Genomic DNA, 53235 nt, shown 5'->3' on the forward strand with positions numbered 1-53235 from the left:
CAATTATTGAATTTTGAATTTTGAATTTTGAATTTAAAATGTGGACTGAAATCGATGCCCATATTAGCCGAGTCACTGGCGAAAAATTTCAGCATCAACATAAGCGTTCAGTTGGTGGTGGCTGCATTAACCAAGGGTATGCTGTCTCTGATGGCAAACTAACGTATTTTGTCAAACTCAACCAAGCATCTCAAGTTGCCATGTTTGAAGCAGAGATGCTGGGATTACAGCAGATGTACGATACTAATACGATTCGCGTACCAAAACCAATATGTTGGGGTACAGCCGGGAATTCTGGTTATATCATCCTAGAATGGTTGGAAATGGGAAGCGGTAACAGTAACTCTTGGGTAGAAATGGGACGTAGGTTAGCAGCGATGCACAAAACCACTAGCCCTAAAGGTTACGGTTGGGAGATGAATAACACCATCGGTTCTACACCCCAAATCAATACTTGGACAGCAGACTGGGTAGAATTTTATGTTAAACACCGCTTGGGCTATCAATTTCAACTTGCCAGGCGACGAGGTGGTAACTTCCCCAAACAAGACGAATTACTAGATGCTATTTCCCAACTGCTAGCCAATCACGAAGTAAAACCTTCCTTAGTACATGGTGATTTATGGGGTGGGAATGCTGGCTGTACTGTCACAGGTGAACCAGTGATATTTGATCCAGCTACTTATTTTGGGGATAGAGAAGTTGATATCGCCATGACAGAACTTTTCGGTGGGTTTCCCGCCGCTTTTTATCAGGGTTATAACGAAGTCTTCCCCTTAGATGCAGGTTATGAAACCCGAAAAACACTCTATAACCTGTACCACATTTTAAATCACTTCAATTTATTTGGTGGTGGTTATGCTTCCCAAGCTAATCGCATGATAGACCAAATTTTGCGATCGCTCCATTAGAGGGAGTAGGGGTTTAGCATTGCTAAACCCCTACAATACTTGCAATACTTACTTATTGGCGTTCTTATTTGCGCCTACCGCAAGCGGTTCCGCCTTAGCGGTATGCGCGAAACAAAAATCAAGAGACGCGAAACTTCGCGCCTCTCAAAACTACTGCTCATCACTAATAGTAGAAGGCTGAAATTGCTGTATCGGCTCAGGATTAAGCAACTGCTGCCATAATTTAATTTGGTCTTGTGCTGCATTGTAAGTAGAGCTACCCCGTGGTACTAAGCGAGCAGTTTCAATCGCTCTGGGAATATCAGAACTACCTTGAGAACGGGCAATATCTAAGATTTGCTGACTCCATTGGTCAATAGCTATATTGGCATCCATCCGCAACAAACTGCGGTTGGAAATCTGATCAGCCAATCTAATCGCTTGCAGCAAAGCTCCCGGTGTACCAGCCTGTGCAATTTCTTTGGCTTGTTGCCAATTTTCCCTAGCACGAATTTGGCCTTGCCATTCATCGATGGCGGCTTGCGCTTCCCCAGCCAGCGATCGCCCAGAAGATGCCAGTGGTCTAGCTGTATTAATTGCTGCCGTCAACTCTCCAATTTGGGCTAAGTCGCGCGCCTGAGCTAATATTGGTTGGTCTTGGATCCGCTCTATCCTACCTACCCAATTCCGAATTCTGCGGCGTGCTTCTGGATACAATGACCGACCCGGACGAATTTGGCTAGCTTCGGCGATCGCCGCTTGCAAAGAATTAATATCCCCTAAATAAGCTATTTGTTCCGCCCTTTCCAGATAAGGTTGGTCTTCAATAGTTTCTATCTGTGCTTGCCAACGGTTAATACTTTGTCTAGCTTCCGAACTGCGGGGGTTGCTTCCCGGCACCATTTGTGCTTCGGCGATCGCTGCTGTTAAATCATCAATTGTGCCTCGGCTAGCTAGTGTTCTCGCTTTTTCCAACCGGGCAACATCTTCAATTTCCAACTGCCATTGGGTAATTAGCTGTTGCGCTTTGTCATACACTGGCCGTGATGGATCAATGTCTTGTGCCAGGGTAATTGCTGATTCCAAACCTGCTATATTACCTATCCACGCACTTCTTTGGGCATCAGCCAAGGCAATAAAGTCTTCCACTTCTGCCTGTATTCCGGTAATTTGTGGAATTTGTCTGGCAATGTCTATAGCTGTATCAGCATCACGCTGTTTCATTTTCGCTTGTGCTAAATCCAGCATTTTCCGCCCGTAGGCAGGAATCAGTTCTTGCGCTTTTTGATATAAGTAGCTATTTTGTCCAATCGATTGAGCTAATTTGATCGCTTCTAGTAAATTATCTACTACTCTACTCTTAGCTAATCTTTCGGCTGTACCTAACTTATCAACGTCTTCTTTTGCTAAGGTAATAATGCCGTTCAATTGGTCGTATTTAGTCGTTGCCCAATACTTATTATCTACACGCACCAATTTAGCTGCAACCATAAACGCTGATTGCCAGCGTCGTTCCCGTAGTTCTGCTTCTGCTTCCTGGTATATACCTTCTGCCTTCGTCCAAATTGCTTCCCACTTAGCAATTTGCTCATCTACCAATTTATAAGCTGACACATCTTGGGGTATCTTGCGCGCCGTGGCGATCGCCTCTTCTAAATTCCCCGCTTGAAAACTTTGATCAGCCAGCTTTAAAATATCCCGTGACCATTGTTCTACAAATCGATCAATTTCTCCCCGCAGTGGATGGTCTGGGGGTAATTGTCGCACTAAGGCGATCGCTTGTAGCAAGTCTTCAACTGTCTGTTTAGTAGCCGCCAGTTGAGCGCAATGTAGCCGCACCGACGCACTCGCTAGCGGCCAAAAAATTGACGGACAATTAGGCGCAGATGGTAACTTCAGCAGCATTGCTGTGGCCATAAATGCCACACCACCCGGAATCAGCGTTAACAATAACGCCCATCCCATCCAGCCTTTCATCCAGCCCGGCAATTTGCTTTGGCCGCTAACGCCTACATTTTTTTCTGATTCGCTGTTAATCGGGTATGCTGCGGTTTTGTTATCTGTGAGTTGCTGCACTGAATTAGACGAACCAGTAGCAGGTACACCAGAAACATCAGGTTCACCAAATTTTTGCGTTCGGGAGAATCCTCCTATCTCATCTGGTTTTCTTCCTCTGCTTGGATGCCAACTTTCTGGGATATCCCGCTCTGTCATCTCTCACACCACAAATAAGGGAATAGCGATCTGTTTTAGAATGATAATTCTATTTTTGCCATAGTAACTTTCTCATATTTCAAAAGCTACTTGTTACATTATCCTACCCACAGATAACATTAATAATTAAAAGATTCAGCCTTCTTTTATACTTAACTGGAAACCGATGACTCCCCTTGCAAATCCACAATTAATTGAGCTAAATGATCACTGCTGGCTTGATACACACTGCCGCAAAAGTCGCAAGTAGCTTCTGCCCCATCATCTTTGACAATCATATCTTGTAATTCTGCCTCACCCAACATCTTTAATGCTCCTAGCACCCGGTCAAAAGAGCAACCGCAATGAAACCGCAAAATCTGGTGTTCAGGAAAGATGCTTAACCCCATATCACCCAATAAATCATTAAAGATATCCGGTAAATTCTTCCCTGCTTGCAATAACGGCGTGAACCCTGATAACGCTGCTACCCGCGCTTCCAATTTTGCTACTAAAGCCTCATCTCTGGCAGCTTTCGGCAATACCTGTACTAACAAGCCTCCCGCCGCCGTCACTCCACCTGAACCGACAAACACCCCTAAAACCACTGCCGAAGGTGTTTGCTCAGAATTCACTAAGTAATGCGCGACATCATCACCAATCTCACCGGACACCAATTCAACTGTACTAGAGTAGGGGTAGCCGTAACCGATATCTCTGACAACATAAAGGTAGCCATTACCCACTGCACCCCCAACATCTAATTTTCCCTTAGCATTGGGTGGCAATTCTACAGATGGGTTGCCTACATAACCCCGTACTGTCCCATCTAAGCCAGCATCTACTAATATACCGCCTAAAGGGCCATCGCCTTTAATCCTCACATTCACCCTAGATCCTGGTCGCTTCATACTAGAAGCCATCAACAAACCTGATGCCATCGTCCGACCTAGAGCCGCAGTTGCTACATAGGAAAGCTTGTGGCGTTGTCGTGCCTCTTCTGTTAAGCGTGTGGTAATCACGCCTACTGCACGAATCCCACCATCGGCTGCTGTGGCACGAATTAACTGATCCGCCATGAAAACCTTACCAATAATAATTTCTTACCCACTCCCCTGACACATCAGCATAGGGGTGAATCTCATATTTAGTATAACAAAACTTAACTTATACATAAGTAGCCTCAGTATCAGAGAAAATTGATATTCCGGCGAGTCTAGCCCACAGTTCAGAAACAATTTCTCAACTTAACCAAAATTCAGACAGAGCATGCCTCTATCCCCAGCAATTTTTATTTATCTATCTTCTGGTATATTTAACTAACAGCCAATAATCCTGCTCAATCAGCATTTTGAAAGCAATATAAGTTACATTAAAATTATTATTCTCATCTCAAGTTATAGCAATGGTATTATTGCTCATTAGGTGTGATGTTAACAACTAAAAATATTGCATCATCTTGATAGTTATCCTCACCATAAAAAACAACAACTCATTATCATCAAAGTGTAATTTTTAGCAATGCTAGGAAATTTTCAAAAAAGCCAACTCAGAATAGAAATTGCTGCCTCAGCCAGTGCAATTCATGATAGTTTACTGCGAACTGAACAACTCAAAAAATGGCTCCTCGGACAGCGTTTTGCCCCAGGAATACCAGACGAACTGAGTCAAGGTATCAAATTTACTACCTGGACTGGCCCCATCAGTATTCATCATCAAGTGGATGTAGCAAAATCTAACTGTCTACGCTTGCTACTCAGTGGCGGGATAGATGGTTTTCACGAATGGTATTGGGGAGACGGTTGGGTACAATCTCATTTAGAAGGCGTATCATTGATGCCGTTAAATTTAGGGCAAACTTTGAGTTTACTAAGCTTGCGTCAATTTTTGGTGGAGAAAAACAGACGCTAAAATCCCATTTTCACCTGTTTAATTGCATCAATATTATTTTAATGCGGCTTGACCACCAACACAGAACAACCAGCCTCTTCCACTACTTGATTACTCACAGAACCTAAAACAATTCGCTTCATGCCAGTTAAACCACGACTACCAATAATAATTAAATCAGCTTGGTGAATATTGGCGAGGCGAATAATTTCGTCGGCTGGTTCTCCGGCAACCAATTCTATGTGAGTTTTGACTGATAACTGTTCTTGGAAAGATTGCAATTGCTGTTCAATATGAAAAGATGAAAATCGAGCAGATTCAGGCTGAGGTCGATCAGCTGGTAATTCTGTGTCTGACTCGCCTGTGGGAAATACATGACAGAGTATGACTTTTGTCTCTGGTGACAAAACCAAATTTTCTAAAGTCTGGATGACTCGTGTTGCAATTTCCGAACCATCTATAGCTACCAAAATAGTTTTGAGCATGGCTGTTACCTCTTCCAATTCAGATTCCTGATATCAGCATGAATCAACTGATTGGCAGCCATACCAACAATTTCTCACACAAAGACTGAGTTTACATGGTAGAGACTTTGCTGTACAAAGCTTTCCCAGGTGAAGATGACAGCTGCCTAAACTTTTAGTTTGAAGCCATTAAGTATTTTTTACCAAAACTATAGGAAAAACTTAAGCATTCTCCATCAGTCTTCTTGCTGAATTCGGCGACGCACTGAATCAGCATGAGAAGGTAAGCCTTCGGCTGTGGCTAGTGCGTCAATGGCTCCTGCAACTTTTTGCAATGCTGTGGGTGAATATTGAATAATATTGGAATGCTTCAGAAAAGTTTCCACTCCCAAAGCGGAAGCGTAGCGAGCAGCACCAGAAGTAGGTAAGGTGTGGTTAGGCCCTGCTATGTAATCCCCAACAGCTTCCGGTGTAGAATAGCCGAGGAATATCGCCCCAGCATGGCGAATGTTCGGCAATAATGCCCAAGGGTCTTTAACTTCTAATTCTAGGTGTTCCGGTGCGAATTCATTGGAGAGTTCCGCAGCTGCTTCTAAAGATTCCACCAGGATGATTAAACCGTAGTGAGCGATCGCTTTTTCGGTATCTATCCGCCGGGGGTGATCAACTAATTGTCTTTCTACAGCTACTTGCACATTTTTGGCTAACGCCGGTTCTGTGGTTAACAAAATCGCCGCCGCCATCGGATCATGTTCGGCTTGCGCTAATAAATCAGTCGCCACTTGCACAGGATTAGCTGTTTCATCGGCAATGATTAGCACTTCCGAAGGCCCGGCTAAACAATCAATCCCCACAGTGCCGTAGACTAACTTTTTAGCTAAGGTGACATAAATATTCCCCGGCCCGGTAATTACATCTACCTTGGGGATGGTTTCTGTACCATAAGCTAAAGCGGCGATCGCCTGCGCGCCTCCTACCCGATAAATTTCTTTAACTCCCGCTTCTTGTGCCGCGACTAACACCGCCGGGTTAATAGTTTTATTTGCACCTGGGGGAGTCACCATGACTACACGCGGTACACCAGCCACTTTCGCCGGAATGGCGTTCATTAGTACCGTACTCGGATACGCCGCACGGCCTCCAGGGATATACAAACCCGCACGGTCTACCGCAGTGTAGCGTTTACCTAACACCACATCATCATCGCCAAACTGTACCCAGGTTTTCGGGACTCGCTGACGATGAAAGGCTTCAATTTGCTCACAAGCTAGCTGAATTGCCTGTAGTAGTTCTTTCGATACCTTTTGGTAAGCCGCATCCAGTTCCGAACCTTTGACAAGCAGTTCTTCAGGCTTGAGGTCTTGATTGTCAAATTCGGCGGTATAATGTAGCACAGCTTTATCGCCTTGGCGTTTAACTGCTTGCAACACTTCCCGCACGGTGGCTTCTTGATGAAGCACTGGTTCATCATTGGTGCGATCGCAGATCCGTTTTAGTTCTGCTCTAACGTCTGCCTGCTGAGTAATGATTCGCAGCATGGAGTAAGGACAATGCCAAAATTTTAGAATATACCCGCCTGAGAATTAGTTCTGCCATTTACCCACTGGGTACATTGCCGACGCTAATCCTCTTCTCTAGCTTAACCTGGATTTTTTTGATACTCTCAATACCTCCAGCAGTTGATTTGCTGAAGACGGCAACTAAATGACTGATGACACCACCTCGCCATCTTTCTGGGAGCTTTGCTGATGCTGATACACATCTACGCTTACCCAATCCAGAAATCAAATGAGTGGTCGAGTCAAATTTGTGCTGATTTTTACTTAAATATCCACTAAAGTTCTTCAACCCTAGCTATTTGCAGCCTTTTCTTGTAACTGTACATCCTGGTTAGGGGATGTACCCCAGGGCTGGTCTTTAGGTCAGGTTTGGCAGCCATGAAAAAAGTTGATGATTATGACCTTTTATCATAGCGTTTTTTCTCAGGTTTGGTGCATACCTGAGAAATTAGCTAGCAACTTTCTGAGCCACCCAAAAGTAATTTTTTGTCAGAATGCCTAACATTGGCAATCTTGATGCTATATTAGTAAGTCTAGTAGTGTGTGTACATAATTAATAGTCTTTTTGGAATTGACTGTGGCGAATACAAAGTCTGCTCTCAAGCGCGCCAAAATCGCAGAACGCAATCGGCTGCGTAATAAAAACTACAAATCAGCAGTTAGAACGCTGATGAAAAAATACTTGCAAGCGGTAGAAGTTTATGCAGGTAATCCTACTCCAGAAGCACAACAGGAAGTACAAACAAGACTTTCTGAGGCTTACAGCAAAATCGATAAAGCTGTAAAGCGGGGTGTTCTGCATCCCAACAATGGGGCAAGGAAAAAGTCCAGAATGGCTCAAAAGCTCAAGCCACTCACCCAAACAGCATAAGCAGTGATTGGTTATTAGTCATTAACTAATGACTAATGACTAATGACTACTGACTAATGACCATGCAACTGATTGATACTCACGTACATCTCAATTTCGCAGCCTTCCAGGCAGATTTAACAGCAGTGCGATCGCGGTGGCAAGAAGCAGGAGTTGTACGTTTAGTACATTCCTGTGTCGAGCCATCAGAGTTTGCCAGTATTCAAGCCTTAGCCCACAAGTTTCCGGAAATCAGCTTTGCCGTAGGCTTGCATCCTTTAGACGCAGAAAAATGGCAGAGTCATACAGGTGAGGAAATATTATCCTTAGCGCGTTCTGATTCTCAGGTAGTGGCGATTGGTGAAATGGGGCTGGACTTTTATAAAGCCGATAACCATGAACAACAGCATCAGGTATTTGAGGCGCAATTAGCGATCGCCTCTGAACTCAACTTACCCGTAATTATTCACTGTCGGGATGCCGCAGTTGCAGTCAGAGACATCTTACAAAAATGGCAAGAGAGGACAAATCATCAACTTCGGGGGGTGATGCACTGTTGGGGAGGGACACCAGAAGAAACTCAATGGTTTATGGATTTAGGCTTTTATATTAGTTTTAGCGGTACTGTTACATTTAAGAACGCTAAAACAATACAAGCCTCAGCCCAGATAGTGAGCAGCGATCGCTTACTAATTGAAACCGATTGTCCGTTTTTGGCACCAGTTCCCAAACGGGGAGAAAAGCGGAATGAGCCAGCTTATGTGCGCCATGTAGCGGAGCAAATAGCCAAGCTAAGAGGAGAGACATTAGAGGCAATTTCCACTCAAACTACCCAAAATGCCTGCAAACTATTTGGTCTAGCACTATAAAGTTTGTCCGGTTATATTATAGGTTGCAGTTAAAAATAAACAGCTAGGAGGAAAAAATATGCTAAAATTAATGCCTCCAAAACATTTTGTGTGCGTCATAATGATAAAGGAAGGAACTGAAAACTCCTAAGCTTGATTTTGTACAGTTATCAACTTGACCCTCCTCACATCTCCACAAGCGGATGCTTTCAATGTTATGACAAAACCTGACAACCAACATTGAGAGCAATTCTGACTAAAACCACCGGCTTTGTAATTAACCTATAGAAAATTGTTAAAAGAAATTGTCTTGTGATCACAATCTTGCAAAATCAAGCCATTTTGACGAATAAACTCCAAAGAAAGCTTTTGCTCCTCAATCACAGGCTATCACCGTGAGTAGCAATGGTGTGTTTTAGACAAAATAACATCTGCGACAAGTACAAGTAGTTGAAGCACTGTTGGGAGGGGAAGTGAGTTAGTTAGACAAATTGGGGTAAGGGCAGATTTCCGATTACTGCTGTTAAGGAATCAATGACATAGCTGGATGATAGTAGCCGTGGCTGGCTATCAGGGGTGATCACCCCTTGTGAAAATCTCCCGCGCCAGATGCAATTGCTGCGTTTATCCACACTTGTAAATCATCAGGTGAGATTGAAGGAGAAGTTCCCAAACAGCTAAGGACACGGAAGCAAGACAACAAAAGTCATCCAACTGTGTCCTCTAAAAATTTAACCAGGTTGACAAAGGTAGAGGCATGACTAGCGAAAATTATATTGAACCCGCCTTTCTATTGCCCGACTTGATTGAAATCCAGCGTTCAAGCTTTCGCTGGTTTTTAGAAGAAGGGCTGATCGAAGAACTCAACTCCTTTAGTCCTATTACAGACTATACCGGCAAACTAGAACTGCATTTTTTAGGACAAAACTACAAACTTAAAGAACCAAAGTACAGCGTTGAAGAAGCCAAACGCCGGGATAGTACCTATGCTGTACAGATGTATGTTCCCACCCGCCTGTTAAATAAAGAAACAGGGGATATTAAAGAGCAAGAAGTATTTATTGGGGATCTGCCCTTGATGACAGATCGCGGCACCTTTATTATTAACGGAGCCGAGCGGGTAATTGTCAATCAAATCGTGCGATCGCCTGGAGTTTACTACAAATCCGAAATCGACAAAAACGGACGGCGTACCTATTCTGCCAGCTTAATTCCCAACCGAGGAGCATGGCTGAAATTTGAAACCGACCGTAACGATTTAGTGTGGGTGCGGATAGATAAAACCCGTAAACTCTCAGCCCAAGTATTACTTAAAGCCCTAGGGTTATCAGATAACGAAATTTTTGATGCTCTTCGCCATCCAGAATACTTCCAAAAAACCATCGAGAAAGAAGGGCAGTTTTCCGAAGAAGAAGCCCTAATGGAGTTATACCGCAAACTCCGCCCCGGTGAACCACCAACCGTCCTGGGTGGACAACAACTGTTAGACTCCCGGTTCTTCGACCCCAAACGCTATGACTTAGGTCGTGTTGGTAGATACAAACTTAACAAGAAATTACGCCTGTCTGTACCTGAGACAGTACGGATACTGACCCCTAGCGATATTTTGGCAGCAGTTGATTACCTGATCAACCTGGAATACGACATCGGTAGCGTAGATGACATCGACCACTTAGGCAACCGTCGCGTCAGAAGCGTAGGTGAGTTGTTGCAAAACCAAGTCCGGGTAGGGTTAAACCGCCTAGAAAGAATCATTCGGGAACGGATGACCGTATCCGACGCAGAAGTATTAACTCCTGCATCCTTGGTCAACCCCAAACCCTTGGTAGCAGCCATTAAAGAATTCTTTGGTTCCAGCCAATTAAGTCAGTTCATGGATCAAACAAATCCCTTAGCAGAACTGACCCACAAACGTCGTTTGTCAGCCCTTGGCCCTGGCGGTTTAACCCGTGAACGGGCAGGTTTTGCGGTGCGGGATATTCACCCCTCCCACTACGGACGTATCTGCCCCATCGAAACACCAGAAGGCCCCAACGCGGGTTTGATTGGTTCTTTAGCTACCCACGCACGGGTAAACCAGTATGGCTTCTTAGAAACACCCTTTAGACCAGTAGAAAACGGTCGGGTAATCTTTGACAAGCCAGCAGTATACATGACCGCCGATGAAGAAGACGACCTACGGGTAGCACCAGGGGATATTCCCCTTGATGAAAATGGCTACATTCTAGGGCCACAAGTACCAGTCCGTTATCGGCAAGAATTCTCCACCACCACACCAGAACAAGTAGACTACGTAGCCGTATCTCCGGTACAAATTGTCTCCGTAGCTACCAGCATGATTCCCTTCTTGGAACATGACGACGCAAACCGCGCCCTCATGGGTTCTAATATGCAACGGCAAGCAGTACCCCTGCTGAAACCAGAGCGACCCTTAGTCGGTACTGGTTTAGAAGCCCAAGGTGCGAGAGACTCCGGGATGGTGATTATTTCCCGTACTGATGGCGAGGTGACTTATGCAGATGCCACAGAAATTCGGGTACGTCCCAAACCAAATTCATCAGAAATTAAGTATACCCTTTCCAAATACCAGCGTTCTAACCAAGATACCTGCTTAAACCAAAAGCCACTTGTACGCATTGGTGAACACGTAGTAGCGGGTCAGGTATTAGCTGATGGTTCTTCTACCGAAGGCGGAGAATTGGCACTTGGTCAGAATATTGTCGTAGCTTATATGCCGTGGGAAGGCTACAACTACGAAGACGCAATTTTAATTTCTGAACGCCTGGTACAAGATGATATTTACACCTCAATTCACATTGAAAAATATGAAATTGAGGCACGGCAGACCAAACTAGGGCCAGAAGAAATCACCAGAGAAATTCCCAACGTCGGGGAAGATGCCTTGCGTCAGTTAGATGAACAGGGGATCATTCGCATTGGGGCGTGGGTAGAATCTGGAGACATCTTAGTAGGTAAAGTCACACCCAAAGGCGAATCTGACCAACCCCCAGAAGAAAAACTGTTGCGGGCAATTTTCGGGGAAAAAGCACGGGATGTGAGAGATAATTCCTTGCGTGTACCCAACGGTGAAAAAGGGCGTGTAGTTGACGTGCGCTTGTTTACCCGTGAACAAGGTGATGAACTGCCACCGGGTGCAAATATGGTAGTCCGGGTGTATGTGGCGCAGAAGCGGAAAATTCAGGTAGGCGACAAAATGGCAGGTCGTCACGGGAATAAGGGGATTATTTCGCGGATACTGCCCATAGAAGATATGCCTTATCTGCCTGATGGTTCCCCTGTAGATATTGTCCTCAACCCTCTGGGTGTACCCAGCCGGATGAACGTCGGACAGGTATTTGAGTGTCTGTTAGGTTGGGCTGGCTATAACTTGGGAGTGCGGTTTAAAATTACCCCCTTCGATGAAATGTATGGGGAAGAATCATCTCGCCGCATTGTGCATGGCAAATTGCAAGAAGCACGGGATGAAACAGGTCGCAACTGGGTGTATAACCCCGATGACTCTGGCAAAATCATGGTATTTGATGGTCGGACTGGCGAACCATTCGACCGACCGGTGACCGTGGGTGTAGCTTATATGCTGAAACTGGTACACCTAGTAGACGATAAGATTCACGCTCGTTCTACTGGCCCGTACTCCTTAGTGACACAGCAACCCTTGGGTGGTAAAGCACAACAAGGTGGTCAGCGATTTGGGGAAATGGAAGTGTGGGCTTTGGAAGCCTTTGGTGCTGCTTACACCTTGCAAGAATTGTTGACAGTAAAATCCGACGATATGCAGGGACGAAATGAAGCCTTAAATGCGATCGTTAAAGGTAAGGCTATTCCCAGACCTGGCACACCAGAATCCTTTAAGGTGTTGATGCGCGAATTACAATCCTTGGGCTTAGATATTGCTGTGCATAAAGTAGAAACCCAAGCCGATGGTAGTTCCTTAGATGTGGAAGTTGATTTAATGGCAGACCAAGCCAACAGAAGAACACCACCTCGACCCACCTACGAATCTCTCTCCCGCGAATCCTTGGAAGACGAAGAATAGGTATTAGAGACTGGGGACTCTTGACTGGGGACTGGGAAATAATCCCCAGTACCCAATACCCAATCCCTAATACCCAACACCCAAAGTTCCAAAACTAAATACACTCAACACTCAGCACTGAAAGTATGAGACCTGCCCAAACTAATCAGTTTGACTACGTAAAAATCGGCTTGGCATCACCTGAACGTATTCGCCAGTGGGGTGAAAGAACATTACCCAATGGTCAGGTAGTCGGTGAAGTTACCAAACCAGAGACAATTAACTACCGTACCCTCAAGCCAGAGATGGATGGCTTATTTTGTGAGCGCATCTTTGGCCCCGCGAAAGATTGGGAATGTCACTGTGGTAAGTATAAAAGAGTCCGCCATAGAGGGATTGTTTGTGAGCGTTGTGGCGTAGAAGTTACCGAGTCACGGGTGCGTCGCCATCGCATGGGATACATCAAACTAGCTGCGCCAGTAGCCCACGTTTGGTATCTCAAAGGGATTCCTAGTTATATTTCCATCCTGCTAGATATGCCTTTGCGGGATGTGGAACAAATTGTATATTTCAACTCTTATGTTGTCCTTAGTCCCGGCAATGCGGAAACTTTAACCTATAAACAACTGCTGAGTGAAGACCAGTGGTTGGAAATTGAAGACCAAATTTATAGCGAAGATTCTCAGTTGCAAGGTGTAGAGGTAGGTATCGGTGCGGAAGCATTACTGCGCTTGCTGGCTGACATTAACTTAGAGCAAGAAGCCGAAAACCTCCGCGAAGAAATTGGTACTGCCAAAGGACAAAAGCGAGCAAAACTGATTAAACGCCTGCGGGTAATTGACAACTTCATTGCTACCGGTTCTAAGCCGGAGTGGATGGTGATGACAGTTATTCCCGTCATTCCTCCAGATTTGCGCCCAATGGTGCAGTTGGATGGTGGACGGTTTGCGACTAGCGATTTAAATGATTTATATCGTCGGGTAATTAACCGGAATAATCGTTTAGCACGACTGCAAGAAATTCTCGCACCGGAAATTATTGTGCGGAACGAAAAGCGGATGCTGCAAGAAGCGGTAGACGCTTTGATTGATAACGGTCGTCGGGGACGTACCGTGGTAGGGGCAAACAATCGACCCCTGAAGTCTTTGTCCGACATTATTGAAGGTAAACAAGGACGTTTCCGGCAAAACTTGTTGGGTAAACGGGTTGACTACTCTGGACGTTCCGTAATTGTCGTAGGGCCAAAGCTGAAGATTCACCAATGCGGTTTGCCCAGAGAAATGGCGATTGAGCTATTTCAACCATTTGTGATTAATCGCCTGATTCGCAGTGGCATGGTGAATAACATCAAAGCTGCGAAAAAATTAATTTCTCGTTCCGACCCCAGTGTTTGGGATGTTTTGGAAGAGGTGATTGAAGGACACCCCGTGATGCTCAACCGTGCGCCAACGCTGCACCGCTTGGGTATTCAGGCTTTTGAGCCGATTTTGGTAGAAGGGCGAGCAATTCAACTACATCCTTTGGTTTGTCCGGCGTTTAACGCTGACTTTGACGGTGACCAAATGGCGGTACACGTACCTTTGTCATTAGAAAGTCAGGCTGAGGCGCGGCTGTTGATGCTGGCTTCTAATAACATTTTGTCACCAGCCACAGGTAGACCGATTATTACACCTAGCCAAGATATGGTCTTGGGGGCATACTACCTAACTGCGGAGAATCCTGGTGCTACAAAGGGTGCAGGTAGGTATTTTGCATCGATGGAAGACGTAATTATGGCCTTCGAGCAAGAGCAAATCGACTTACACGCCTACGTTTACGTCCGCTTTGACGGGGAAGTAGAAACTTCTCAACCTGATACAGAACCCGTAGAGGTGAAAAATAACGAAGACGGTAGCCGGACTGTCATCTACAAATTCCGCCAAGTCAGAGAAGACGCTCAGGGCAACTTAATTTCTCAGTATATACGCACTACGCCGGGTCGCGTTATTTACAATAAAGCGATTCAGGAAGCACTTGCAAGTTAGGGAGTATAGGCAGGGGAGATGAGGGAGATGAGGGAGACAAGGAAGACAAGGAAGACAAGGAAGACAAGGAAGAATCTTCTGCCTTCTGCCCCAGTCCCCAGTCCCCAGTCCCCAATACCCAATACCCAATCCCCAATGACTAAGGACTAAAGACTAATGACTAACGAAAAGATGATTTTTCGCAATCGCGTCGTTGACAAAGGTCAACTGAGAAATTTGATCGCTTGGGCGTTCACTCATTACGGGACAGCGCGAACTGCTGTAATGGCGGATAAGTTGAAGGATTTAGGCTTTCGCTATGCTACCAGAGCTGGGGTTTCTATCAGTGTTGATGACTTGATGGTGCCACCAACTAAGCGGAGTCTTTTGGACGCAGCAGAAGAGGAAATTCGCGCTACAGAAGCCCGTTACCAACGGGGTGAAATTACTGAAGTAGAACGTTTCCAAAAGGTAATTGATACTTGGAACGGTACGAGTGAAGCGTTAAAAGATGAGGTAGTTACCCACTTTAAACAGACAAACCCCCTCAATTCTGTATACATGATGGCGTTTTCTGGGGCGCGGGGTAATATCTCTCAGGTGCGTCAGTTGGTGGGGATGCGGGGACTGATGGCAGATCCGCAAGGGGAAATTATTGACTTACCTATCAAAACTAACTTCCGGGAAGGTCTGACGGTAACGGAATATATTATTTCTTCTTACGGTGCGCGGAAAGGGTTGGTAGATACGGCGTTACGTACCGCCGACTCTGGTTATCTTACCCGTCGTTTGGTGGACGTTTCCCAGGATGTGATCATTCGGGAAATTGATTGTGGTACTACTAGAGGCATTCCTCTGCGGGCGATGACCGAAGGTAGTAAAACCCTGATCAAGTTGTCTACACGCTTGCTAGGACGGGTAGTGGGTGAAGATGTCATACATCCAACTACCAAGGAAGTGATTGCACCACGTAATACCCCAATTTCTGATGACTTAGCTAAGGAGATAGAGAAAGCTGGGGTAAAAGAAGTTGTAGTGCGATCGCCTCTCACCTGTGAAGCCGCCCGTTCCGTTTGCCAACACTGCTACGGCTGGAGTTTGGCACACGCCAAAATGGTAGACTTAGGCGAAGCCGTCGGTATCATCGCCGCCCAAAGTATTGGCGAACCAGGCACCCAGCTAACCATGCGGACATTCCACACCGGTGGTGTGTTCACCGGGGAAGTAGCTCAACAAGTGCGTTCTAAAATTGATGGGACGGTGAAAATCCCCCGCAAATTGCGGACAAGACCCTATCGTACCCGTCACGGGGAAGATGCCTTGTATGTGGAAACCAATGGGACTCTGATTTTAGAACCACAGAAAGATGGTGCAGAAACACCAGTTAACCAAGAAATCCAAGTTACCCAAGGTTCCACACTCTATATATTTGATGGGCAGCAGGTAAAAATTGGTCAGTTATTGGCAGAGGTCGCCCTGGGTGGTCGTACTACCCGCGCCAACACAGAAAAAGCCGTCAAAGATGTGGCTTCTGACTTAGCTGGCGAAGTCAAGTTTGCGGAAGTAGTCCCCGAACAAAAAACCGACCGTCAAGGTAACACCACCACTACCGCCGCACGGGGTGGTTTGATTTGGATTTTGTCTGGGGAAGTTTACAACTTGCCACCAGGAGCAGAATTAGTAGTCAATAACGGCGACTCAGTAGCAACTAACGGCGTATTGGCAGAAACCAAATTAACCACCTTACACGGTGGTGTAGTGCGTTTACCAGAAGCTACCCCAGGTAAGAGTACCAGGGAAATTGAAATTATTACGGCTTCTGTAATTTTAGACCAAGCCACCGTCACCGTTCAAAGTTCCCAAGGGCGCAACAACTACCTAGTCACCACAGGTAATAACCAAGTATTTAACTTGCGGGCTACACCAGGCACAAAAGTGCAGAATGGTCAAGTAGTAGCGGAGTTGATTGATGACCGCTATCGCACTACCACAGGTGGATTACTGAAGTTTGCTGGCGTAGAAGTCCAGAAGAAAGGTAAAGCCAAACTGGGTTATGAAGTGGTACAGGGAGGTACACTGTTGTGGATTCCCGAAGAAACCCACGAAGTTAACAAAGACATCTCCTTGCTGTTGGTAGAAGATGGTCAGTATGTCGAAGCTGGTACTGAAGTCGTTAAAGACATATTCTGTCAAAACAATGGTGTAGTTGAAGTCACCCAGAAAAACGATATTCTGCGAGAAGTCGTAATTAAGCCTGGTGAACTGCTAATGGTAGACGATCCAGAAGCAGTGATGGGACGAGATGACACATTTCTCCCCGCAGGTGAGGAATTGTTAGGGCGAGTCTTTAATGAACTGCGCTACATCCAGTATGTGGAGTCCCCAGAAGGCCCAGCATTGTTAAGCCGTCCCGTGGTAGAGTTTGCCGTCCCTGAGCATCCAGATGTGCCATCGACTACATCTGTGAGCCAACAGACCGGACGTTCTATTCAGATGCGGGCAGTACAGCGATTGCCTTATAAAGACTCTGAACGTGTCAAGTCTGTGGAAGGTGTGGAACTGCTACGCACCCAATTAGTCTTGGAAATTGAGCAGGAAGGCGAACAAGAACATAATGCTTCTCCGTTAGCCGCAGATATTGAATTAGTAGCGGATGCGGAGAATCCAGAAATTCAACGTTTACAACTGGTAATTCTGGAATCTTTAATCATTCGGCGCGATATTGCTGCTGATGCGACTCAAGGCAGTACCCAGACAGCTTTAGAAGTGAAAGAGGGAGACACGATCGCTCCTGGTGCAGTGGTGGCGCGTACCCAAATCTTATCTAAAGAAGGTGGGATTGTGCGCGGTCTGCAAAAAGGAACCGAAGCGGTGCGTCGCTGTTTAGTGCTGCGCCGCACTGACATGGCAACGCTGAATGTTAACGGCCAACCCACAGTCAAAGCAGGTAACTTGATCGTAGCAGGTGCAGAAATTGCCCCTGGTGTCTTCGCTGAAGAATCTGGGCAAGTGGTGTCAGTGAAAAATGCTAATGTTGAATCTGCTGCCAGTGAATCAGCACTGAGCACCCAAAACTATGCAGTTACTATCCGGGCTGGTCGTCCTTACCGAGTTAGCCCTGGGGCGGTGTTACAGGTAGAAGACGGCGATTTGGTACAACGGGGCGATAACTTAGTGTTGCTGGTGTTTGAACGGGCAAAAACTGGAGACATCATTCAAGGTTTGCCTCGGATTGAAGAACTGCTAGAAGCCCGCAAACCTAAAGAAGCCTGTATTTTGGCAAAACGGGGCGGGGAAGTGAAGGTGGTTTACGGTGATGGTGATGAAGCGATCGCTGTCAAAGTCATAGAGTCAAATGGTGTAGTCACCGACTACGCACTTGGCCCTGGTCAAAACCTGATCGTACCTGATGGTTCTCATGTATCAGCAGGGCAACCACTAACAGATGGCCCTTCTAATCCTCACGAAATTTTAGAAACTTTCTTCAGTTTGGGTTCAGACGAAGGTGTTTATGCCTGTGCCAGCCACGCCTTGCAAAAAGTACAGACATTCTTGGTGAATGAAGTCCAGATGGTTTATCAATCCCAAGGGATTGACATCGCTGACAAACACATCGAAGTGATTGTCCGCCAAATGACCAACAAAGTGCGGATTGATGATGGTGGTGACACCACTATGCTTCCCGGTGAGTTGGTGGAATTACGCCAAGTTGAGCAAGTAAATGAAGCTATGGCGATTACTGGCGGTGCTAGAGCGCAATACACCCCAGTATTGTTAGGGATTACCAAAGCATCCTTGAACACCGATAGCTTTATTTCTGCGGCATCCTTCCAAGAAACCACACGGGTTCTCACCGAAGCAGCCATTGAAGGTAAATCTGACTGGTTGCGTGGCTTAAAAGAAAACGTAATTATCGGACGTTTGATTCCGGCGGGTACTGGTTACAACACCTATGATGAACCCGGTATGATCGAAGACTATTCAACTCTGGATACCAGCAGTGTCTTAGATGAAACCGATGACCCACTGGATATGGTGCTAGATGACCGCACAGCTCGCGCCTATAATTTAGATGTTCCTTCTTTGGGAGACGGTGGATTTGGTAATCGGCGGTCAATTCTCGATGAGGATGATGATTTGATTGCAGATGAAATTCATGACCTCGTAGACGAAGAGGAAGAGGAAGACGAAGTTGACGACTACGAGGAAGATGACGAAGACGATTTCGATGATGAGTAATATCGAAAAGTCAAAGTGAAAATTGCAAAGGCAAAAGAATCAATTCTTTTGCCTTTTTTTATATCTATCTTTCTAAATTTTGAATGAGAGAATTTTGAATTCAGAGCGAAGCAACGTCACGATCCCCAGAAGGTCTTAAAATATTGTTAATTTCCCCCAAACCCCTTGACCTGCAAATTACAAGTATCACCCCAAAAAACTATGGCTATTGGCTACGTCGCGCTTGTACTCCACGCACATCTGCCTTTTGTTCGTCACCCAGAAAGTGATTATGTACTAGAAGAAGAATGGCTGTATGAAGCTATTACCGAAACATACATTCCCTTACTAAAAGTATTTGAAGGCTTAAAACGAGACGGCATCGACTTTAAAATCACCATGAGTATGACACCACCGCTAGTGTCGATGCTCCGTGACCCTTTGTTACAAGAACGCTATGATACTCACTTAGCCAAACTAGAAGAATTAGCAGAACTGGAAGCCGAGCGTAATGTCCACAATGGGCATATTCGTTACCTAGCCGAACACTACGCCACTGAGTTTAATGAAGCGCGTCAGATGTGGGAACGCTACAACGGTGATTTAGTAACGGCTTTTAAAGAGTTCCAAGATACTAACAATCTAGAAATTATCACCTGTGGTGCCACTCATGGCTATTTGCCATTGATGAAGATGTATCCGCAAGCTGTATGGGCGCAAATTCAGGTAGCTTGTGAACATTACGAAGAAACTTTTGGTCGTCCCCCTAAAGGTATTTGGTTGCCAGAATGCGCCTACTATGAAGGTTTAGAACGGATGCTGGCAGATGCGGGTTTGCGTTACTTCCTGACTGATGGACATGGTATTCTTTATGCTCGTCCTCGTCCCCGCTTTGGTACTTACGCGCCAATTTTTACTGAAACTGGTGTTGCGGCTTTTGGTCGTGATCATGAATCTTCACAACAGGTATGGTCTTCTGAGGTGGGCTATCCCGGTGCGGCGGAATATCGGGAATTTTATAAAGATTTGGGCTGGGAAGCTGAATATGAGTACATCAAGCCCTACATTATGCCCAACGGTCAACGTAAAAATACGGGGATTAAGTATCACAAAATTACTGGACGTGGCTTAGGTTTATCCGATAAAGCACTCTATGACCCTTATTGGGCAAGAGAAAAGGCGGCAGAACACGCTGGTAATTTTATGTATAACCGCGAACGTCAGGTAGAGCATCTCTATGGCATTATGCAGCGTCCGCCAATTATTGTTTCGCCCTATGATGCTGAGTTGTTTGGGCATTGGTGGTATGAAGGGCCTTGGTTTATTGATTATCTCTTCCGCAAGTCTTGGTATGACCAAGGAACTTATACAATGACTCACTTGGCAGATTATTTACGGGCTGAACCGACTCAGCAAGTCTGTCGTCCTTCTCAGTCAAGTTGGGGTTATAAGGGTTTTCATGAGTATTGGTTAAATGATACCAATGCCTGGATTTACCCACATCTGCACAAAACTGCGGAACGGATGATTGAAATCTCTCGTTTAGAACCGGAGGATGAATTATCCTGGAAAGCACTCAATCAAGCGGCGCGTGAATTGCTGTTGGCTCAATCTTCTGACTGGGCGTTTATTATGCGGACAGGGACTATGGTTCCCTATGCAGTACGACGGACGCGATCGCACATCATGCGATTTAATAAACTTTATGAAGATATAAAAATCGGCAAGATTGATAGCGGTTGGCTAGAAAAAGTGGAATTAATGGATAATATTTTCCCCAATATTAACTATCGGGTTTATCGTCCTTTGTAATTAACATCTCACCTCAGTTTATTTTTTTCACAGATGAAAAGCTAAACCCCCAGTTATCAATACTGGGGTTTTGGCTGGCTTCTTGCTGATTTTACCAGTGCGTCGCCGCACCGGTGGGAAGCTGATATCTGATATCATGTTCATCTCTTGAGTTACAGTGATGAGCGCATCTGTGCAGAACCTAATGATCAATCTTTCATATCAGAAATTTTTACCTTTACATTTCTTTAGAAATACAGCAGGGAATAGGGAACTCTTAACAGGGAAAAGGTTTGAAACTCTCTTAGTATAAAGCTTTGTTCCTAAAATTTGTACCTGATTGACCCCAAATCTGCTGTATCTTCTCCAACTTAGAAGGCATCAAAAATTTAATCATCCTCTTCTGAATTTTGGATTTAACTTTTTTGGCAATCAAACCGTAAAAATAAGGATTTGAGTTGATTTTCTGGCAAAAGTGACAAAAGATGTTGATTACAAAAATTAACTTTTTTTGCTCGGCAGGGCTGTAGTCAGATTATTACAGTTTTTATTCATCAATATAGGTTTCGGCAAAGTTTTAGTATAATTAAAGCTAAATTAGTCTAAAAATTTAATTAAAACAATCCAAATTGACATTAACTCATGCTAATCTCTCTTTTTGAGAGATGCGTGATCAAGCAAATATTAATTTTTCGGGTGCGTTAAAACAAAGCGTAACGTACCAAAATCATCTGCTGCATTACGGCTGATTTCTATTATCAAAAACACTTATAGCTGTAGTCGGATAAGTTAGGAAATTTTGAAAGCGTGAATGCTAGGAATAGTAAGATTTTACCTCCAGCATAGCTGCCTCCTATCTTTTGCCTCCTGCTATAAATTCTGAAATAGCCGGAAGAAAATGCCAGTAAGTTTAAATCGGGAAAGTATTCTGGAGAATAGCTTATGGGGGAAATTCACTGTTCTGCGGACTGCCTGAAAACTGGATACACTCCTCTATTTACATCTTGCAGTAGTTGCTTGATTGCGCTGACAGGGTGGTGGGCATTGCCAACAATATAAAACTAAGGCTTTCAGCAAGTTACAAGCAATGCCCACCCGACAAAAATTATCATCAAGGAACAGGTGCCAGATGTGGGTAGAGATAAACAGCCAAAAATAGATTTTGAGGCAAATTGTTCACGATTAAGGAGAAAAGTTAAAGTAACGTCAAATTCATACCCAGCCATAAATGATGTTAGTCAAACAGGTTGAGAAACTCTGTAGTTGACGATAGAACTGATCAATTAAATCAAAACTTTTCATATTTCTTTTGTTCTGATTGTATTTAATATAAATCTATAATTTATGGACGTTCAAGAAGCCTTAGCCTTTGTTGACACTTTCATATTCCAGAAAAAAGGTAAGCATCTGAGTGATTTGCAAAGGCTGCTTCTGCATGCGTTTTGGTCAGAACCACATCTACGCTACAGTGACATTGCCGAAACCTATGGTTATTCAGTAAATTACCTTAAGCAAGATATTGGCCCTAAGTTATGGCAGTTGCTGTCGGAGGTGTGCGGTGAAAAAGTTAGTAAAACTAATTTTCGCTCGGCTTTAGAGAGACAATGGTATCAGGCTAGTGCAACTTCAGTTGTTGGGGAAAATGTCGCCCAGACAAATGTTAGTGATCAGGTGATGGCAACGCCAGACGCTTGGCGATCGCCAGATATAATTAACATCCCAGTCAGGGAGACGACAAGATACCAAGACTGGGGAGATGCACCTGATGTTTCTGTGTTCTATAATCGGACTGAAGAACTGGCTACCCTAGAACAATGGATAGTCAACGATGGCTGTCGTTTGGTGGTATTGCTGGGAATGGGAGGAATTGGCAAAACCCATCTCAGCGTCAAGTTAGCCGAACAAATTCAGCAACATTTTGAATATGTGATTTGGCGATCGCTTCTGCAAGCCCCTCCTTTACAACAATTGGTAATCAATCTCCTGCAATTTTTGACTCAAGGAGAGGAAAATAATTTACCCATCAGATTTGAGGCACAAATGTCTTATCTGATTCATATTCTGAAAACAAAAAGATGTTTGCTCATCTTAGATAATGCGGAAACAATTTTAAAAAGTGGTGTATTAGCAGGTCAATATCAAGAAGGCTATGAGGAGTATAGAACATTTTTTAAACGTATAGGAGAATGTCATCATAAAAGTTGCTTACTCCTGACTACCAGAGAAAAACCTAAAGAAATAGCCTTAATGAAAGGAGAAACCTTACCGGTTCGTTCTTTAAAATTAGGAGGATTAAATTTCCAAGCTGCGAGAAAACTCTTGCAATTAAGAGACGGATTTTTAGAATCTGAAGAATCTTACCAATTTTTAATCGAAAACTATGGAGGCAATCCTTTAGCGTTAAAAATTGTTTCGGCAATAGCAGCAGATTTATTTAATGGAAATATTTCGGAGTTTATTAGAAATAAATCATTAATTTTTGGAGAAATTAATAAAGTTTTAGAGGAGCAATTTAATCGACTACCATTGTCAGAAAAAAGCTTTTTGTACTGGTTAATTATTGAACAGGAGCCTATTGATCAATCAGATTTGAGGTCGGGAATATTTGCGAATATATCAGATGGAATAATTATTGAAACTATTCAATCGCTTTTGCATCGGTCTTTTTTAGAAAAAAAGAACACAAATTTCTTTTTACAACCTGTTGTGAGAGAATATTTATGCAACAAACTAATTGATGAAATTTTTGCAGAAATTCAAAACGAAAAAATATTTTTATTAAATCAATACCCTTTACTGAAGTCAAGGTCTAAAGAATATCTCAAACAAGCTCAGATTAAGCAGATTATTAAACCTTTATTAGATAAGCTGTTAACTTGCTATAAAAGTAAAGAAAAAATCGAGTTGCAATTCCAAAATATTATTAATAAACTCAAAAATGACCCGACATTAGAGCCGGGTTATGCGGCTGGAAATATTATTAATATCTTATGTCAGATGCAAGTTGAGCTATCAGGCTATGACTTCTCAAATTTAACAATCTGGTCTGGCTGTTTACAACATACGAACTTACAAAATGTCAATTTTACCGATGCTGATCTGAGTCAGTCAGTATTTGCAAAACAGTTAGCCAGTATTTTATCTATAGCCTTTAGTCCTGATGGCAGATTACTAGCCACTGGAGATGTGAACGGGGAAATTTACTTATGGCAAATTACAGACGGTCAACCAATTCTCAATTGTCAAGGTCATGCAGGTTGGGTACATTCAATTGCGTTTAGTCCTGATGGAAAAACGCTTTGTAGTGCTAGCAGCGACCATACGATTAAATTATGGGATGTGTGGGATGGCAGCTGCTTGAAAACGCTTACAGGCCATCATCAGCGAGTGCGTTCCATCGCCTTTAGTCCCAATGGTAAACTGATAGCCAGTGGCGGCAGCGACGCAACAATCAGACTCTGGGATGTTAACACTGGTGAATGTCTCAAAGTGTTTTCAGGACATAACAGTTATGTTTGGTCTGTTGCTTTCTCCCCTGATGGCAGCATGATTGCGAGTGGGAGTGAAGATAGGAGTATTAAACTATGGGATGTAAATACAGGTGAATGTTACCACACACTATCAGCACATGAGCGTTGGGTGCGGACATTAGCCTTTAGTCCCGATGGTAAGTTGATAGCTAGTGGGAGTGGCGATCGCACCCTGAAAATTTGGGAAACCAGCACTGGCAAATGTGTGCGGACATTAACCGGACATACCCAAAGATTGCGGTCAGTCGCCTTTAGTCCCGATGGTAAACTCATAGCTAGTGGTAGTGGCGATCGCACCGTGAGACTTTGGAGTGTTGCTGACGGACAATGCCTAAAAACCCTACACGGCCACAACAGTCTTTTAACCTCAGTCGCTTTTACTCCCGATGGCACAATGTTAGCAACTGGCGGCGAAGATCGCTCAGTGCGACTGTGGGAAGTCAGCACAGGTAGCTGCATCGATATCTGGCAAGGTTACGGTAGTTGGATTCAATCAGTCGCCTTTAGTCCCGATGGCAAAACCCTAGCTAGTGGGAGTGAAGATAAAACCGTCCGATTATGGAATCTAGAAAAGGCTGATGCTGTCAACACTCCTTTGAGTTCAATCGTCTTAGAAGGACATCGGGGATGGGTTTGTTCTGTTGTCTTTAGTCCCGATGGCAAACATCTTGCCAGTGGCAGCAGTGATTATAGTGTCAAGCTTTGGGATGTCACTACAGGTCAATGCCTGAAAACATTGCAGGGACACACCCGTTGGATTGGTTCAGTGGCGTTTAGTCCTGATGGATTGGTGTTAGCCAGTTGCGGCGGCGACTACACTGTTAAATTATGGGATATGATTACAGGAAACTGCCTGAAAACTCTCCACGGACACGAGGGTTGGTTATGGTCTGTGCAATTTAGTCCCGATGGAGTCACCTTAGCTAGTGCTTCTGAAGACAAAACCATTAAAATCTGGGATGTTGCCACAGGTCAATGTATTAACACACTGGTAGGACATACTAGCTGGGTGCAAGGAATCTGTTTTAGTCCTGATGGCAAACTTTTAGCCAGTGCCAGTTGTGATTGTACTATTCGTCTGTGGGATGTCGCCACAGGAGAATGTTTAAAAACCTTACAGGGACACACCAGTTGGGTACAGTCAGTAGCATTCAGTCCCAATGGAGAAATTCTAGCCAGTGGTAGTTGCGACCAGACCGTGAAGTTTTGGAATATCAATACAGGTAAATGTCAGCAAACCATCCCAGCACATAAAAGTTGGGTGTGGTCTGTGGCGTTTAGTCCCGATGGCGAGATTTTAGTAAGTGGCGGTCAAGATGAAACTATCCAACTGTGGGATATTCATACAGGAAAATGCCTAGAGATGTTGAGAACAAAACGACCCTATGAAGGAATGTGCATCAAAGGAGCAAAAGGTTTAATAGATGTACAACGAGAAGCCTTAAAATTTTTAGGCGCAGTCGATGAGAATGAGTAGGTTTGTTGATTTGATGCCGTACTGTGCGCTAACACACCCTACTGGACTTGGGTTAGTCCTAGAGAATTACTTATCTAGTTTGAAAAGGGTATTGCCCATCCGCATCATTAGTTTTCTGGTTTCGCTGGGTTGTTCTCTGTTGTCATTTCCATGATGCCATTGAGCGATTTCATGATTTAACACCTTCTTCAATACCTCACGGTAAGGAAATCTAAACCCAAGCGGATCAGAAATTAGTTCTTCGTCTGGTTTGATGATTCCTTGAGGAGTTGGTAAGTAGATTTTTTGAAACCTGCGATAATGACCGCCAAGATTAGCATAATCCCAACCTTTGAATCCTTGCAAAATTCCATAAAGACTGGAGGCTGTCATATAAGTAAAGAGATTTGCCAAAGGATTTCTACCTGCTTGAGCTTGAATATTGGTTTCTGAAAAATCAAAATTCCAAATCTTTGAGCCGTCGGGAAAGACTATTTCCAATTGATAAATCACTTGCCATCGACAATGCTCTATAAACAGAAAATTTCGATTTTTAGTGATCAATTCCGCTAGGTTAACACTAATTTCCTGCTCAATTGCCTGCTTCATCTCATCAAGATGATAGTTGTCGGGATTGCTATCTATCATTTGATTCCCGACTCGAACGGGTGCAAAATCTAAATCTTCTCGATGATCAGAAATTTTTTTGACAAATTTGCATTCACCTTTTAAATGATTAAATTCACCGTGTTCAAAACTTAAAACATCCCCAGGGTCTAAGGTAAATATATTGTCACCTATTTCTGGACAAACAATTTTTATATCCTCACAAAAACGTTCTCTCGTAACGGGAAATAAAATTTTATTCAGCCAAGCTGAATCCCCATTACATCTAAAAGCATTAGAACCAGGAGCAATTGCTTGCGGCTGAATTGTACTAATAGTCTCTAGAACCTTGCTATAGATTGAATAGGGAAAATTTAAACTCATGTTCAGTTGATAGTTCATCTCTAGCATGGGTTGCCACATGGCTAAGAGAAAATCTATCTTTTCATAGCGAGATTTAATCAAACGAATAGTATTCAAGCTAACGATTGTATCCACTTGATTCCAAAAAACTCCCGATTCGTCAGCAAAAATCACACCGTATTCAGGCACTCGGTTTTCTGAACGAGTGGTTAACAAACTTGTAGCACCAAATTTTACTTTATTAAAATCTTTTAAAGTATAAATATAGGAATATCCTAATTGACGCAGACAGTCTTCTATCAACTTGTCTTCGGGAATTAGCACATCAACATTTTTGGGTAAATAAGCGAGAGAGCGAATATGAAAGTGATCTAAATGTTGATGGGAAATAATTAGTAGATCAAATTCGGGAATGTTCTCATGAATTACTTCTCTTTCGGGACAAATATCAAATAAGCCTTCTTGGTGTGGGTTCCAGAGAACTGGATCCATTAAGATTCGACAATCTTGGGTGTTGACGAAAATAGAAGCGTGTCCAATAACATGAATTTCCATCTTCTTAAACAGTAGAATTAATTTTCTAATTTTTGAACTAATATTGCAGTAGCCAACTGAATGCGTTGATATTTTTTATACATTGCTTGAGAGTTTGATTCGTCTCCCATCTGGTGGTAAATTTTGGCGAGTACGTTCACAGGCGGACTAAATGCTGGCATCAGTTCGCTGACTTTCAAAAAATGCTGGCACGCCTGTTTTAAATCGCCCTGTTTGGCGTAGATTCTGCCGAGTAATGAATGCGCTCCACAGGCTGTCATCTCATCTTGTAATGCAGCATGAAGAAAACTGGCTGCACGTTGGGGATATCCTGCTTGCAGTAGCAAATTGCCTAGCCTGAAGTTGAGTTGGGGGTGGCGAGTGCTGATTTTCTTGTAAATTTGATGGTGCTTGAATACCTGGCGAAAATCCCCCAATTTGCTATACAACAGCCCTAATGTAAAGTGAGCGATCGCCAACTCTTGTTGATTCACTCCGCTTACTTCTAGTTGCTGTTCTAATTCTTCCAAGTTCTGCCGCTCAAATTTTAAGTCACGACTGGCTAATTCACTAATAGAACGCAAGACACTGTAACGATAATTAACATCTAAACTAGCCGCTTGCTTGTGATAATCTTGGGCTAGTTCATGATTGGATTCCGCTAGGCTCAGTAGGTAGTAAGTTGTAGCGCAGTCTGAGAATTGTTGTAATTCCTCAAGACAACCGGCGACAACAACCTCAGCTTCTCCATCTCGCAATTTTTTGTCCAAATCGAATAAGCGCGAGTAATGACTGGACTTTTGGCGATCGCCTTCCCATAAAGCCGCCAGATAGTCTGCAATAAAACGATAACGCAATGGTGTATAACCACTACTGACTGAACGAGTTAAGGTGACAAAATCCGACGTTAAAGGCAGCTTTTGCAAGCTAGTAAACACCTCTTGCGGATCGATCCAAGGTTCGTCCGCAGGTAATTCAATAAAATAGTCGATATCGATATCAATTAAACTGTCTTCTGGCAGCTGCAATTGAGTTAGATCACGATAATCGCAAATAACTACATCCAATCCCAACAGTTTCCCTTCTAAGATAGTACCGACTAGCTTAAAACTTGATAAATCTTCCAGGCTCACTCCTTCCATTGATTGCAACTTGCCCAGAATTTCTTTAATTTTTTGTTCTCGATTTTGTTCTTCGTTTTGAGGGGGACTCACCCAAATCAAACGGGAAATCATGCCCAAGCGGTAAGCCGGATATAAGAAATCTTCAATGCTATAGCTGTAACCGCGATCAGGCAACATGTGATGGGGTTTCTCATATTTAGCCAATTCATCAGCCGTTGTGCAATTTTCCAATGCTGCAATTCGCTGCTGGCTGACTAACTGAAGGTCTATATGTGCATCTAAATAAATTAAAGTTTTACCTTGAATCCTGCGCCGCTTCCACTCTGGTAATACAGCAGAATGCTCTTCAAATATGATAGGTTTCATTATTTCTTTATTTATTTTCTTGGTGTTATTTTAGTTAATCAACACTATAAGCGCATTCTAAATGTATTTTTTGCAAAGCAATATATATGTTAAAAAAAGTTTACGAAATCTATTAATAAACATCCTTCAAAATTAACCACCTGAACTTTCCATAACTTTTATTAACTGCAACAAAAAAATTGTATTTACATCCTGAACTTTTAAGAACTTATCTATATTGCGATGCTAGAACATCTAGATTATAAAAGAATTATGTCTGATTTTTGATGATTTGATTCAGCAAAAACATCCATCTGATTAACTAATTACTAGGAGAAATAAAATGTCTAAAGAAGCTCTTGTAAAAATGTTTGAAGCTGCTAAAGAAGATGCGGCTTTACAACAGCAACTAGAAAAAGCTGATGGATATGCAGAAGCTGTAAAAATCGGTGCTGAAAATGGCTTTAATTTTACTGAAGAAGAAGCACAAGCTTTCCTAGCTGAACGCGGCTTAATAGAAGGGCCAGAAGGAGAATTATCTGAAGAAGCCCTTGAAGCTGTTGCTGGTGGCTGGTTTGATAACTGGAGAGTCAGAATTCGTGGCGGTTCTGGTTGGTAGATCGTAGTTTCCACTGTTCTACAGCAGGTAAATTATGACTTGCTATAGTTCAATTCAGTTGGTTGGTGTTTGTTACTTGCGAGGTAAGTAATCAAATAGTCAACTTGAAGAGGGTATATGTTAATTTCATTCAATATACCCTTCCTCTTATCTATCGTAAAAATGAACCATTTAAATCAAAGTAACTTGTTTACTTAGTTATTATTTATTGCCTATGACTCTGTAACATGGTTATGATTATTGTTAATATTTGATTATATTAAAATCAGATTATTTTTTAATTTAAATAATTTTAATTAATCTTTAAAACTTAAACATTAGTGTGGAAAATAACCAAAATATCTGATTTTTTTGAGGAATAATATTAATGTCAAAAGAAGTTGTTGAGCAATTAATGCAAGCTGCTAGCCAAGATGTAGCGTTACAAAATAAACTGGAAATTGCACAAGGGTTTGCAGAAGTTGTTAAAATCGGTGCTGAGAGATGTTATCAGTTTACTCAAGAAGATGTGCAAGCTTTTCTGAATGAGCTTGGTATTCCTGTTGAAGAAAGTTCCGATGGTGAACTATCAGAAGAAATCCTTGATGCTGTTGCTGGTGGATGGTTTCAGAATTTGAGAATTAGGTATGGCAATAACCCACCAATTACAATCCGTCAGTGGTAGCAAAATATTTTTTCAGTTCTTTTGTAGGTAATCTGCTCAACTTCCTCTATTTATTGAAAACCAGGACAAATCAAATGTCTAAAGAATCTGTTGCACGCATGATAGAAACTGCTGGAGAAGATTTAGCTTTGCAAAAAAAGCTCGAAGCTGCACAAGGGTTTGCAGAAGTCGTTCAAATTGGGGCGGAAAAAGGATATCAGTTTACTGAAAAAGATGTACAAGCTTTTATGACTGAACGCGGTATTAATATCATAGACATCGTAGACGGTCAGGGGGAAGAACTATCAGAGGAAATGCTTGATGCTGTGGCTGGTGGCTCTTTTTGGGACGGAAAATGGACGGATAACGTGAGAATTAACCTTCGTGGTTGGTAATTTTGTTCAATATGATTGAGGTAATTTTACAATGTCGAAACAAGCGATCGCACAAATGATGCAATCCGCTAGTCAAGATAAAACCTTGCAACAGCAACTAGAACAGGCGGGCGGATTAGCAGAAGTGGTAAACATTGGTGCGGAAAAAGGCTATCAGTTTACTGAAGAAGATGTCCAAGCTTTTCTCTTGGAACATGGCATTAATTTTGATGATAGCGAAGAAGGTGAACTATCAGAGGCAGTCTTGGAAACTGTCGCTGGCGGTATGGTGATTAACTGGTGGTCGCCCAGGTTTAGAGGTTGGTAAAACCCTACTAATTCAATTAGTCAGGCCATCCTGTCGGTAATTTCAAACCCCTAATCATAGCACCCAGGCGATTGCCTAACGTTAACATAAGAACAAAAGATGGATGTACTGAAAGCTTGGCAAGAAATCCTCACAAAAGAGAATGTTTTCACAGACGAAGCAAATATTGCTGCTGTGCAGACAGCAACTTTTGCTACTAAACAGCGAGTGTTGGCGATTATTCGACCAGGCGATCGCGCCGAAGTTCAAGAATGCGTCAAAATTGCCAATCAATATCACACACCTATTTATCCTATTAGCCGGGGTAAAAATTGGGGCTTGGGTTCACGAGTTCCCGTTCAAGATAACTGTGTAGTGATGGATTTGAGCAGGTTAAATCGCATTATTGAATATAACGAAAAGCTGGCTTACATCACTGTAGAACCAGGAGTTACCTTTCAACAGGTATTTGAATATTTGCGCGATATTCAGTCCAACTTATTTATATCTGTAATTGGCGGTTCTCCCCATGCTAGCTTAATCGGAAATGCCTTGGAAAGAGGAGATGGTATTGGGCCGAATGGCGATCGCGCCAGTTATGTTTGCGGTTTTGAAGTAGTTTTACCCACAGGAGAACTGATTCATACTGGATTTGGACGTTTTGCTCATGCCAAAACTACACCTGTGAGTCGTTGGGGAGTAGGGCCTTCCCTAGATGGTATATTTGCCCAATCTAATTGGGGCATAGTCACCCAAATGACAGTTTGGTTAACACCCCTACCCAAATATTATCAATCTTTTAATTGTGTCGTTAAAGATGATGATTCTTTAGAGAAAGTCCTCGATATCATTCAGCAATTAATGCTGCAAGGTACAATTCAGGAAAACTGTTTTAATCTTTGGAATTGCTACAAAGTTTTAGCCAGAGAAGGGCGATATCCTTGGCAACTTTTAGGAGGAAAAACCCCTTTTTCTCTGAAAGAATTAAAAGGTGTTGAACCTTGGATAGGAAGTGGAGATTTATATTGCGCCAGTCGCGAACAAGCATTCGCATTACAGCAGATAATTGAAGAAGCATTCGCCGGAAAAGTAGCTCCAGTAACTTTTAGAGGACACGATGCTAGTAATGAACTATTAAATTTAAGTATTGGGGTTCCCAGTAATTTAAATGTCAAAAGCACTTATTGGCGCAAGAAAATCAAAATACCTAACAATATCGATCCTGATAGAGATGCTTGTGGTGTACATTGGCTTTGTCCATTATTTCCTTTTGATGGACAGCAAATTGTTGCCGCCTTAAAAACAATTGAATCAACAATTAAATCCTTTGGATTTGAGCCAAACATTGCCATCAGTTGTTCAACAAGTAGAAGTGTCAAAATGTTTATCGCTATCATGTATGATCGCGAGCAACCTGAAGAAGATGATCGAGCAATGTCATGCCACAATCAAATTTTACAATTCTTATTGCAATCAGGATATATTCCTTATCGGTTAGGGATTCAATCAATGAATTCTCTCCCCTCGCCAGCAGATGATTATAATCAATTAATTAGCCAATTGAAACAGCAACTAGATCCTAATAATATCCTTGCTCCTGGCCGATACGATTTTAGAAACAATTTTGAAAAATATTAATTAACTAACAACTGCCAAACTTTTCATTTTTGGATGATAAAATACCATGAAAATAGCCGTTATTGGTGGTGGTACAGCAGGATATATCGCTGCATCACACATCAGCAAACATTTTCCTCAGTTTGACTTATATCATATTTATGACTCGACTATCCCTAGCATTGGGGTAGGTGAAGGCACAACACCTTACTTTTTAACTTGGTTAGATAAAATTACTAATTTGAGCTATGAACAACTAGAAAAAAGATGTCATATTACTCGAAAATTTGGCATTAGCTTTGAGAATTGGGGAGTTGAACACGAAAAATTTTTCCATCACTTTTATCCCGTCGGACAAGGATATGCCTATCATATTTCTGCCGTGGAAATCGTTAATCTTCTTAAAGAACATGTTTGTGCGACAGAAATTGATTCCAATGTAATAGATTTACAAAGCAACGGAATATCAGTCAAGATTATATTAGCAAATAATACTAATCTAGAAGTTGACCTAGCAATTGACGCGCGAGGATTTCCTCAATCTTTTGATGAAAATTACATTAAACTGTCTTGGATACCTACTAATAGAGCTTTAATTCGTCAAGTTCCGGGAATTGATGATCATACTATTGATCTAAAAATTGGCAGCCATGCGGTCAAGTATCAAACAGCTACTAGAAGTATAGCTCGACCTCATGGTTGGATTTTTACCATTCCCCTAACCAATCGCACATCTTATGGTTACATTTACAATCGTGATATTAGTTCAGTCAGTGAAATAGAAACAGATTTTGATAAATTCTTTCAGGCAGAAGGAATTACCTATAATGGTCAAGCTAAACAGGTAAATTTCCCGAATTTTACTGTACGTAATTGTTTTGACGGCGCACTTTTTAAGATTGGTAATAGTGCTTCGTTTCTCGAACCTTTAGAAGCAACAGCTATTGGCTGTATTCTCAAACAGGTTGAAGCCATATCTCATTGGGTGCTTCGGTCTTTTGCTAAACTCGAAAAAAGAGAAAGATTAGATGAAAGCCAACTGATAATTTTCAATCAATACTTTCTGAATTATGTTTATAAGATGTCTCTGTTTGTTGGCTGGCATTATGCAATGGGGTCTCGCTTCAATACAAAATTTTGGGAATTTGCCGAAGCTAATTTTTATCAAGAAATAGAAAATTTGGAGAATAAAACACTATTAGAAAAATTTTATAGTGTTTTAGAATTAGCACAGCGATCGCCTCATCCAATTGACAATTTTCTAGAATTCTCATCAACAGTAGCAGAGACAGAAACCAACATTGTCACCGCTCTCATCAAAGGAGTTGCCAAATTATACGGTCAGTGGACTCAGCCAAGTTTTACCGAAGTCGGATATGGCATCGGATATTTTTCCTAAGGAGTCTACATAACCTCGTTATAACCCCCGCGTGAATGCGGGGGATTTACGCCTGATGACTTTTAACTATGACAAGCAGTTTTAGTCCTAACTTAGTTCGGTTTTTCAAATTTGATTATTGTTGTTTCTCAATTGCTCGGCACGTTGCTGTAAATTTTGGAAAAAATCCTGGTTGATAATTTCGGCAATTTCGCTGTCTTTTTTCGATTGATCGATTTGAATTTGCAATTCCAATACTTGTTGTTTTAGTTTCTGTTCTCGTTTGTGGAATTCATGAGACATGTGAATAGCTGCTGCGGCTTGGTTAGCCAAAGCACCTAAAAACTCTAAATCTTCTTCTGTATAGCGGACAAGCGGAGATAAATTATCAACGTATAAAACCCCGATGGTTTCCTTGTAGTTTTTCAAAGGCACACACATACAATTCTGAATTCCATCTAGAACTACTGAGATAGAATCAGAAAATCGCTGATCGCGCTGAGGATCTTGAGTGATAATTGCATCCCCGCTTTTATAAGCGAGATTGACAATCCGCCGACTGTAAAATGGTTGATCATCATGAAGATACTCTCGTAACTTCACAGCTTTTGGTTCGAGTTGTTGAGACTCGTCATCAACTAAAAGAATGACAGCCCGATCAATTCCCATAATTTGAAACAGCAAATCCAGAATTTTTTGGAGAATTTGTTCTGGTTCATCAGGAGAACAGAGTTGTTTGCTGACTTCTAAGAGAATTTTGAGTTTGTTGACTGATTTTTGTCCACTATTGTGAGTATTAAATTTGATAACTGAATCTTCATTAAACTGCTGGTTCACCAAACTGTCCAGTTGAACTGGTATTTGGGGTAAAGCAATTTGTTTTAAATTATCACTTAATAATTCTTTAGCATCGATATTCTGTAACTGTGATGTCGTCAGATCATGAACAAATTTAAACGGCGCAGTACCGCAAGCAATGACATCACCATCAGCCAGTTGATAAGAATCAATTTGCACTTGATTCACAAAAGTATGATTGCGACTCTGACAATCTTGAATTGTCACCCCATTGAGGGTGACGTGAATCTGCGCGTGGTAACGTGATACAGTTTCTTCTAATAAAACAATAGTGTTATCGATTTGGCGACCAATGGTGTTAACTCCTGGTTTCAATTCATAGACTCTCTCATTTGAAGTTTCAGGAGCGTAGATTAAATAGGACACGGTTGCTCCTCAGATATTATCTAACCTTTACTAGAAATTTAGTGCCAAAAAATAGACACTTACCTGGTAAATATGAACAGTTAAATTGTAACTGCGTTGCTAGTAATTTGTTTAGCCATGTTTTGCAAAACTGTACTGATGGGATGGTTACTGTATTTAATTGTAAAGATGCCTTGACTAGCTAAACGCAGCATATCGGGAGAGTCAGGCAGAATGCCCAACACAGGCACATTGTAAGTAGATCGGACTTGTTGACACATTTGCTCGAAGTTGTATTCAGGTAAGGCTTTGTTGACTATCAGAAACAGATTAGGGACTTTGAGTCGCCGAGCCACATCTACTGTAACGGCTGTCCCCTGGAAATCTTGTCGATCTGGTCTTAAAATTAACAGCACAATCTGGGACACTGTTAACGAAAGTAACGTTTCTTCACTCAGGCCAGGATGAGTGTCGATAAATAAATAATCTAGTTTTAAATCCTTAATCAGCTGCTGATATCCTGCAAATAATAATTCCGCGTCGAAACCTTCTCTTAATATCCGAGAAATATCATTGATTTTGACACTAGCAGGCACTAAATAAATCTTGCTATTGGGAGTTCCCTGTCCTTCCAGCACATGACTGACATCATAGGCTGCATCGGTAATTTTACCCTTTCCCCAGAGAAAATCATTGAGCGTGCGATCGCCCTGCTGCTCCCCCAAACCAAACAGAATATGAATGCCAGGGGAAGGAAGATCAGTATCAATAATTCCAACGCGATTTCCCTCACGGGCAACCAGTGTTGCCAGATTAGCGGTAGTATTAGATTTGCCAGTGCCGCCCCGATAAGAATGAATCGAAATAATTCTTGACATTTTGTTATTAAGTTAAAAGTAACAAAAATAAAACATAGAGTATATTTTAAAACATCTTTTTCATTTATTATTATTCCTAATATACTTTTTTGACTTTTGCGGTAGCAATGAATTCTTCACAGTTTTTTGCTGATATTTTGGCAGGTTATGGAGCTAGCGAGTCAGAAATCGTGGAATTGCTGACATACAATCAAAATGTCTTCGCTCGCCCTCTGCCAGAGTACCTGCACCAACCGCAATCAGAACCTTATCTTGCTACCTGGGAGCAATATGCCCAAGAGTCGGCTAGCGTTGGGGTTTATGCAACTTTGAAAACGCATTTGGTTCAATTTCAGTTTCCGATACTGGCTGGTATCAGCGAGACGGAAGAATATCGAGCAGCAACTCGCAAAGGGAAATCAACCAAACAGATGAAGACTGCTAGTGGGTTGGTTTTGCTCCAACCGGAACAACTCCAACTATATGTTTATCCAACCTTAGCAGGTGCGATTCCTGTCTTAGTTGCAGGGAACCGACAAGATTTTATCAGCTTAGTCCAAGCATTGACTAAACGTAACGAACCCAAGTCCATCCCAGACTCAATGGGAGCCTGCATTGTAGAAGGATATAACAACTGGCATCGGGTGCGCCAATACCAACAAAGATGGCTGGAGAACAATCAAAATCAGGAGCATCCAGGCAATTGGGCAGACGAGTTTCAACGGTTAATTCAGCGTCCAGAACTGTATCGAGATCGGTTTATATTGCTCAGTCGGGGGGCGTATAGCAACGTTAACGCTATTGAATTAGGACTCGATGAACAACGATGGCGAGAACTCTCGCTCAAAATTCGCTTAGAACACGAATCCACCCATTATGTAACACGCCGTTGGTTCGGCTCGATGCGAAACAACATCCTCGACGAATTAATTGCAGATTATCGAGGTATTGTGAGTGCGAACGGCAATTATCGGGCTGACTGGTTTTTACATTTTGTGGGTTTAGAAGCCTTTCCCACCTATCGTCAAGGGGGCAGATTGGAAAATTATCGAGGCGAGCCACCACTCTCAGACGGGGCGTTTCAAGTTTTACAAATATTAGTGAAAAACGCTGCCGAAAATTTAGAAGAGTTTGAGCAAAGATATTGTCATTCAGTACGAACCAGCCAAGAAGAAATGGCAATGTTAATAGCTTTGTCAACGCTAAGACTGGAAGAATTAGCTTCTAAGCAAGGAGTGTCTTTGTTAGAAACAGCCTTTAATTCCCAAAAACAGATGATTTTCAACTCTGATGCACTCAATATTCAGTGAGAGAATAACGGGGAAAAATTGCCAATTAAATAGGTGAAATATATGATAGATATTTTTCTCAAACAGTTAAGTAATAGTGATATTCAATGGCTCAAGCAAAACGGACATCAACAAAACATTCCCGCAGGAAGCGTCTTAATTGAACAGGCGCGATCGCCTGCGGTGGGGCGTAGCCCATCGCCTGATTGTTTCTACCTGCTAATTAGCGGCGAACTCACAGCAAGCATTAGTCAAAACCAAGGCGGCAGATTAGGTAGTATTTTTGCTGCCCTGGAAGACGACCAAAATTTGGAACAAGAAATTGCCAGCTTTTCCCCTGGAGAAGTCATAGGCAAGATGCCTGTTGTAGAACTCACACCAGCAACTATGACTGTGAGAGCCGCAGAAAATTCAACTGTGCTTGCCATTCCCTATGAGGCACTACAAGAGCAAATAGAAGCGGATTTTGGGTTTGCAGCCAGATTTTATCGAGGCATTGCGATTTTACTCTCAGAGCGTTTTGGGCGACTTATTCAACAATTTTTGCGTCAGCAAAAAGGACAAATTCCGCCGTTACAGGATGTACCGCTAATTTTTGGCGAACTCAGTGACAGTGACGTTGACTGGATGCTGGGCGTTGGCAAATTGGAAGCAATATCATCTGACAAAGTTCTCATCCGAACTGGCGAGCAGATTGAAAATCTCTATATCATTCTGCAAGGCGGAATTGCTGTGTTTATGAAAGAAGAACAATCCAATCGGCTCGTCAATCTTTTCGCCGCCTTAGAAAGCAACGAAGAAACAGATGATTCCTTAGAAAGAGAAATTATGCGCCTTTACCGGGGAGAAATTCTCGGAGAAGCCTTTACCTTAGATAATCCCATGTCAACCTATACCTTGAGAGCATTAGAAGATTCTATTTTGCTGAAAATTCCAGACCGCCAATTGCTAGTGAAATTACAGCAAGATGTCGCAACTGCGGCTCGATTTTACCGTGTCCTGGCCATGCTGCTCTCAGGGAGATGGCAAGGACTGATTAGCCGTTTGGGATACGGGCGAAGTTCCTACCAAATTGGTCAAAGCTTAGAACTAGACGCAGAATACGAAGATGAAATTGATCTTGATCTCATGGATAACCTCACCCTCGGTGGAGCCAGATTTGAATGGATGCTCAAACGACTAAAAGTCAGTTAGACCTTGATCAACGAGAAGAGGATTAGTTTTTATGTCAGATTCAGCCAAAAAACTATTTCGTGAAGAAGCCTTAGAACGCTTATCCTCACCAGAACGGCTTGACCAGCTGATGAATGTTGTCAATCCTCAAGCTTGGTTGCCATTAGCTGGATTAGGATCTTTAGTGGCGATCGCCGCCATTTGGAGCGTAGTTGGTCGCCTACCCCTGACAGTTTCAGGACAAGGTGTGTTGCTCTATCCTCGCAGCGTCGTTCAATTTCAAGCACCTAGTGATGGGACAGTAGTAAAACTGAACATTAAATCTGGAGATAACGTCAAAAAAGGCGATGTCATCGGCATCATCAGCCAACCCTCCTTGCAACAGCAACTCCAACAAGAACAGAAAAAGCTCAGAGAACTATTGACTCAAGCACAAGACAGCAATTCCGTGCTTAACAAACGACTCAGTTCAGAAAGAGCAAATCTGATCAAACAAAGAGTCTACCTGAACGCCAGCTTAGAAAGAGAGTCTATCTTACCAGCTTTGCGCCAAAAAAATCTCACATTACTCGCGCAAAACCGCGCCGCTATTGAAAAAAAACTGAGTACAGACCAGCAAATTTTACCGAGTCTGCGTCAAAGAAGTCTGGATAGTTTGCAACAAAAAAGAGAAGGTTTTAACAAGCGCATAGAACAAATTAATAAATTGCTGCCACAACTAGAAAGACAGTTAGAAGCTCGCCGTCAATTGTACGAGCAGAAAATAGTCAGTGCTGATGTGATGTTAAGTGCTCAAAGAGAATACTTTGACAGTTTAGCTCAACTCTCTGACCTGGAAGCCCAACAGAAACAGCTAGAAGTGGAGCAGTCCAATATAGAACGGCAGTATTTAGATAGTCAAAACCAAACTAATGAACTCAACGTCAAACTACAAGAAATCCAAGTTCAACAAGTTGATATCGAAAGGCAATACCAACAAAGTTTGAATACACTGGACGAAATCAATACCAAACTGCGAGACGTTGACAGTCAACTTGCTAAGTTAGCTCAAGAAGAACTACAGGCAAAGATTAATCAACAGAATAATATTGCAGACGTAAGAAGAAGAATAGCTCAATTAGAGAAAGAAATTGAATTAAAAAGCCAAATTGTCAGTGATTATGACGGAAAAGTTATTGAATTATCAGTTGTGCCAGGACAGATAGTGGGTAGCGGAACTCGTCTAGGAGCAGTGAATGCTCAAGGCACCGATGCCCAACTGATGAGCGTCATTTACTTTGCCGATAAAGATGGCAAACAAATCAAATCGGGAATGGAAGTCCAAGTCACCCCCAGTCTAGTCAAGCGAGAACGATTTGGTGGTATTCTCGGCAAGGTGCAAACGGTGACACCATTCCCGGTGACAGTACAAGATATGTCCAGCATCATCGGCAACCAAAATCTGGCGGAAAGTCTCGCCGAAAGTCTCGGACAAGCAGGGGGTAAAGCTCCCGTACAAGTGTTTGCACAGCTGGAAACAGCCAATACGAACAGTGGCTATCAATGGTCTTCTTCCAACGGACCGGACATCAAACTTTCTCCAGGAACTACCGTACAGGTGCGTGTGAAAGTCGGAGAAATTGCACCAATAGCCTATGTTATTCCTATCTTGAAGTCGGTTACGGGTATTTATTAGGAGATTATGCCAATAGCACTGATTTCCAACTTATTCACACCCCACCAAGGTGGTCGAGTGCGAACTCCTACTGTGCTGCAAATGGAAGCTGTAGAATGTGGAGCGGCCGCACTCGGTATTATCTTGGGTTACTACGGTCGGATAGTTCCCCTGACAGAATTGCGGCGTGAGTGTGGCGTGTCACGGGATGGGAGCAAAGCTTCTAACGTTCTCAAAGCAGCTCGGTTGTACGGTTTAAACGCCAAAGGATTTAAAAAATCCTTGGAAGACGTGCAACAAATTAAACCTCCTTTCATTGCTTTCTGGAACTTCAATCATTTTTTGGTCGTAGAAGGGTTTGCGGGGAAAACCGTTTATCTCAATGACCCAGGAACAGGGCCAAGAAAGGTTTCTTTTGATGAATTTGACCAAGCGTTCACCGGCGTGGTTCTATTGATGGAACCGGGGCCAGATTTTAAAAAAGGGGGGAAAAAACAGGGAATTCTCACCGCAATGGCCACACGCTTGCAAACCTCGCGTCAAGCCTTGATTTTTTGTTTGATTGCCGGATTATTGCTAACGATTCCCCGTTTAGCAGTGCCAGCTTTTACACAAGTGTTCGTTGATGAGATTTTGGTAGAAAATCGCACAGACTGGTTGCGTCCCCTGCTGTTGGGCATGGTGTTGGTGGCATTACTCAGAGGCTTGCTAGCTCGACTGCGACTGACTTATCTGCGACGGTTATTGCTGAAGCTATCAGTGGCGATGTCGGGTCAGTTTCTGTGGCACACCATCCGGTTACCAGTAGGGTTTTATGCCCAACGGTTCGCGGGGGAAATTAGCAGTCGCGCGCAACTCAACAATAAAGTAGCTGAGGTACTCTCAGGGCGTTTGGCAACCACCGTGATCGACTCGATCATGATGGTTTTTTATGCCTTGATCATGTTGTTTTATGACCCATTGTTGACCTTGATTGCTATTCTGTTTGCGGCTGCCAATTTCGTGGCCTTGCAATCTCTGTCCCGCAACCGAGTCGATGCAAATATCAGGCTGTCTCAAGAAACTGGGAAGGTAGCAGGTGTTGCCATTAGTGGGATTCAAACCATTGAAACTGTCAAGGCAAGCGGGCTAGAGTCAGACTTATTTGCTAAGTTCGCGGGATACTATGCCAAAACTATCAACGCCCAACAGGAATTAGGACTGCCTTCTCGATTACTGGGAACATTGCCAACGGCGTTGACTTCCCTTGCTGTGACCTCGATTTTAGTAGTTGGCGGGTTCCGAGTCATGCAAGGCACCCTGAGTATTGGCGCACTGATTGCTTACCAAGCACTGACGCAGGAATTTCTCAAGCCTGTTAACGATTTGGTCAATTTTGGCAGTACGCTGCAAGAATTGGAAGCAGACTTAAATCGGCTAGATGATGTTTTAGCAAACCCCGTTGATCCAGAAGCAGAAAGACAAGTGGAGCCAGTGAGCGATCGCTGGGAATTCTATCGCCAAGATTCCTTTAAATTGCAAGGATACGTCAAGATAGACAATCTCACCTTTGGCTACAACCGCCTAGATGACCCCCTAATTAAAGATTTGAGCTTTAACTTGAAACCTGGTCAGAGAGTCGCTTTAGTCGGCGGTAGCGGTTCCGGCAAGTCCACCGTCGCTAAGTTGCTCACCGGACTCTATCAACCTTGGTCTGGCGACATCCTCTTAGACGACATTCCCCGCGCTCAGATTCCTCGTCCCATCCTTGCCAATTCTCTGGCGATGGTAGAGCAGGAAATCTTTCTGTTTGCTGGCACGGTGCGCGAAAATCTCACCCTCTGGGATCCAACTGTACCGGAAGCAGACATCATCAGAGCTTGTCAAGACGCAGCTATCCACGACCTGATCTTGAATATGCCAGGGGGCTATAATTGCCAGCTAACTGAAGGCGGTATGAATCTCAGTGGCGGACAACGTCAACGCTTGGAAATTGCACGGGCTTTGGTGAGGAATCCATCTGTATTGGTTCTCGATGAGGCAACTAGCGCGCTGGATGCGGAAACAGAGCTGATGATTGACAGAAACCTGCGTCGGCGTGGTTGTTCCTGCATCGTCGTTGCCCACCGACTGAGTACGATTCGCGATTGTGATGAAATTATTGTCTTGGCGCGGGGGAAAGTGGTACAACGAGGCACCCACGAAGAGTTACGCCGCAGCCCAGGAGTCTATACCCGCTTAGTTGGCACTCAAGAAAGATAAATTAAATTATGACTATTGCTCAACAAGGACGCATCGTTAAAGGTAACGAACCGTTGCTGTTAGACGATCCCCAGAGGATCTGGGTGGTGAAATCAGGTTCTCTGGTGTTGCATAGCATCTTGGTGGAGAACACAGAACTCAAAGGCAATCGCCGCTTTTTGTTTAATATTGGTGCCGGCGAAGCCTTGTTTGGCGTAAATTTAGTGGCAAGTCCAGGCAGCAAGGAATTCAGAGGCATTTTGGCAGTGGCTCTGGAAGAAACCGAATTGTTGGAATGCTCGTTGGCGGATTTGATTGCGGAAATTGCAGAAGGGAACTGGCAAGCGATCGCCTTGTTGGAAGGCTGGCTTTGTCACTTGGGAGAATGGCTCAGTGAGCAGCTAACATCAGCTAACTCGCCAAGTAATAGTATCTTGGCGGAAGGAACCCACTTTATATCATTGCTCAAAGAGCAAACCTTGGTGCCACCTCGCCCCTCCGTCAGAGATGAGCAGGTGGGAAAAACAGTCGCCTGGATTCATATCCGCCAAGGCAGCACTCGTTGGTTAGGGATGGAAGACCTAAAAATAGAGACTACTTCCCCACCCATACCTTTAGTTGATGGTATGTGGTTGGAGGCGGAAAATACCGTAGAAGTTTACACAACTCCTACCCCAGAACTAGAAACATTTGAACAACTAGCCGCCAGTTTATCTCAGTTACACGCTTATTTTTTTCACTACTTTCACCTCTTAGAACAGCAGCAAATTGAGTCGGAATTTCGCCGTTTCCAGGAAAGGCAGCAACTCAACCGTCGGATGATCGAAAGCTCGATGGGAGAATTAACATCTGTATTGCAGTCGCAAACAGATGAATTCTTTCCCGAAGGAACTCATTTGCTGATGGCGGCAGGTGCGGTAGGTAGAGCAATGGGGATTAACATTCGCCCCCCAGCCCAATCGGAAGACTTTGATCGCGTCCAACATCCCATCGAAGTGATTGCACGAGCTTCTCAATGCCGAGTTCGCCGGGTGTTGCTGGTTAGTGACTGGTGGCAACAAGAACATGGTGCTTTGTTAGGCTACACCAAAACTAACCAGCCAGTAGCTTTATTGCCAGAGGCAGGAAATCGTTATGTGCTGTTTGATCCAGAAACTTTAACACGCAAGAGCGTTGATGCCGAGGTAAGTGCCAACCTCAAGCCGGAAGCTTATGTATTTTATCGACCCTTACCTCAGTTTGTGACTAATGCCGTGGAGATTTTCCAATTTGGCATCAAGGGGTATGAAACAGGCATTGTCGCTATTATCGTCTTGGGTATCTTGGCATCACTGCTAGGTATGGTGACACCACAAGCAACGGCTATCTTAGTTAATGATGCGATTCCCGACAGCGATCGCTCTTTATTATTGCAACTGGGATTAGCTCTGTTTGCTGCTGCTTTTGGCCAAGCTACTTTTCAACTAGCACAACAGATTATTACCTTAAGAGTGGAAAGTGCGGCTGATGCCACTCTCCAGCCGGCTGTTTGGGATAAAATCCTGAAATTAAGTCCGGCGTTTTTTCGCGAGTATGCTTCTGGTGATTTGGTAAACCGACTGTTGGTAGTTAGCCAAATTCGCTCTCAACTGAGTGGTTCCACACAACGCACACTATTAACCGGACTGTTCGCTCTCCTGAACCTGGTGTTAATGTTTGTGTATAGCTGGAAACTCGCTTTGGTAGGTCTTGGTATGGGTGTTTTAGTCATCATCATTACCCTGGTTTCCAGCCAGCTGATAGTCAAGAAAAAGCGAAAACAAGAGACACTAGATGGTGAGATTAACGGACTGACTGTAGAACTCATCCAAGGCGTATCCAAGTTGCGTGTTGCGGCGGCTGAGGAACGGGCATTTGCAGCTTGGGCGAAACAGTACAGTCAACGCACCAAGTTACAATCAGGTGTCAAACGCATTGATGATAGTCTCACGGTTTTTAATGAAGCACTCCCTGTTGTCAGTTCTATCCTCACATTTTGGTTTGCAATTTTCTTTATGCAGATGGCAGTGGCTCAGAGAACATCTAGTGGACTATCGCCTGGCGCATTTCTGGCTTTCAATGCCGCTTTTGCTGTTTTTGTGAACGGCGCGACCGAGATTAGCAATACTTTGAGTGATATTTTAGAGATTATTCCTCTCTGGGAACGAGCCAGACCTATATTACAATCACAACAAGAATCAGACCCTACCAAGGCAGATCCAGGCAGATTAACAGGGCGTATTGCCTTAGAACACGTTACTTTCCGCTATCGGCAGGATGGGCCACTCACCCTTGATGATGTCAGCATCTATGCCAATCCTGGGGAATTTGTCGCTATAGTCGGTCCTAGTGGCAGTGGTAAATCAACAGTATTTCGCTTGTTGTTAGGCTTTGAAACTCCGTTAAGCGGGACTGTATATTACGATGGACAAGATTTAGCAGGACTTGATATTCAAGCGGTACGTCGGCAGTTGGGCGTGGTGCTGCAAAATGTCCGCATTTCTTCTGCGCCGATTTTTGACAGCATTTCGGCTGGTGCTTTAGTCACCTTAGATGAAGCCTGGGAAGCAGCCCGAATGGCAGGTTTTGACGCAGATATTAAAGCTATGCCAATGGGAATGCACACAGTCGTGAGTGAAGGTGGCACTAATCTGTCTGGGGGGCAAAGACAACGACTGTTAATTGCTCGCGCCTTGGTTTTAAAACCGAAAATTATTCTGATGGATGAAGCAACCAGTGCTTTGGATAATCAAACCCAAGCCATTGTCACTGAAAGTTTAGATAAACTGAATGCCACTCGTATTGTCATCGCCCACCGTCTCAGCACTATTCGCAATGCTGATCGGATTTATGTTGTGGAAGCAGGGCGTGTGGTGCAGGTAGGAACTTATGATGAGTTAGTCAAGCAAGACGGATTATTCGCTCGCTTGGTAGCTCGACAGTTGGATTAGTCACTTGATTAACTCACCATCACTTTTTTTACCTTTCTTTTAAAGTATCTGGCAACCACAATAAAATTAACACTAATAGACAAACTATGACCAAGCCAATGCTGTAACGAACCGATTCTTTAAGATTAAACGATTCTTGCATGAGATAAAGTGTGATTAGCATAGTAAGCTGGCTGTGCATATTACTTGACTTTGCTGGAGTTTCACCCCTACTAGGATAGTTTGACTTGCAGTCAATAGTCCTACTTCTAGGTTAGGTGATTTTACCACAGTTAGGCTTTAGCTAAAGCACATTTTCAAAACAGATTAACAGTAAAACCCCCAGTCTCGGTGACTGGGGGTTGATTTTTGATGACTCTCAGCATTTTTACTGCTATTGGGGCATAGTCCGGCTAGCATATACATCCATAGCATAGGCGGGAGTGCGATCGCTGTAATCTATTTCCATCCCAGTAATCGACTTAGCCAATTTTTCAAAGGACTCAGAACGCCAGTTACGTTCATGGATGGGCTTCTTCTGCTCTCCTAAAAAGTAAGCTAGAGAACCTAAAACTGAACCAGCAACCCAACCTAAAACCAATACTGCTAATAAGATAGTCATGGCAAACCTCTTTTTTATATTTTTGTAACTTTATGTAAATAAATATAACTTTATTGCAACAAAATTTGCAATACGCTCTCAGGTGTGCATACCGAACAGGCAGGTAGGGTATTTACCACTACCGCCATCAGATTGCGCCAAAATTTGGCTTTGCCAATAAATCCCTGATTTTTTGGGTAAATTCAGAGATTATCTGGATTAATATTTAACTCTCGGAGTTTAGCAGCTAATCTATGCGCTCTTTCCTCGGCTGCTTGTCTTGCGGCTGCTTCCTCTTCATGGCTTAGAAGATTTTGACTGGTCACGGGATTGTAAAAGCGTAGTTTCCCAGCTTCCAAACGCAACTCTAACCCTAATACTTCACTGTGTAGAGAAAATGTACCATCTGCTAGGGCGTTAGGTGATACTGGAAAATAATTACCATCAACTAAGCTGTAACCTTGAAGTTGGGGATGAAGATAATCGCCTGTTGGGTCATATTGAAAATACTCGCGCATTCCCAAAAAGGCATAAATTCCTTTGTTCGCGCCTTGGTCTTGGCTGCGAGTGGCTTTTGAGGTAATCTCTAGCACAAAATCAGGTGTTTTATCGTTTTCTTCCCAGATTTTATCATACTTGCGATATTTAGGTGTAAGCTTTTGATGACATAGCCAAACTATGTAATAGGCATTTAAGGTACTTTTTACTAATGGACTATTTTCGGGGTAGCCTTCTGGTGCTACCCAAAAACCTTTGATAAATCGTTTTTTTACTCAGAAATAATGCTGGAGAACTGGCAGATCGATATAGACTAAAGTATCTGCTGTTTCTCATCTTGACCAGACCGTATCTAACGAACCAAATTCATCAATAATCCAACGCTCTTGTTGTAAGATTTTTGCGTGGGCAGTTTTATATTCTTGGTCAGGAACTTTTTCCCCTCCTGGTTTGTATTGGATTTGGTCTAGTGCAATTAAAGGCAAATCAGTTATTTCTGCCAGACGCTTGCTCAGAGTTGATTTACCACCACCAGCATTACCAAATACAGCGACTCTTTTCATTTTATATTTCCTACCCAGGCTTTTTTGCCACAATAAATATTGCCTTGTCTTTACTAGGCTGCCATTGATAGTCAATCGCAAAACCCCTATCAGTCAGACTTTCAATTAAATGTTGTGCGGTAAATATCCTGACCAAAGGAAAGAAGCCCAAAGCTTTGCCAATGGGGGCAATAAATTTAAACCAACCATAAGCATCTCCCATACAGGTGGTACTGGTAACGAAAATTCCTCCTGGTTTGAGCATTTTATAAACCTTCGCGATCGCCTGTTCCTTATTTTCTAGTAAATGCAAAATACTCAGTCCCAACACTCCGTCATAGCTGCAGTCTTCTACTTCTAATTCTTCGATAGTTAATTGTTCAAAAGTGACGTTATTGATACCTTTAACTTCTGCCTTACCTTTAGCAATTTTAATCATTTCTGAGGAAATATCAATCGCCCGAATATGCTTAACAAAAGGTGCGTGAATCATGGCAGTTCCTCCCGTACCACAACCAAATTCCAACACCGACCAGTCTGGTTTAAAGTATTCTTGAGTAACTTGCAATTTTTTCTGATACGATGCCTCGTCAGCAATGGGTTGCTTTGAATATTTATCGGCAATTTTGTCCCAAAATTTAGTTGAATTAGTCATGTAACCTTTCTCCATTTCGTAGATGATTCATTATTTACGCCTAAATTCCGATCCCAAGGTGTTATAGTTGGTTTTACTGTGCAGCGTAATTATTTTTTAAATACAAGCAGCAGAATCAAAACACTCAAAAGTAGAATTTCAGTACCCAACAAACCATTAAGCACCTGAGCATCTTCTGGCTAAAAGATAAAGTGCGAACGCAACAGGGTATAAGGTAAAATTTGCAGCAATAAATTACCGCCAAACAGCAACCAAATAGACCATGACAAACCTCGCCAAAGAGCGATCGCCATAAAAGAGGTGTCGCCAGCCACGGTGTTCCCGTCAGTCCGAGAATATTACTAACATGAACCGTCGCTCCGTATAATAGAGCGATCGCGATTAGCTTGGTATAAATTGCCGTCCAAGATTGTTGTAATGCTGAAAGCAAAAATTTGTGAATCGAGGTAAACTTTATTTTCTGCATCTTCTATTTAGATATAGAAAACATCTTAGAAGCTATAGAGAAGCAAGCATAATTCATAGCTCATTCTTCTCGAATTTATAAAGAGCGATGGCTGTGTATCACTGACTTCAAATTTAATTTAGCGATTGTAAATTAAGCTCTACTTCTCGTTTGCGGACGGGAAACTGAATTTCCATCACGTAGTCATTATACCCTGGCTGTTTGGGTAATTCCAAAAATACCAGCCTGACTGCACCAGCTAGATCGTAGTGATTTGCTTCTACCCATTCGGCGATCGCACCATAAGTCATATCTTGCACCTTGCTCAATAAGCGTCAGGCGATGCACATCCAATGACGTAAAACTAAGGCTTTCAGCAAGTTGCAAGCAATGCCCACCCTACAACAATTATCATCAAGAAACAGGTACAAGATGTGTGATAACCTAAAATTTTAGAACAATTGGCTGTTTCGGGTACAAAAGTTGCCATCGTTGCTGACGCAAGAGATCGCTCGGTATCACCCTGGGACGTAAAAGAATTAAGGAGGCAAAGGTTAGAATTAATATTATATATACTTCAAGGTCGCTCAATCGTACTAATTATTGATGAGGCAGGGGATAAGAAAAAAGGAAATACGACTGATTATGTGAAACGACAGTAAATTGGAAACTGAGGTAAAACAGATAATGGTATTGTGGCGGTCACAGCATATGCAGTCTTATCTGGGATGACGTTTCCTCTAATATTTGAAGTATATAAACCGAGGGAAAGACTACAACCAGGAGATAAATATTTAACTAAACCTGAAATCGCTGTGGTAATGATAAGAAAATTGCGGGCGATGGGGTTTAGATTCAATCTTGTCGTAGCGGATAGTTTATATAGTGAAAGTAGTAAACATTTTATTCAATTACTCAATAAATTAAATCTTAATTGTATTGTAGCAATTCTCTCAAACCACAGAGCATGGAGAATTACAGACTCCAAAGTAAAATACTCAAATTGGCAAAGATTTAAGCGTGTTTTTCAGATTTAAGCTCAGTAAATAGATAGATTAGAGAGATAATATGTGAGAAAAAATCCGGGATAAGATATTGGTAAATCACAACAGATAAAGAAGAGCTTCCGAAAAACACAACTTGCTAAGTTATGAGTAAATATCCAGAAATTACCCCAAGAGAAGTTGGTAATTTCTACGGGTTAAGAACTTGGGTAGAATATGGTTGAAAACAAAGTAAACATGAGGTAAGGTCAAGTCAGAATTGAACGCAGATTGACGCAGATAAACGCAGATAAATCTGTCCGTGATTTGACTAAATTTGCTATGTTTTTGCAAAAATAAAAAAGACAGGCTGTAGCCTGTCTTGGATATATTGATTTAGCAGAGAATTTAGAAATTCATTTCGGCAGCTTGGACTTTTTCCACCTGCTTCTTCTTGAGAACTAGCATTACTTGAGCTAACATCACTAAAGCAATGAAAGCAATCAACCAGCCAACTCTGTTGGCATCTTGCAACACGATTTCTACATCTTTTTGACCGAAGCCACCAACGTTGGGGTTATTGGTCAAAGCATCACCAGATGTCACAGCTTGTCCTTCAGAAACGATCAATTCTGGGCCTGCGGGAATGCTATCGCTAACAACTTCACCAGACTCAGTTGTGATGTCTACAAGATATTTAACGCTACCGTTTTCATCTTCTTCTTTAGCAATCTTGCTAATTGTGCCTGTAGCAGCAGCGTTATAAATGTTGTTGTTGCTCTTTTCGCCTGTAGGATAAACTTGTCCGCGTCCTCTGTTTCCACCTACGTGAACTGAATATTTACCGAAGTGGATATTTTTGTCGTTGGCAGGGTTGGGAGAGAGAACTGGGAAGACGATTTCCTGATATTGTTCGCCTGGTAAGGGGCCGACGATGACGATGTTTTCTTGATCTTCGCTGTAGGGTTGGAAGTAAACATCGCCTACTTCTTCTTTCATTTCTTCAGGAATGCGGTCTGCTGGTGCAATTTTGAAGCCATCAGGCAACATTAATACAGCACCAACGTTTAAGCCGACTTTAGAACCATCAGCACCAACTTGTTGTACGCTGGTGTCGTAGGGAATTTTGACGACGGCTTTAAATACCTGATCTGGTAGTACAGATTGGGGAACTTCTACTTCTGTGGGTTTGGCTGCTAAGTGGCAGTTAGCGCAAACGATTCTACCTGTAGGTTCGCGGGGAGTTTCTGGGTAGGTTTGCTGCGCCCAGAAAGGATAAGCAGCCGCAGATTGGGGAAGGACTAGATCGCTCGTAAAGAATAGTGTTACGGTAGCGATCGCTATGAGCAATGCTTTGGTCATCGCTCTCACACTGCGAGTTAACCTCGCTGTTAAACAAGCATTTCTCATCTCTATAAGGGCAACGATTAATTTAGTCAAGAGTCAATAGTCAACGGTCAATAGTCAACAGTCATAGTCTATAGTTTCTACTAAGGACTTTGGACTTTGGACTATTGACTAACAATTAAGCCCACCAAGGTTCTTCGTTGGTGCGGAAGTCGGTTTCTGTCCAAGGAGTTAAAACGATTTTGTCGTCTTGCACTTTGGCGTGACTCAACGCTAAAGAACGTGGTGCAGGGCCACGGACTACCTTACCGGTGGCATCGTATTGAGAACCGTGGCAAGGACATTTAAACTTGTTTTCGGCAGCATTCCAGGGAACGACACAACCCAGGTGGGTGCATACAGCATTGATGCCGTAATCGGTAATCGCTTCCTTGCTTTCCACCACAATGTATGTTGGGTCTCCCTTGAGTCCTTGAACTAGGGTGCGATCGCCTACATTATGGCTATCTAAAAATTTGCTGACGCTAACATCGTTGCCCAGTTCGTCTTTCGCTGTTGTACCGCCACCCGCTCCACCAGCTGCTGGTGGAATAAAGTAATTAACAACAGGATACAATGCACCCAGAGCCACACCGGTGACAGTACCAAAAGTTAGCAAGTTCATGAATTGACGTCTCCCCATATCGGGAACGTCCATAGATTCAGAAAATTGAGCCATAATCTCCGCGCTCTTCGGTTATTTTGTCTAAGCGTTCTGACAAGAGTATTAATGCTGGTGCAACTCCTGTCTCTGTCGAAATGCTAACGCTGTAACGATGCTGTCCTTCTTTGTTTCAAGATATTTCTAGCATCCATTTTGTTAGCATTACATTTCTTTATATCCTTATCATACTTGAGTTACGGAACTTAACATCGTAACTAAATGTAAAATCTAGTTGAGAAAATCTATGACAGGACAGGAATTAAGGCAACTTTTACTAGATAAATGGGGACGTTCCTATGATCTCCAGTTTCGCCGCACCCAAGGAAAGGTCTTTTTACAGGTGATGTGGAAATATCTAGAGCAAGCTTCTTTCCCCATGACTGAGGTAGAATATCAAGAGCATTTGGATAGTGTGGCGAATTATCTTCACGCTTTGGGTGGTGCGGCGCAGGTGCGAAGCTTCATCAGCGAAACACGCGAGCGTCCCCGTCTGGGTAAAGCTGTCAGCATTCCCTTAGACTTGGGTGAACGTGCTTCTGAATGGATAGTTTAACAGGCGATCGCCCCTATTGCTGTGGCGTAATGGATTAACTTTCTAGAAGTTTTATTATTTTTGGTAATCGGTCATGGGTACTAGCTAATCTTCATCACTCATGACCAAAAAAATCATGATCATTCATTTACCTGTGAGTTTCACCAAACCAATACCACCGAAATAAAGACCCAGCACCGCACCCGCTAGTAGACTTTGGGTAAGAGGATCTGTAGAAGGTGTGAGAACAGCACCTAAAATTACTCCGCCCATAATCACAATTCGCCAACCAGCAAGCATTGTTGCAGAAGAAACAATACCCAAATTAGCCAGTAACAATTGGATGATAGGCACTTGAAAGGCTAACCCAGTGCTGAACATTAACAGCAAGACAAACTCAAAATACTTATCAATTGACCACAGCTGTTCTACTACATCTGCACCATAGCTGATAAAGAAGTTTAAAGCTGCGGGAATCAACAGTAAATAGGCAAAGACTAAACCAGCAACAAACAGTACACTTGAGCCTAAGACAACAGGCCCCAGTAACCGACGTTCACGGCGAGTCAGTCCAGGTAAAACAAACTGAATGATTTGGTAAAGGATGAAGGGGCTAGAGAGTACCAAACCACTATAAGCGGCGACTTTCAGAGAGACAAAGAAATATTCGCCGGGGGCTAGTTGCAGAAATTTCACCCCTTTAGCTGGGACTTCTAGTAGCTGGACGATGGGTTTAACACCCAAGAAACAGCCAACAACACCCACAGCGACAGCAATTAATGAATAAAAAATTCTTTGTCGTAACTCTTCTAGATGGTCAAAAAGAGACATTTCGACCTCATCAGGCAACTCATCTAAAGGATTAATTTCCGAGTTGCCGTATCCCTTAGCGTCGATATCAGGAGTGTTTACGGTATCTACTTCTTGTGAAGGTGTCATGAGTCAGGTGGTAGGCAACATTTGTTAACTATTCTATCTGGGCAAGCAGCCTCCTGGGTTAATGAATCCCGGCGGTAGCCACACCCAAGGGGCCACGAGTGACACCGAGTTGATTTTGCAATTTCAACTCGCGCCAGAGTTGAGAACCTGTAATTTCACCTTGCAGTAATTGTTGATATCTATGTATAATTTTACGCACTTGTTCTGGTGTTTCATTAACAAACTCAATGCGAAAGTGACGCAATCCCAAGTCTATCAGACGTTGTACGTACTCCGCCCCAGTTTGAGCAGTGCCATTAAATACCGTGTTTCGACAACCTGTATCAGCTAGCAAAATGTGTTCACTACCTACCCTGTCTCGTAGTTTCACTTCATGCTGTTCACAAGGTCTACCACAGTTAGTATAGTCTGTTCCTTCTGAGAGAAAGGCACAAAAAACGCAGTGTTCCATGTGGAACATCGGAATATGTTGATGAATTGTCACCTCAAACCATTCTGGCGGTGCAGTGGTGAGTAAATCTTCCAGTTGGGTAATATTCAAATCATAGGATGCTGTCAGCCGTTCCAAACCATAACGCTGGTGAAAATAGTTGGCTGTGATGGGGTTAGCAACGTTGAGGGAAAAATCACCAATACAACGGTCTGCGCCAAAAAATTCTAGCTGGTCGTAATTCCGCACCAAATAACCATCGGCTTGGGAAGCGCGGACTTGCTGCAAAATCCAGTTTTCTCCCGGTTTGGTAATGCGGGGAGGGGCGACCCAAATTGTGGGGACTGGGGACTGGGGACTGGGGATTGGGTAAAAGTTATTTTCCCCTGCTCCTCTGCTCCCCTGCTCCCCTGCTCTCCGTTCATCCACTAACCTGACTGCTTCCCGATATGCACGGGGGTCTTCAAATTCGCAGTATATTGTCTCAACACCAGCATTGAGGGCGGTTTGGAGTTGTTTGAGGTTGCGGACTAAAACTATGAGTGAGGGGGTTGTGGGAGAGGGGGAAGTTTTAGGGG

At 43.0% G+C, this 53235-nt stretch carries 40 protein-coding genes and 1 pseudogene; 22 read left to right on the top strand and 19 right to left on the bottom strand.

Translation table 11 applies throughout. From position 1 onward, the window contains the following. The first annotated feature begins 38 nt into the window (after positions 1–38). The gene (locus AACS98_RS22975) at positions 39–911 is read left to right on the top strand and encodes a fructosamine kinase family protein (RefSeq protein ID WP_066384563.1); all 873 of its coding nucleotides are present in this window, start codon (positions 39–41) and stop codon (positions 909–911) included. Between the two features lie 150 nt (positions 912–1061). Here AACS98_RS22975 and AACS98_RS22980 read toward each other — a convergent pair whose 3' ends face one another. Together AACS98_RS22980 and hslO are read right to left on the bottom strand one after the other, a co-directional pair. After that, the gene (locus tag AACS98_RS22980) at positions 1062–3104 is read right to left on the bottom strand and encodes a chromosome segregation ATPase (RefSeq protein ID WP_066384565.1); all 2043 of its coding nucleotides are present in this window, start codon (positions 3102–3104) and stop codon (positions 1062–1064) included. A 152-nt stretch (positions 3105–3256) separates the two neighbouring features. Beyond that, positions 3257–4162, bottom strand: a complete 906-nt coding sequence (hslO, locus tag AACS98_RS22985) for an Hsp33 family molecular chaperone HslO (protein WP_066384568.1) — start codon at positions 4160–4162, stop codon at positions 3257–3259. A gap of 442 nt (positions 4163–4604) precedes the next feature. Between hslO and AACS98_RS22990 the strand changes: the two genes are divergently transcribed. After that, positions 4605–4994: a hypothetical protein gene (locus AACS98_RS22990; RefSeq protein WP_066384570.1), complete on the top strand. Its 390-nt coding sequence runs from the start codon at positions 4605–4607 to the stop codon at positions 4992–4994. Between the two features lie 38 nt (positions 4995–5032). On the opposite strand, the gene AACS98_RS22995 is transcribed toward AACS98_RS22990, so the two are convergent. Together AACS98_RS22995 and hisD are read right to left on the bottom strand one after the other, a co-directional pair. Next, the gene (locus AACS98_RS22995) at positions 5033–5458 is read right to left on the bottom strand and encodes a universal stress protein (RefSeq protein WP_066384572.1); all 426 of its coding nucleotides are present in this window, start codon (positions 5456–5458) and stop codon (positions 5033–5035) included. Between the two features lie 215 nt (positions 5459–5673). Then, positions 5674–6975 (bottom strand): histidinol dehydrogenase, encoded by a 1302-nt coding sequence (hisD, locus tag AACS98_RS23000; protein ID WP_066384575.1) that lies wholly within the window; start codon positions 6973–6975, stop codon positions 5674–5676. A gap of 598 nt (positions 6976–7573) precedes the next feature. Between hisD and rpsT the strand changes: the two genes are divergently transcribed. The 7 genes from rpsT (at position 7574) to AACS98_RS23035 (ending at position 25749) form a co-directional block, all read left to right on the top strand. Further along, positions 7574–7867 carry a 30S ribosomal protein S20 gene (gene rpsT, locus AACS98_RS23005; protein ID WP_066384578.1) on the top strand — a complete coding sequence of 98 codons (294 nt, stop codon included), beginning with the start codon at positions 7574–7576 and terminating at the stop codon, positions 7865–7867. Between the two features lie 62 nt (positions 7868–7929). Next, positions 7930–8715, top strand: a complete 786-nt coding sequence (locus AACS98_RS23010; protein ID WP_066384580.1) for a TatD family hydrolase — start codon at positions 7930–7932, stop codon at positions 8713–8715. Between the two features lie 736 nt (positions 8716–9451). Next, positions 9452–12751: a DNA-directed RNA polymerase subunit beta gene (gene rpoB / locus AACS98_RS23015; RefSeq protein ID WP_066384582.1), complete on the top strand. Its 3300-nt coding sequence runs from the start codon at positions 9452–9454 to the stop codon at positions 12749–12751. A 125-nt stretch (positions 12752–12876) separates the two neighbouring features. Beyond that, the gene (locus tag AACS98_RS23020; protein ID WP_066384586.1) at positions 12877–14754 is read left to right on the top strand and encodes a DNA-directed RNA polymerase subunit gamma; all 1878 of its coding nucleotides are present in this window, start codon (positions 12877–12879) and stop codon (positions 14752–14754) included. Positions 14755–14910: 156 nt separating this feature from the next. Further along, entirely contained in the window at positions 14911–18972 is a 4062-nt protein-coding gene (locus tag AACS98_RS23025) for a DNA-directed RNA polymerase subunit beta'' (RefSeq protein ID WP_066384589.1), read from the top strand. 201 nt (positions 18973–19173) lie between these two features. Then, the gene (locus AACS98_RS23030; protein ID WP_066384595.1) at positions 19174–20763 is read left to right on the top strand and encodes a glycoside hydrolase family 57 protein; all 1590 of its coding nucleotides are present in this window, start codon (positions 19174–19176) and stop codon (positions 20761–20763) included. Positions 20764–22086: 1323 nt separating this feature from the next. Beyond that, on the top strand, positions 22087–25749 hold the full coding sequence (locus tag AACS98_RS23035; RefSeq protein WP_066384597.1) for an NB-ARC domain-containing protein: 3663 nt from the start codon (positions 22087–22089) through the stop codon (positions 25747–25749). Between the two features lie 66 nt (positions 25750–25815). On the opposite strand, the gene AACS98_RS23040 is transcribed toward AACS98_RS23035, so the two are convergent. Both AACS98_RS23040 and AACS98_RS23045 read right to left on the bottom strand, forming a co-directional pair. Next, a complete protein-coding gene (locus AACS98_RS23040) occupies positions 25816–27252 on the bottom strand; it encodes an MBL fold metallo-hydrolase (RefSeq protein ID WP_066384599.1) in 1437 nt (478 codons plus the stop codon). A gap of 17 nt (positions 27253–27269) precedes the next feature. Beyond that, entirely contained in the window at positions 27270–28721 is a 1452-nt protein-coding gene (locus tag AACS98_RS23045; protein WP_066384601.1) for a UPF0489 family protein, read from the bottom strand. A gap of 322 nt (positions 28722–29043) precedes the next feature. On the opposite strand from AACS98_RS23045, the gene AACS98_RS23050 reads away from it, so the two are divergent. The 6 genes from AACS98_RS23050 to AACS98_RS23075 all read left to right on the top strand — a co-directional run bounded on the left by AACS98_RS23050 (position 29044) and on the right by AACS98_RS23075 (position 33659). Beyond that, positions 29044–29319: a Nif11-like leader peptide family natural product precursor gene (locus tag AACS98_RS23050; RefSeq protein ID WP_066384604.1), complete on the top strand. Its 276-nt coding sequence runs from the start codon at positions 29044–29046 to the stop codon at positions 29317–29319. A 367-nt stretch (positions 29320–29686) separates the two neighbouring features. After that, positions 29687–29983, top strand: coding sequence for a Nif11-like leader peptide family natural product precursor (locus AACS98_RS23055; RefSeq protein ID WP_066384606.1), 297 nt, complete (start codon positions 29687–29689; stop codon positions 29981–29983). Between the two features lie 74 nt (positions 29984–30057). Continuing rightward, the gene (locus AACS98_RS23060; RefSeq protein WP_156481566.1) at positions 30058–30357 is read left to right on the top strand and encodes a Nif11-like leader peptide family natural product precursor; all 300 of its coding nucleotides are present in this window, start codon (positions 30058–30060) and stop codon (positions 30355–30357) included. A 31-nt stretch (positions 30358–30388) separates the two neighbouring features. Further along, positions 30389–30664, top strand: a complete 276-nt coding sequence (locus AACS98_RS23065; protein WP_066384610.1) for a Nif11-like leader peptide family natural product precursor — start codon at positions 30389–30391, stop codon at positions 30662–30664. A 99-nt stretch (positions 30665–30763) separates the two neighbouring features. Further along, positions 30764–32281: an FAD-binding oxidoreductase gene (locus AACS98_RS23070; protein ID WP_066384612.1), complete on the top strand. Its 1518-nt coding sequence runs from the start codon at positions 30764–30766 to the stop codon at positions 32279–32281. A 46-nt stretch (positions 32282–32327) separates the two neighbouring features. Further along, a complete protein-coding gene (locus tag AACS98_RS23075; RefSeq protein WP_066384615.1) occupies positions 32328–33659 on the top strand; it encodes a tryptophan 7-halogenase in 1332 nt (443 codons plus the stop codon). Between the two features lie 105 nt (positions 33660–33764). Here AACS98_RS23075 and AACS98_RS23080 read toward each other — a convergent pair whose 3' ends face one another. Continuing rightward, complete coding sequence (locus AACS98_RS23080) at positions 33765–34862, bottom strand: GAF domain-containing protein (RefSeq protein WP_066384618.1); 1098 nt, start codon at positions 34860–34862, stop codon at positions 33765–33767. Between the two features lie 80 nt (positions 34863–34942). After that, positions 34943–35719 carry a MinD/ParA family ATP-binding protein gene (locus tag AACS98_RS23085; RefSeq protein ID WP_066384621.1) on the bottom strand — a complete coding sequence of 259 codons (777 nt, stop codon included), beginning with the start codon at positions 35717–35719 and terminating at the stop codon, positions 34943–34945. A gap of 107 nt (positions 35720–35826) precedes the next feature. Between AACS98_RS23085 and AACS98_RS23090 the strand changes: the two genes are divergently transcribed. The 5 genes from AACS98_RS23090 to AACS98_RS23110 are packed head-to-tail and all read left to right on the top strand — an operon-like array spanning position 35827 to position 45003. Further along, complete coding sequence (locus tag AACS98_RS23090) at positions 35827–37008, top strand: DUF7005 family protein (protein ID WP_066384624.1); 1182 nt, start codon at positions 35827–35829, stop codon at positions 37006–37008. 42 nt (positions 37009–37050) lie between these two features. Next, a complete protein-coding gene (locus AACS98_RS23095; protein WP_066384626.1) occupies positions 37051–38181 on the top strand; it encodes a cyclic nucleotide-binding domain-containing protein in 1131 nt (376 codons plus the stop codon). Positions 38182–38212: 31 nt separating this feature from the next. Continuing rightward, positions 38213–39835: an NHLP bacteriocin system secretion protein gene (locus AACS98_RS23100; protein WP_066384628.1), complete on the top strand. Its 1623-nt coding sequence runs from the start codon at positions 38213–38215 to the stop codon at positions 39833–39835. A 6-nt stretch (positions 39836–39841) separates the two neighbouring features. Beyond that, positions 39842–42055 (top strand): NHLP family bacteriocin export ABC transporter peptidase/permease/ATPase subunit, encoded by a 2214-nt coding sequence (locus tag AACS98_RS23105; RefSeq protein WP_066384630.1) that lies wholly within the window; start codon positions 39842–39844, stop codon positions 42053–42055. 8 nt (positions 42056–42063) lie between these two features. Further along, positions 42064–45003 (top strand): NHLP bacteriocin export ABC transporter permease/ATPase subunit, encoded by a 2940-nt coding sequence (locus AACS98_RS23110; RefSeq protein WP_066384633.1) that lies wholly within the window; start codon positions 42064–42066, stop codon positions 45001–45003. A 28-nt stretch (positions 45004–45031) separates the two neighbouring features. Here AACS98_RS23110 and AACS98_RS23675 read toward each other — a convergent pair whose 3' ends face one another. The 7 genes from AACS98_RS23675 to AACS98_RS23140 all read right to left on the bottom strand — a co-directional run bounded on the left by AACS98_RS23675 (position 45032) and on the right by AACS98_RS23140 (position 48043). Then, on the bottom strand, positions 45032–45166 hold the full coding sequence (locus AACS98_RS23675; protein ID WP_255362926.1) for a hypothetical protein: 135 nt from the start codon (positions 45164–45166) through the stop codon (positions 45032–45034). Positions 45167–45376: 210 nt separating this feature from the next. Next, positions 45377–45604: a photosystem II protein, Psb35-related gene (locus AACS98_RS23115; protein WP_066384636.1), complete on the bottom strand. Its 228-nt coding sequence runs from the start codon at positions 45602–45604 to the stop codon at positions 45377–45379. A 182-nt stretch (positions 45605–45786) separates the two neighbouring features. Beyond that, complete coding sequence (locus tag AACS98_RS23120; protein WP_339373734.1) at positions 45787–46341, bottom strand: Uma2 family endonuclease; 555 nt, start codon at positions 46339–46341, stop codon at positions 45787–45789. A 72-nt stretch (positions 46342–46413) separates the two neighbouring features. After that, complete coding sequence (locus AACS98_RS23125) at positions 46414–46644, bottom strand: hypothetical protein (protein ID WP_198161181.1); 231 nt, start codon at positions 46642–46644, stop codon at positions 46414–46416. 10 nt (positions 46645–46654) lie between these two features. Next, on the bottom strand, positions 46655–47278 hold the full coding sequence (locus tag AACS98_RS23130) for a class I SAM-dependent methyltransferase (RefSeq protein WP_066384639.1): 624 nt from the start codon (positions 47276–47278) through the stop codon (positions 46655–46657). A 179-nt stretch (positions 47279–47457) separates the two neighbouring features. After that, positions 47458–47592 carry a hypothetical protein gene (locus tag AACS98_RS23135; RefSeq protein ID WP_255362927.1) on the bottom strand — a complete coding sequence of 45 codons (135 nt, stop codon included), beginning with the start codon at positions 47590–47592 and terminating at the stop codon, positions 47458–47460. Positions 47593–47857: 265 nt separating this feature from the next. Then, positions 47858–48043 carry a hypothetical protein gene (locus tag AACS98_RS23140; protein WP_198161182.1) on the bottom strand — a complete coding sequence of 62 codons (186 nt, stop codon included), beginning with the start codon at positions 48041–48043 and terminating at the stop codon, positions 47858–47860. A 204-nt stretch (positions 48044–48247) separates the two neighbouring features. On the opposite strand from AACS98_RS23140, the pseudogene AACS98_RS23145 reads away from it, so the two are divergent. Continuing rightward, positions 48248–48948: pseudogene (locus AACS98_RS23145) on the top strand (transposase); the annotation flags it as partial. 166 nt (positions 48949–49114) lie between these two features. On the opposite strand, the gene petA reads toward AACS98_RS23145, so the two are convergent. Further along, positions 49115–50116: a cytochrome f gene (petA, locus tag AACS98_RS23150; RefSeq protein WP_066384644.1), complete on the bottom strand. Its 1002-nt coding sequence runs from the start codon at positions 50114–50116 to the stop codon at positions 49115–49117. Between the two features lie 115 nt (positions 50117–50231). Then, complete coding sequence (gene petC, locus AACS98_RS23155) at positions 50232–50771, bottom strand: cytochrome b6-f complex iron-sulfur subunit (protein ID WP_066384646.1); 540 nt, start codon at positions 50769–50771, stop codon at positions 50232–50234. A gap of 229 nt (positions 50772–51000) precedes the next feature. Here petC and AACS98_RS23160 point away from each other — a divergent pair, with 229 nt between their 5' ends. Then, positions 51001–51309 carry a DUF3067 family protein gene (locus AACS98_RS23160; protein WP_066384649.1) on the top strand — a complete coding sequence of 103 codons (309 nt, stop codon included), beginning with the start codon at positions 51001–51003 and terminating at the stop codon, positions 51307–51309. A 123-nt stretch (positions 51310–51432) separates the two neighbouring features. Here AACS98_RS23160 and tatC read toward each other — a convergent pair whose 3' ends face one another. Both tatC and AACS98_RS23170 read right to left on the bottom strand, forming a co-directional pair. Then, positions 51433–52227 carry a twin-arginine translocase subunit TatC gene (gene tatC / locus AACS98_RS23165; RefSeq protein WP_066384651.1) on the bottom strand — a complete coding sequence of 265 codons (795 nt, stop codon included), beginning with the start codon at positions 52225–52227 and terminating at the stop codon, positions 51433–51435. A gap of 58 nt (positions 52228–52285) precedes the next feature. Further along, positions 52286–53235, bottom strand: a 950-nt coding sequence (locus tag AACS98_RS23170) for a U32 family peptidase (protein WP_232317224.1), incomplete at its 5' end; no start/stop codon positions are given.

This window comes from Anabaena sp. CA = ATCC 33047 (assembly GCF_963870205.1).
Classification (GTDB): Bacteria; Cyanobacteriota; Cyanobacteriia; order Cyanobacteriales; family Nostocaceae; genus Trichormus.

Coding starts and splice junctions, on each gene's coding strand:
- AACS98_RS22975 (WP_066384563.1), top strand. CDS start 39: ATGTGGACTGAAATCGATGCCCATATTAGCCGAGTCACTGGCGAAAAA.
- AACS98_RS22980 (WP_066384565.1), bottom strand. CDS start 3,104: ATGACAGAGCGGGATATCCCAGAAAGTTGGCATCCAAGCAGAGGAAGA.
- hslO (WP_066384568.1), bottom strand. CDS start 4,162: ATGGCGGATCAGTTAATTCGTGCCACAGCAGCCGATGGTGGGATTCGT.
- AACS98_RS22990 (WP_066384570.1), top strand. CDS start 4,605: ATGCTAGGAAATTTTCAAAAAAGCCAACTCAGAATAGAAATTGCTGCC.
- AACS98_RS22995 (WP_066384572.1), bottom strand. CDS start 5,458: ATGCTCAAAACTATTTTGGTAGCTATAGATGGTTCGGAAATTGCAACA.
- hisD (WP_066384575.1), bottom strand. CDS start 6,975: ATGCTGCGAATCATTACTCAGCAGGCAGACGTTAGAGCAGAACTAAAA.
- AACS98_RS23010 (WP_066384580.1), top strand. CDS start 7,930: ATGCAACTGATTGATACTCACGTACATCTCAATTTCGCAGCCTTCCAG.
- rpoB (WP_066384582.1), top strand. CDS start 9,452: ATGACTAGCGAAAATTATATTGAACCCGCCTTTCTATTGCCCGACTTG.
- AACS98_RS23020 (WP_066384586.1), top strand. CDS start 12,877: ATGAGACCTGCCCAAACTAATCAGTTTGACTACGTAAAAATCGGCTTG.
- AACS98_RS23025 (WP_066384589.1), top strand. CDS start 14,911: ATGACTAACGAAAAGATGATTTTTCGCAATCGCGTCGTTGACAAAGGT.
- AACS98_RS23030 (WP_066384595.1), top strand. CDS start 19,174: ATGGCTATTGGCTACGTCGCGCTTGTACTCCACGCACATCTGCCTTTT.
- AACS98_RS23035 (WP_066384597.1), top strand. CDS start 22,087: ATGGACGTTCAAGAAGCCTTAGCCTTTGTTGACACTTTCATATTCCAG.
- AACS98_RS23040 (WP_066384599.1), bottom strand. CDS start 27,252: ATGGAAATTCATGTTATTGGACACGCTTCTATTTTCGTCAACACCCAA.
- AACS98_RS23045 (WP_066384601.1), bottom strand. CDS start 28,721: ATGAAACCTATCATATTTGAAGAGCATTCTGCTGTATTACCAGAGTGG.
- AACS98_RS23050 (WP_066384604.1), top strand. CDS start 29,044: ATGTCTAAAGAAGCTCTTGTAAAAATGTTTGAAGCTGCTAAAGAAGAT.
- AACS98_RS23055 (WP_066384606.1), top strand. CDS start 29,687: ATGTCAAAAGAAGTTGTTGAGCAATTAATGCAAGCTGCTAGCCAAGAT.
- AACS98_RS23060 (WP_156481566.1), top strand. CDS start 30,058: ATGTCTAAAGAATCTGTTGCACGCATGATAGAAACTGCTGGAGAAGAT.
- AACS98_RS23065 (WP_066384610.1), top strand. CDS start 30,389: ATGTCGAAACAAGCGATCGCACAAATGATGCAATCCGCTAGTCAAGAT.
- AACS98_RS23070 (WP_066384612.1), top strand. CDS start 30,764: ATGGATGTACTGAAAGCTTGGCAAGAAATCCTCACAAAAGAGAATGTT.
- AACS98_RS23075 (WP_066384615.1), top strand. CDS start 32,328: ATGAAAATAGCCGTTATTGGTGGTGGTACAGCAGGATATATCGCTGCA.
- AACS98_RS23085 (WP_066384621.1), bottom strand. CDS start 35,719: ATGTCAAGAATTATTTCGATTCATTCTTATCGGGGCGGCACTGGCAAA.
- AACS98_RS23090 (WP_066384624.1), top strand. CDS start 35,827: ATGAATTCTTCACAGTTTTTTGCTGATATTTTGGCAGGTTATGGAGCT.
- AACS98_RS23095 (WP_066384626.1), top strand. CDS start 37,051: ATGATAGATATTTTTCTCAAACAGTTAAGTAATAGTGATATTCAATGG.
- AACS98_RS23100 (WP_066384628.1), top strand. CDS start 38,213: ATGTCAGATTCAGCCAAAAAACTATTTCGTGAAGAAGCCTTAGAACGC.
- AACS98_RS23105 (WP_066384630.1), top strand. CDS start 39,842: ATGCCAATAGCACTGATTTCCAACTTATTCACACCCCACCAAGGTGGT.
- AACS98_RS23110 (WP_066384633.1), top strand. CDS start 42,064: ATGACTATTGCTCAACAAGGACGCATCGTTAAAGGTAACGAACCGTTG.
- AACS98_RS23675 (WP_255362926.1), bottom strand. CDS start 45,166: ATGCTAATCACACTTTATCTCATGCAAGAATCGTTTAATCTTAAAGAA.
- AACS98_RS23115 (WP_066384636.1), bottom strand. CDS start 45,604: ATGACTATCTTATTAGCAGTATTGGTTTTAGGTTGGGTTGCTGGTTCA.
- AACS98_RS23125 (WP_198161181.1), bottom strand. CDS start 46,644: ATGAAAAGAGTCGCTGTATTTGGTAATGCTGGTGGTGGTAAATCAACT.
- AACS98_RS23130 (WP_066384639.1), bottom strand. CDS start 47,278: ATGACTAATTCAACTAAATTTTGGGACAAAATTGCCGATAAATATTCA.
- petA (WP_066384644.1), bottom strand. CDS start 50,116: ATGAGAAATGCTTGTTTAACAGCGAGGTTAACTCGCAGTGTGAGAGCG.
- petC (WP_066384646.1), bottom strand. CDS start 50,771: ATGGCTCAATTTTCTGAATCTATGGACGTTCCCGATATGGGGAGACGT.
- AACS98_RS23160 (WP_066384649.1), top strand. CDS start 51,001: ATGACAGGACAGGAATTAAGGCAACTTTTACTAGATAAATGGGGACGT.
- tatC (WP_066384651.1), bottom strand. CDS start 52,227: ATGACACCTTCACAAGAAGTAGATACCGTAAACACTCCTGATATCGAC.